Origin of the sequence: Anoxybacillus mongoliensis (assembly GCF_014201515.1) — a bacterium.
In the GTDB taxonomy this organism is placed as follows: domain Bacteria; phylum Bacillota; class Bacilli; order Bacillales; family Anoxybacillaceae; genus Anoxybacillus; species Anoxybacillus mongoliensis.
In genome coordinates, this window is sequence record NZ_JACHEQ010000003.1 from 57,672 (window position 1) to 115,342 (window position 57,671).

The 57,671-nt window shown below is 41.6% G+C and carries 64 protein-coding genes (2 of these 64 cut by a window edge); all 64 read right to left on the reverse strand.

The features are described from left to right. Window positions 1-301 carry the beginning of a M16 family metallopeptidase gene (locus HNR43_RS03895; protein WP_183241490.1) on the reverse strand. It extends 941 nt beyond the left edge of the window, so the window shows 301 of its 1,242 coding nt (coding positions 1-301); it begins with the start codon at window positions 299-301; the stop codon falls past the left edge of the window. Beyond that, window positions 294-1,256: a polysaccharide deacetylase family protein gene (locus tag HNR43_RS03900; RefSeq protein ID WP_183241491.1), complete on the reverse strand. Its 963-nt coding sequence runs from the start codon at window positions 1,254-1,256 to the stop codon at window positions 294-296. Before HNR43_RS03900 ends, HNR43_RS03895 begins: the two co-directional genes overlap by 8 nt. A 120-nt stretch (window positions 1,257-1,376) precedes the next feature. Next, window positions 1,377-3,485: a polyribonucleotide nucleotidyltransferase gene (pnp, locus tag HNR43_RS03905; protein ID WP_183241492.1), complete on the reverse strand. Its 2,109-nt coding sequence runs from the start codon at window positions 3,483-3,485 to the stop codon at window positions 1,377-1,379. Between the two features lie 109 nt (window positions 3,486-3,594). Further along, a complete protein-coding gene (gene rpsO, locus HNR43_RS03910) occupies window positions 3,595-3,864 on the reverse strand; it encodes a 30S ribosomal protein S15 (RefSeq protein ID WP_004891005.1) in 270 nt (89 codons plus the stop codon). Between the two features lie 82 nt (window positions 3,865-3,946). After that, window positions 3,947-4,918, reverse strand: coding sequence for a bifunctional riboflavin kinase/FAD synthetase (ribF, locus tag HNR43_RS03915; protein ID WP_183241493.1), 972 nt, complete (start codon window positions 4,916-4,918; stop codon window positions 3,947-3,949). Between the two features lie 9 nt (window positions 4,919-4,927). Beyond that, the gene (gene truB / locus HNR43_RS03920) at window positions 4,928-5,824 is read right to left on the reverse strand and encodes a tRNA pseudouridine(55) synthase TruB (protein ID WP_183241494.1); all 897 of its coding nucleotides are present in this window, start codon (window positions 5,822-5,824) and stop codon (window positions 4,928-4,930) included. 47 nt (window positions 5,825-5,871) lie between these two features. Beyond that, a complete protein-coding gene (gene rbfA / locus HNR43_RS03925) occupies window positions 5,872-6,231 on the reverse strand; it encodes a 30S ribosome-binding factor RbfA (RefSeq protein WP_003394813.1) in 360 nt (119 codons plus the stop codon). 14 nt (window positions 6,232-6,245) lie between these two features. Next, window positions 6,246-6,524 (reverse strand): DUF503 domain-containing protein, encoded by a 279-nt coding sequence (locus HNR43_RS03930; RefSeq protein ID WP_032099683.1) that lies wholly within the window; start codon window positions 6,522-6,524, stop codon window positions 6,246-6,248. Next, window positions 6,521-8,707: a translation initiation factor IF-2 gene (infB, locus tag HNR43_RS03935; protein ID WP_183241495.1), complete on the reverse strand. Its 2,187-nt coding sequence runs from the start codon at window positions 8,705-8,707 to the stop codon at window positions 6,521-6,523. The genes HNR43_RS03930 and infB overlap by 4 nt, the downstream gene beginning before the upstream one ends. An 18-nt stretch (window positions 8,708-8,725) precedes the next feature. After that, window positions 8,726-9,025, reverse strand: a complete 300-nt coding sequence (locus HNR43_RS03940) for a YlxQ family RNA-binding protein (RefSeq protein ID WP_183241496.1) — start codon at window positions 9,023-9,025, stop codon at window positions 8,726-8,728. Continuing rightward, entirely contained in the window at window positions 9,015-9,299 is a 285-nt protein-coding gene (gene rnpM, locus HNR43_RS03945; RefSeq protein ID WP_009732926.1) for an RNase P modulator RnpM, read from the reverse strand. The genes HNR43_RS03940 and rnpM overlap by 11 nt, the downstream gene beginning before the upstream one ends. Before the next feature lies 1 nt (window position 9,300). After that, window positions 9,301-10,404: a transcription termination factor NusA gene (gene nusA, locus HNR43_RS03950; protein WP_006322329.1), complete on the reverse strand. Its 1,104-nt coding sequence runs from the start codon at window positions 10,402-10,404 to the stop codon at window positions 9,301-9,303. 27 nt (window positions 10,405-10,431) lie between these two features. Continuing rightward, complete coding sequence (gene rimP, locus HNR43_RS03955) at window positions 10,432-10,902, reverse strand: ribosome maturation factor RimP (RefSeq protein ID WP_183241497.1); 471 nt, start codon at window positions 10,900-10,902, stop codon at window positions 10,432-10,434. Between the two features lie 148 nt (window positions 10,903-11,050). After that, window positions 11,051-15,343 (reverse strand): PolC-type DNA polymerase III, encoded by a 4,293-nt coding sequence (locus HNR43_RS03960; protein WP_183241498.1) that lies wholly within the window; start codon window positions 15,341-15,343, stop codon window positions 11,051-11,053. A gap of 105 nt (window positions 15,344-15,448) precedes the next feature. Then, on the reverse strand, window positions 15,449-17,143 hold the full coding sequence (locus tag HNR43_RS03965) for a proline--tRNA ligase (protein ID WP_183241499.1): 1,695 nt from the start codon (window positions 17,141-17,143) through the stop codon (window positions 15,449-15,451). A 29-nt stretch (window positions 17,144-17,172) separates the two neighbouring features. Continuing rightward, the gene (rseP, locus tag HNR43_RS03970) at window positions 17,173-18,429 is read right to left on the reverse strand and encodes an RIP metalloprotease RseP (RefSeq protein WP_183241501.1); all 1,257 of its coding nucleotides are present in this window, start codon (window positions 18,427-18,429) and stop codon (window positions 17,173-17,175) included. Window positions 18,430-18,444: 15 nt separating this feature from the next. Beyond that, on the reverse strand, window positions 18,445-19,590 hold the full coding sequence (gene dxr / locus HNR43_RS03975) for a 1-deoxy-D-xylulose-5-phosphate reductoisomerase (protein ID WP_221248165.1): 1,146 nt from the start codon (window positions 19,588-19,590) through the stop codon (window positions 18,445-18,447). Between the two features lie 15 nt (window positions 19,591-19,605). Then, window positions 19,606-20,373 carry a phosphatidate cytidylyltransferase gene (locus tag HNR43_RS03980; protein ID WP_183241505.1) on the reverse strand — a complete coding sequence of 256 codons (768 nt, stop codon included), beginning with the start codon at window positions 20,371-20,373 and terminating at the stop codon, window positions 19,606-19,608. A 6-nt stretch (window positions 20,374-20,379) separates the two neighbouring features. Next, window positions 20,380-21,144: an undecaprenyl pyrophosphate synthase gene (uppS, locus tag HNR43_RS03985; protein WP_183241507.1), complete on the reverse strand. Its 765-nt coding sequence runs from the start codon at window positions 21,142-21,144 to the stop codon at window positions 20,380-20,382. A gap of 93 nt (window positions 21,145-21,237) precedes the next feature. Next, window positions 21,238-21,789 carry a ribosome recycling factor gene (gene frr, locus HNR43_RS03990; RefSeq protein ID WP_183241509.1) on the reverse strand — a complete coding sequence of 184 codons (552 nt, stop codon included), beginning with the start codon at window positions 21,787-21,789 and terminating at the stop codon, window positions 21,238-21,240. A gap of 1 nt (window position 21,790) precedes the next feature. Then, window positions 21,791-22,513, reverse strand: a complete 723-nt coding sequence (gene pyrH, locus HNR43_RS03995) for a UMP kinase (RefSeq protein ID WP_004891026.1) — start codon at window positions 22,511-22,513, stop codon at window positions 21,791-21,793. A gap of 62 nt (window positions 22,514-22,575) precedes the next feature. Then, window positions 22,576-23,457 (reverse strand): translation elongation factor Ts, encoded by an 882-nt coding sequence (gene tsf, locus HNR43_RS04000; RefSeq protein WP_183241511.1) that lies wholly within the window; start codon window positions 23,455-23,457, stop codon window positions 22,576-22,578. A 129-nt stretch (window positions 23,458-23,586) separates the two neighbouring features. Next, complete coding sequence (rpsB, locus tag HNR43_RS04005; protein WP_004891029.1) at window positions 23,587-24,294, reverse strand: 30S ribosomal protein S2; 708 nt, start codon at window positions 24,292-24,294, stop codon at window positions 23,587-23,589. 139 nt (window positions 24,295-24,433) lie between these two features. Continuing rightward, window positions 24,434-24,877 (reverse strand): hypothetical protein, encoded by a 444-nt coding sequence (locus HNR43_RS04010; protein WP_183241513.1) that lies wholly within the window; start codon window positions 24,875-24,877, stop codon window positions 24,434-24,436. A gap of 10 nt (window positions 24,878-24,887) precedes the next feature. Then, complete coding sequence (locus tag HNR43_RS04015) at window positions 24,888-25,145, reverse strand: hypothetical protein (RefSeq protein ID WP_183241515.1); 258 nt, start codon at window positions 25,143-25,145, stop codon at window positions 24,888-24,890. Between the two features lie 42 nt (window positions 25,146-25,187). Then, window positions 25,188-25,919, reverse strand: a complete 732-nt coding sequence (locus HNR43_RS04020) for a FliA/WhiG family RNA polymerase sigma factor (RefSeq protein WP_221248166.1) — start codon at window positions 25,917-25,919, stop codon at window positions 25,188-25,190. A 32-nt stretch (window positions 25,920-25,951) separates the two neighbouring features. Beyond that, on the reverse strand, window positions 25,952-26,266 hold the full coding sequence (locus HNR43_RS04025) for a hypothetical protein (RefSeq protein ID WP_183241517.1): 315 nt from the start codon (window positions 26,264-26,266) through the stop codon (window positions 25,952-25,954). After that, a complete protein-coding gene (locus tag HNR43_RS04030) occupies window positions 26,266-26,766 on the reverse strand; it encodes a chemotaxis protein CheD (protein WP_183241519.1) in 501 nt (166 codons plus the stop codon). The genes HNR43_RS04025 and HNR43_RS04030 overlap by 1 nt, the downstream gene beginning before the upstream one ends. Continuing rightward, a complete protein-coding gene (locus HNR43_RS04035) occupies window positions 26,759-27,394 on the reverse strand; it encodes a chemotaxis protein CheC (protein WP_183241521.1) in 636 nt (211 codons plus the stop codon). Before HNR43_RS04035 ends, HNR43_RS04030 begins: the two co-directional genes overlap by 8 nt. A 7-nt stretch (window positions 27,395-27,401) precedes the next feature. After that, complete coding sequence (locus tag HNR43_RS04040) at window positions 27,402-27,833, reverse strand: chemotaxis protein CheW (protein ID WP_183241523.1); 432 nt, start codon at window positions 27,831-27,833, stop codon at window positions 27,402-27,404. Between the two features lie 25 nt (window positions 27,834-27,858). After that, on the reverse strand, window positions 27,859-29,865 hold the full coding sequence (locus HNR43_RS04045) for a chemotaxis protein CheA (RefSeq protein ID WP_183241525.1): 2,007 nt from the start codon (window positions 29,863-29,865) through the stop codon (window positions 27,859-27,861). Between the two features lie 14 nt (window positions 29,866-29,879). Beyond that, window positions 29,880-30,941 (reverse strand): chemotaxis-specific protein-glutamate methyltransferase CheB, encoded by a 1,062-nt coding sequence (locus HNR43_RS04050; RefSeq protein WP_183241527.1) that lies wholly within the window; start codon window positions 30,939-30,941, stop codon window positions 29,880-29,882. A 12-nt stretch (window positions 30,942-30,953) separates the two neighbouring features. Next, window positions 30,954-31,823, reverse strand: coding sequence for a MinD/ParA family protein (locus HNR43_RS04055; RefSeq protein ID WP_183241529.1), 870 nt, complete (start codon window positions 31,821-31,823; stop codon window positions 30,954-30,956). After that, window positions 31,820-32,920 carry a flagellar biosynthesis GTPase FlhF gene (flhF, locus tag HNR43_RS04060; RefSeq protein ID WP_183241531.1) on the reverse strand — a complete coding sequence of 367 codons (1,101 nt, stop codon included), beginning with the start codon at window positions 32,918-32,920 and terminating at the stop codon, window positions 31,820-31,822. Before flhF ends, HNR43_RS04055 begins: the two co-directional genes overlap by 4 nt. After that, window positions 32,917-34,953, reverse strand: coding sequence for a flagellar biosynthesis protein FlhA (gene flhA / locus HNR43_RS04065; protein WP_183241533.1), 2,037 nt, complete (start codon window positions 34,951-34,953; stop codon window positions 32,917-32,919). Before flhA ends, flhF begins: the two co-directional genes overlap by 4 nt. Window positions 34,954-34,983: 30 nt before the next feature. Beyond that, window positions 34,984-36,066, reverse strand: a complete 1,083-nt coding sequence (gene flhB / locus HNR43_RS04070) for a flagellar biosynthesis protein FlhB (RefSeq protein ID WP_183241535.1) — start codon at window positions 36,064-36,066, stop codon at window positions 34,984-34,986. A gap of 1 nt (window position 36,067) precedes the next feature. Next, window positions 36,068-36,847, reverse strand: coding sequence for a flagellar biosynthetic protein FliR (gene fliR / locus HNR43_RS04075; protein ID WP_183241537.1), 780 nt, complete (start codon window positions 36,845-36,847; stop codon window positions 36,068-36,070). After that, window positions 36,844-37,113 (reverse strand): flagellar biosynthesis protein FliQ, encoded by a 270-nt coding sequence (fliQ, locus tag HNR43_RS04080; RefSeq protein ID WP_183241539.1) that lies wholly within the window; start codon window positions 37,111-37,113, stop codon window positions 36,844-36,846. Before fliQ ends, fliR begins: the two co-directional genes overlap by 4 nt. A 15-nt stretch (window positions 37,114-37,128) precedes the next feature. Next, window positions 37,129-37,794 (reverse strand): flagellar type III secretion system pore protein FliP, encoded by a 666-nt coding sequence (gene fliP, locus HNR43_RS04085; RefSeq protein ID WP_183241541.1) that lies wholly within the window; start codon window positions 37,792-37,794, stop codon window positions 37,129-37,131. Continuing rightward, complete coding sequence (gene fliZ, locus HNR43_RS04090; protein WP_183241543.1) at window positions 37,787-38,413, reverse strand: flagella biosynthesis regulatory protein FliZ; 627 nt, start codon at window positions 38,411-38,413, stop codon at window positions 37,787-37,789. Before fliZ ends, fliP begins: the two co-directional genes overlap by 8 nt. A 12-nt stretch (window positions 38,414-38,425) precedes the next feature. Beyond that, on the reverse strand, window positions 38,426-38,785 hold the full coding sequence (gene cheY / locus HNR43_RS04095; protein ID WP_003394872.1) for a chemotaxis protein CheY: 360 nt from the start codon (window positions 38,783-38,785) through the stop codon (window positions 38,426-38,428). A 19-nt stretch (window positions 38,786-38,804) separates the two neighbouring features. Then, entirely contained in the window at window positions 38,805-39,956 is a 1,152-nt protein-coding gene (gene fliY, locus HNR43_RS04100) for a flagellar motor switch phosphatase FliY (protein WP_183241545.1), read from the reverse strand. Continuing rightward, window positions 39,946-40,944, reverse strand: a complete 999-nt coding sequence (gene fliM / locus HNR43_RS04105) for a flagellar motor switch protein FliM (RefSeq protein WP_035047045.1) — start codon at window positions 40,942-40,944, stop codon at window positions 39,946-39,948. Before fliM ends, fliY begins: the two co-directional genes overlap by 11 nt. A 31-nt stretch (window positions 40,945-40,975) precedes the next feature. Next, window positions 40,976-41,389 (reverse strand): flagellar basal body-associated protein FliL, encoded by a 414-nt coding sequence (gene fliL / locus HNR43_RS04110; protein ID WP_183241547.1) that lies wholly within the window; start codon window positions 41,387-41,389, stop codon window positions 40,976-40,978. A 1-nt stretch (window position 41,390) separates the two neighbouring features. Continuing rightward, window positions 41,391-41,618: a flagellar FlbD family protein gene (locus HNR43_RS04115; RefSeq protein WP_183241549.1), complete on the reverse strand. Its 228-nt coding sequence runs from the start codon at window positions 41,616-41,618 to the stop codon at window positions 41,391-41,393. 41 nt (window positions 41,619-41,659) lie between these two features. After that, window positions 41,660-43,048 (reverse strand): flagellar hook-basal body complex protein, encoded by a 1,389-nt coding sequence (locus tag HNR43_RS04120; protein ID WP_183241551.1) that lies wholly within the window; start codon window positions 43,046-43,048, stop codon window positions 41,660-41,662. 77 nt (window positions 43,049-43,125) lie between these two features. Continuing rightward, window positions 43,126-43,488, reverse strand: a complete 363-nt coding sequence (locus HNR43_RS04125) for a TIGR02530 family flagellar biosynthesis protein (RefSeq protein WP_183241553.1) — start codon at window positions 43,486-43,488, stop codon at window positions 43,126-43,128. Window positions 43,489-43,501: 13 nt separating this feature from the next. Continuing rightward, a complete protein-coding gene (locus HNR43_RS04130; RefSeq protein ID WP_183241555.1) occupies window positions 43,502-43,969 on the reverse strand; it encodes a flagellar hook capping FlgD N-terminal domain-containing protein in 468 nt (155 codons plus the stop codon). Window positions 43,970-43,980: 11 nt separating this feature from the next. After that, window positions 43,981-45,225 carry a flagellar hook-length control protein FliK gene (locus HNR43_RS04135; RefSeq protein WP_183241557.1) on the reverse strand — a complete coding sequence of 415 codons (1,245 nt, stop codon included), beginning with the start codon at window positions 45,223-45,225 and terminating at the stop codon, window positions 43,981-43,983. A 14-nt stretch (window positions 45,226-45,239) separates the two neighbouring features. Further along, window positions 45,240-45,848 (reverse strand): MotE family protein, encoded by a 609-nt coding sequence (locus HNR43_RS04140; RefSeq protein WP_183241559.1) that lies wholly within the window; start codon window positions 45,846-45,848, stop codon window positions 45,240-45,242. Between the two features lie 6 nt (window positions 45,849-45,854). Further along, window positions 45,855-46,298 carry a flagellar export protein FliJ gene (fliJ, locus tag HNR43_RS04145; protein WP_183241561.1) on the reverse strand — a complete coding sequence of 148 codons (444 nt, stop codon included), beginning with the start codon at window positions 46,296-46,298 and terminating at the stop codon, window positions 45,855-45,857. A 7-nt stretch (window positions 46,299-46,305) separates the two neighbouring features. Further along, a complete protein-coding gene (fliI, locus tag HNR43_RS04150; RefSeq protein ID WP_183241563.1) occupies window positions 46,306-47,619 on the reverse strand; it encodes a flagellar protein export ATPase FliI in 1,314 nt (437 codons plus the stop codon). Then, complete coding sequence (fliH, locus tag HNR43_RS04155; RefSeq protein WP_183241565.1) at window positions 47,616-48,395, reverse strand: flagellar assembly protein FliH; 780 nt, start codon at window positions 48,393-48,395, stop codon at window positions 47,616-47,618. Before fliH ends, fliI begins: the two co-directional genes overlap by 4 nt. Then, window positions 48,379-49,398, reverse strand: coding sequence for a flagellar motor switch protein FliG (fliG, locus tag HNR43_RS04160; RefSeq protein WP_032099723.1), 1,020 nt, complete (start codon window positions 49,396-49,398; stop codon window positions 48,379-48,381). The genes fliH and fliG overlap by 17 nt, the downstream gene beginning before the upstream one ends. Before the next feature lie 13 nt (window positions 49,399-49,411). After that, window positions 49,412-50,998 carry a flagellar basal-body MS-ring/collar protein FliF gene (gene fliF, locus HNR43_RS04165; protein WP_183241567.1) on the reverse strand — a complete coding sequence of 529 codons (1,587 nt, stop codon included), beginning with the start codon at window positions 50,996-50,998 and terminating at the stop codon, window positions 49,412-49,414. Between the two features lie 29 nt (window positions 50,999-51,027). After that, window positions 51,028-51,321 carry a flagellar hook-basal body complex protein FliE gene (gene fliE, locus HNR43_RS04170; RefSeq protein ID WP_183241569.1) on the reverse strand — a complete coding sequence of 98 codons (294 nt, stop codon included), beginning with the start codon at window positions 51,319-51,321 and terminating at the stop codon, window positions 51,028-51,030. An 11-nt stretch (window positions 51,322-51,332) separates the two neighbouring features. Continuing rightward, entirely contained in the window at window positions 51,333-51,770 is a 438-nt protein-coding gene (gene flgC, locus HNR43_RS04175) for a flagellar basal body rod protein FlgC (protein ID WP_183241571.1), read from the reverse strand. 3 nt (window positions 51,771-51,773) lie between these two features. Next, the gene (gene flgB / locus HNR43_RS04180) at window positions 51,774-52,154 is read right to left on the reverse strand and encodes a flagellar basal body rod protein FlgB (protein WP_032099727.1); all 381 of its coding nucleotides are present in this window, start codon (window positions 52,152-52,154) and stop codon (window positions 51,774-51,776) included. A gap of 142 nt (window positions 52,155-52,296) precedes the next feature. Next, window positions 52,297-53,076 (reverse strand): GTP-sensing pleiotropic transcriptional regulator CodY, encoded by a 780-nt coding sequence (gene codY / locus HNR43_RS04185; RefSeq protein WP_035047072.1) that lies wholly within the window; start codon window positions 53,074-53,076, stop codon window positions 52,297-52,299. A 12-nt stretch (window positions 53,077-53,088) separates the two neighbouring features. Next, on the reverse strand, window positions 53,089-54,471 hold the full coding sequence (gene hslU, locus HNR43_RS04190) for an ATP-dependent protease ATPase subunit HslU (RefSeq protein ID WP_183241573.1): 1,383 nt from the start codon (window positions 54,469-54,471) through the stop codon (window positions 53,089-53,091). 13 nt (window positions 54,472-54,484) lie between these two features. Continuing rightward, on the reverse strand, window positions 54,485-55,033 hold the full coding sequence (gene hslV / locus HNR43_RS04195; protein WP_281380342.1) for an ATP-dependent protease subunit HslV: 549 nt from the start codon (window positions 55,031-55,033) through the stop codon (window positions 54,485-54,487). An 8-nt stretch (window positions 55,034-55,041) separates the two neighbouring features. Beyond that, a complete protein-coding gene (xerC, locus tag HNR43_RS04200; RefSeq protein WP_183241576.1) occupies window positions 55,042-55,944 on the reverse strand; it encodes a tyrosine recombinase XerC in 903 nt (300 codons plus the stop codon). A 60-nt stretch (window positions 55,945-56,004) separates the two neighbouring features. Next, a complete protein-coding gene (gene trmFO / locus HNR43_RS04205) occupies window positions 56,005-57,303 on the reverse strand; it encodes an FADH(2)-oxidizing methylenetetrahydrofolate--tRNA-(uracil(54)-C(5))-methyltransferase TrmFO (RefSeq protein WP_183241578.1) in 1,299 nt (432 codons plus the stop codon). Between the two features lie 45 nt (window positions 57,304-57,348). Continuing rightward, window positions 57,349-57,671, reverse strand: the 3' portion of a protein-coding gene (gene topA / locus HNR43_RS04210; protein ID WP_183241580.1) for a type I DNA topoisomerase. It continues 1,747 nt past the right edge of the window; only the last 323 of its 2,070 coding nucleotides appear in the window; the start codon falls outside the window, past its right edge; its stop codon occupies window positions 57,349-57,351.

The following is a 57,671-nucleotide window of genomic DNA, read 5'->3' on the forward strand; positions in this document are numbered from 1 at the left end:
TATCTAAAGCAAATGACGCATGTGTATCTAATACTTTAGCATAGTAGCACGTATATTCTTTTGACGTAAACGCATTTACTTGACCGCCGATGCGATCAAACGATTCCGCGATATCACGTGCTGAACGCGTTTTCGTTCCTTTGAAAAACATATGTTCAAGAAAATGCGAAATGCCATTGTTTTGTTCGTTTTCATTGCGCGATCCGGTGCCAATCCAAATCCCGATCGCCACAGACCGAACTGTTGGAATATGCTCGAGTACAACTCTTACCCCGTTTTGACACGTATATGTTTTAATCAATTCCCTTCCTCCTAATTTTTACAATTCTTTCCTCACTTAATAATGTGGACACATTGTCGATTACATATTCTTGTTTTTGTAATGATTGAATTAACGGCTCTAACGCCTTTGCCGTTGATACAGTCGGATGCATTAAAATCATCGCCCCGTTGTGTACTTTTGATGTTACTCGTTCCACTATAACAGAAGGCGATGGTTTTTGCCAATCAATTGTATCGACCGTCCATAAAATCGTGTACATCCCAAGCTCATGAGCGATATATACGACATCATCTCGATAGCTACCGCTTGGCGGAGCGAATAGCCGAGGTTTAATACCTGTTGCTGCTTCAATCGCATCGTTCGTTTTGACGATTTGTTCCCGAATCGCTCGTTTACTCATCGTTTTCATATCTGGATGGTTGTATGAATGATTGCCAATTTCATGACCGGCATCGGCAATCATTTTTGCCAGTTGTGGATTTTCTTTTACCCAACGCCCTTCTAAAAAAAACGTTGCACGTACGTTGTATTTTTCAAGAATATGTAACATGCTTGGGATATGTTCGCTTCCCCAGGCGACGTTAATTAGAAAAGAGACCATCGGTTTATCTGGATGCCCCCGATAAATAGGTGATGGAGGTAAATCAGACAAATGAATAGACGGCGATACTTGTTTATATACGAGCTGTTGTTCAGAAAATGTTCCATTTTGTTTCATCTGCTTATATGATGCCTCAATATCCACTTCTAATCCGTTGTAGCCAGGGATTGCTTTCCATACACGATCGACTTTCGCATTTTGCGCAGGAATGTTATATTGTTTTGCTTGCTCGATAACTTGAATATATAACGGATCACCTTGTTTTGCTACCGTCATATGCCGTAACTCATGGATATACGTTGTCGTCCACGGATTTTGTACAATTATGGCCGCCACACATATGATAATCGTTAAAAAAAACGCTCGTCGCACGCTTCGTCCCCTCCTTTTCTAATAAAGAGGGTATGAGTAAGAGGGACAAGGTAGAACGAGCACGAAAAAATTTTACACACAGCAAAGAAGCCAAGGGGATGCGAACCCAAGGCTCCGGTTTTATTGCTCGGCTTCTTTTTGATCGCGTAATACAGCCTTGCGTGATAAGTTTACGCGACCTTGTTTATCAATTTCTGTTACCTTTACTAAAATTTCATCGCCGATAGAAACGACATCTTCTACTTTTCCGACACGTTCCTCCGCTAATTCCGAAATGTGCACGAGACCGTCTTTTCCGCTAAACAATTCGACAAACGCTCCGAATTTTTCAATCCGCTTGACTTTTCCTAAATATACTTGTCCAACTTCCACTTCACGAACGATATCTTCTATGATCTTTTTCGCTTTTTTGTTCATGTCTTCATTTACTGATGAGATGAAAATAGTTCCATCTTGTTCAATATCAATTTTCACGCCAGTTTCTTCAATAATTTTGTTAATTTGTTTTCCGCTTGGACCGATAACGTCACGGATTTTATCCGGATTAATTTGCATCGTTAAAATTTTTGGTGCATATGGTGACAACTCTTTACGTGGTTCGCTAATCGTTTGCATCATATGTTTTAAAATTTCGAGGCGACCTTTGCGCGCTTGTTGCAACGCTTCTTCTAAAATTTCACGCGACAATCCTTTAATTTTAATATCCATTTGCAAGGCGGTAACTCCTTTTTCTGTACCAGCCACTTTAAAGTCCATGTCACCAAGGTGGTCTTCCATGCCTTGAATGTCCGTTAAAATCGTATAATGTTCGCCACTTTTCACAAGTCCCATCGCAATACCAGCAACCGGCGCTTTAATTGGCACTCCCGCATCCATCATCGCAAGCGTGCTCGCACAAATGCTCGCTTGAGACGTTGAACCGTTTGACTCTAACACTTCAGATACAAGGCGAATTGTATATGGAAACTCTTTTTCAGACGGAATGACCGGTTCAAGCGCACGCTCACCAAGCGCTCCATGCCCAATTTCCCGACGACCTGGTCCACGCATTGCTCCCGTTTCTCCAACGGAAAATGGCGGGAAGTTGTAATGATGCATAAACCTTTTCGTTTCTTCAATGCCGAGCCCATCTAAAATTTGTACATCGCCAAGTGCTCCGAGCGTACATACGCTAAGCGCTTGCGTTTGGCCGCGTGTAAATAAGCCGGATCCATGCGTGCGTGGTAAAAGTCCAACAGCTGACGAAAGCGGGCGAATTTCATCGACTTTTCGTCCGTCTGGGCGTACTTTTTCTTCTGTAATTAAGCGACGCACTTCTTCTTTCACAAGTTTATATAAAATTTCTTTTACTTGCTTGATCGTTTCTTCGTCTGCTTCTTGCTCTTCATATGAAGCGACAACTTCCGCTTTTAATTGTTCAATCGCTGCTTCACGGGCCAATTTTTCAGGCACTTGAACTGCACGTTTCACTTCGCCTTCGACACGAGCGCGAATATCTGCTTCGAGCTGAGGGTCGAGTTCATAAAGGATCACTTCCATTTTTTCTTTGCCTACTTTTGCCGCGATGTCTTCTTGGAAGGCGATGAGACGCTTAATCTCTTCATGTCCAAACATGATTGCTTCAAGCATGACTTCCTCTGGTACTTCGTTTGCTCCGGCTTCAACCATGTTGATCGCATCTTTTGTCCCTGCAACAACAAGATGCATATCGCTCTGTTCCATTTGTGCAACAGATGGGTTAATGACAAACTCCCCGTTGACGCGACCAACTGTCACTCCAGCGATCGGTCCTTCAAATGGGATATCAGAAATCGTTAACGCTAACGAAGAACCAAACATGGCTGCCATTTCTGGTGAGCAGTCTTGATCAACGCTCATCACCATGCTGACAACTTGCACTTCGTTACGAAATCCTTCTGCAAATAGCGGACGAATCGGGCGGTCGATGAGACGGCTCGCTAAAATCGCTTTTTCGCTCGGACGCCCTTCTCGTTTAATAAATCCCCCCGGAATTTTACCGACAGCGTATAAACGTTCTTCATAATTAACCGTTAACGGAAAAAAATCCACGCTTTTTGGTTCTTTTGATGCTGTCGCTGTGCTCAATACGACCGTATCACCGTAGCGAACTAATACAGCGCCGTTTGCTTGTTTGGCTAATTCGCCAATTTCAACGGTTAACGGCCGACCCGCCCAGTCGATCGAAAACACATGTTTTTCTTGTTCCATATAAACCGAGTACCCCTCTCTATGTACAAATGAAAAATCGTATTTGTTTTAGTATAATCAAATATCGGTGCAAATACTAATAAAAAGCGGGAATGCTCCCGCTTTTTACTTATCGGCGTAATCCGAGTTTGTTAATCAATTCACGATAACGGTTGATGTCTTTGTTTCGTAAGTACGTAAGTAAGTTACGACGACGACCAACCATTTTCAAAAGACCACGACGAGAATGATGGTCTTTACGATGAACGCGTAAATGATCGTTCAAGTTGTTAATTTGCTCTGTAAGGATAGCAACTTGTACTTCAGGAGAACCTGTGTCAGTTTCGTGAATTTTGAACTGGTTGATGATCTCGTTTTTACGCTCTTGTGTTAATGCCATCCTTGTTCACCTCCTCTTTTTTCAGCCCCAATTACCGAGCAAACGGCGGTGACTCGTATTGCCCAGCAATGGTTAACATACACTAAATAGAATACATGTTTTTCCGATAAAATGCAAGGGGATTTTGAAAATATTCGCGTGCCGCTTCAACATCGCGATGAATTTGTTCGATCAGTTCGTGTACAGAAGAAAACGCCCGTTCGTCACGCAATCGTTTATGCCATTGGATTGATACGCTCACACCGTAAATATCTGCTGAAAAATCGAATAAATGCACTTCAATCGTTGGCTCTTTCGGCTGTTCCGTATGAAATGTCGGCTTATATCCAACATTACATACTCCCGTCCACATTTGATCGTCGATCGTGACCGTTACCGCATACACCCCGATACGCGGAATGATGTAATCATCATCAAGCGTAACATTTGCCGTTGGAAATCCGATTGTACGCCCGCGTTTATCCCCATGGACCACTGTGCCTGTCACTTCATATAATCGCCCAAGCAAATGTGGCAGTTGCTCCACATCCCCTTTAGCTAAACATTGACGAATATATGTCGAACTAATTTTCTCTTCACCAAACATTTGTTTTGGAATGACCGTTTGCGTAAATTGTTCACGGGAATGAAACGGCAATGTTTCCATCGTTCCTTTCCCCAAACGACCGTACGTAAAGTCAAAGCCAGCTACCACATGTTTGACACCAAGCCCAATAATATATTCGTCAACAAATTGTTGCGGTAATAAATGGGCAAATTCAGGCGTAAATTGAACGATGTATAAATAATCTACCCCAAGTTTTGCAATTTGTTTTTCTTTTTCTTTTAAAGGTGTAATAAAACGGACATGTTGTTGTGAGCGTCCAAGCACGACAGACGGATGCGGATGAAACGTCATGACCGCGCTTTTGTATTGATGATCATCGGCAATTCGCTTCGCCGTCTGAATAACTTTTTGATGTCCAAGATGAACACCGTCAAAATACCCGAGTGCCATGACGAGCGGATCATCGTTTTTTTGATTTAACGGATGGGACAGCCAAATCGTTTTCATCGTTTTCACCTACAATATTTTTAAAGGTTTCATATAACTTTGCTTTGTTGGATGAGGCATGTAAATCGCTAACGCTTCACCTTGTCTGTTTATCATCAATAGACGTGCAGGCATAGAAGGGAGAGCAGGTAAAACCGACCCGTTTTTTACTTTTTTCTCTTCCTCATCGCTCAGTACGTATGTCGGCAAATGGGCTAACGCTCGTTCAATCGGCAAAAGCAACGTATGCGCTGTACCATTTTCTATATGTTGTTCAATGTCAGCAAACGTCACACATCGATCGAGCGTAAACGATCCTGACGCTGTGCGAACGAGATGGGACATGTGTGCTGGATATCCAAGTTGTTCGCCTATTTGAACGGCAAGCGTACGCACATATGTCCCTTTACTACACGTTACTCGAAAACGAAACGATATACGCTCACCTACAAATACTTGTCTGTTATCGAGAAGTTGTAACTCGTAAATATAGACGTTCCTTTTCGGCCGTTCGACGTCAATCCCTGCCCGTGCGTACTCATATAATTTTTTTCCATTTACTTTTACTGCAGAATACATCGGTGGGATTTGCTCGATTTCTCCCGTCAGTTTATCCAATACACGTTCAATTTCATGACGGGCGATTGGCCGCTCCACCGATTTTATTGAAACAACATCACCCGATGCATCTTCTGTTGTTGTTGCTATCCCCAGCGTCACTTCCCCTTCATACGTTTTTTTTTCTGACGTTAACAGTTCAACAATTTTCGTCGCTTTGCCAATGCAAATCGGCAATACACCACATACATCGGGATCGAGCGTTCCTGTATGGCCAACTTTTTTCGTTTGGAATAGCTTACGAACACGCATGACACAATCGTGTGACGTCATGCCAGCAGGTTTATGTAACAATAACACTCCGTCCATCACTTCACCTCTAAAATAGCGGAAATGGATAGACCCATGTCTATCCATTATTCTTCTTTATGTTCTTTTTCTTCAGAAATTTGTTTAATTAAACTTTCAATTCGTTGTCCGTAATCGATTGTTTCATCAATTTCAAAGTAAATTTCCGGCGTCTTGCGTAAACGAATACGCTGACCAATTTCTGAACGGATAAATCCGGTCGCTTTTGCTAATCCTTTGAGCGTATTTTTCTTTTGTTCTTCATCTCCAAGAACAGAAATATACACTTTTGCTTGTTGCAAATCGCCCGTTACTCGAACATCCGTTACAGTAACGAAACCGATACGTGGGTCCTTCAGTTTGCGTCCGATAATGTCACTTAATTCTTTTTTCATTTGTTCGCCTACACGTGTGGCTCGCAAACTCATCATCATCACCTCGATTAAAACCACTCAAATGTTGTAACCGTTCGCTCGATTTCTGGAAACGAATCGATCAATTGCAACGCACGTTGAAGTTCTTGTTCCGTTGCTGTTCGCTCGGCTGTAATAGCTACAATTCCAAGCTTCGTTCGTTGCCATACGTTTTGATAATCTACTTCGGCTACGGATATATTATATTTTTGTTTGAGCCGTGTGACAATGCGTTGCAACACGGCTCGCTTTTGTTTCAATGATTGGACGTCGTAAATGATACATTCACATTCGACGTACCCGATCATTTTCGTGCCACTTCTTGCATGACGTATGCTTCAATAACGTCGCCTTCTTTAATATCATTAAAGTTTTTAATCGTTATACCGCACTCGTATCCTTGTGCTACCTCTTTTACATCGTCTTTGTAACGTTTTAACGTATCGATTTGTCCTTCATAAACAACGATGCCTTGACGAATGAGGCGAACGCTACTATCGCGCGTAATTTTTCCATCTGTTACATAGCATCCTGCAATCGTGCCGACTTTCGATACTTTAAACGTTTGACGAACTTCTGCTTGACCGATCACTTTTTCTTCGTACTCTGGATCAAGCATACCTTTCATCGCTGCTTCAATTTCTTCGATGACTTTGTAAATGATACGATGGAGACGAATGTCTACTTTTTCTGTTTCTGCTACGCGTTTAGCATTCGCATCCGGACGAACGTTAAAGCCGATGACAATCGCATTCGATGCAGACGCAAGCATAATGTCGTACTCTGTTACAGCGCCAACACCAGAGTGAATGATTTTAACGCGTACACCTTCTACTTCAATTTTTTGCAATGCCGCAACAAGCGCCTCAACAGAACCTTGAACATCAGCTTTGACGATAATGTTTAATTCTTTCATTTCGCCTTGTTTAATTTTTTCAAACAAGTCATCTAGGCTCACGCGCGCTTTGACGCTTCGTTGTTGCACAATTTGTTTTTGAGCACGTGCTTCGCCAATTTGACGCGCTTTTTTCTCATCTTCAAATACCATAAAACGATCGCCTGCTTGCGGTACTTCGTTTAATCCTGTAATTTCGACAGGCGTCGATGGACCTGCTTCTTTCACGCGACGACCGAGATCGTTTGTCATCGCCCGCACACGGCCATACGTATAGCCGACAACAATCGGGTCACCGACACGCAACGTACCGGATTGAACGAGAAGGGTGGCAACTGGTCCACGGCCTTTATCTAATTTTGCTTCAATGACCGTTCCTGTCGCACGGCGGTTTGGATTTGCTTTTAATTCTTCCATTTCGCTAACAAGCAAAATCATTTCAAGTAAGTTATCAATTCCTTCTCCTGTTAACGCTGATAATTTACAATAAATTGTATCTCCGCCCCATTCTTCTGGAACGAGCTCATATTCCATCAACTCTTGCATAACACGATCCGGGTTTGCTGTCGGCTTGTCGATTTTATTGACTGCGACGATAATTGGAACTTTTGCCGCTTTCGCATGGTTAATTGCTTCAACAGTTTGTGGCATAACACCATCATCCGCCGCAACAACAAGAATGACGATATCTGTCACTTGTGCACCGCGTGCACGCATCGTTGTGAACGCTTCGTGACCCGGTGTATCTAAAAACGTAATTTTTTTGCCGTTAACAACGACTTGATACGCACCGATATGTTGTGTAATACCGCCTGCCTCTTGTTCTGTTACTTTCGTATGACGAATTGAGTCAAGCAACGTTGTTTTTCCGTGGTCAACGTGACCCATGATCGTGACGACAGGTGGACGCTCGACTAAATCTTCTGGGTTATCAACAATTTCAATCGTCTCAAATTCTGTTTCGTCAACGGTTACTTTTTCTTCGACTTCTACACCGTAATCTGAGCAAATGAGCTCGATCGCATCTTTGTCTAAATCTTTGTTAATCGTTGCAATAATGCCGAGCATAAATAGCTTTTTAATAATTTCAGAAGGTTCTTTACCTAGTTTTTTCGCTAGTTCAGCAACCGTTAATGAACCTTCAAATGTAATTTTTTTCGGAAGCTCTTTTTCCTTTTTCTTTTGCACTTCTTGTTGTTGTGGAGCTTGCTGAGGTTTTTGTTTCTTATTTTTTTTGTTATTAAAAATTTTCTTTTCTTTTTGTTGAATTTGCAAGTCGTGTTTTTTCCCTTCGCGATTTTTTACTACTGCTTTTTTAATTGGCACTTTCGTTTGAATGACTTCATCTTCATCTTCTTCAAACTGTTCTAAAACAGGCTTTTTCACTGGTGTCTTCTTTTCTTCTTTTTTCGCTTCTTGTTTTTGTTCTTGGTTTTGCTCGTTTTTAAATGAACGATCTAATTGCTCAACAACATCTGCTTCAATCATCGTCATATGGTTTGACACATCGATGTTCATTTCTTTTAGTTTATGGATTACGTCTTTACTTGACACATTATGTTTTTTGGCATACTCATATACACGCATTTTTGACATACATTCACCCCCAAAATGTTAGAGCATCGTTTTCAGCTTTTGTGCGAATCCTTCATCCGTAATCGCTACAACAACACGTGCTCCTTTTCCAATCGCCCCACCTAATTCGTGACGACTGTCCACGTAACAAAGCGGAACGCGATAAAACGAGCATTTATCGGAAATTTTTTTTCTCGTGTTTTCTGACGCATCTTCCGATAAAATGACAAGCTTCGCGCGTTTACGCTGAATTTCTTTTACAACAAGCTCTTCTCCCGAAATGACTTTACGCGCCCGATTCGCTAGTCCGAGAAAAGAAACCCATGGTTTATGATTCATTTGTTTCTCCGTTCTCCTTCTCAGCGAGCTGCAATAACTGTTCGTAAATGGAATCGTCAATGGTTGCTTTTAAATGATGCGCAAGCGTATTTTTCTTTTTGGCAAGTAAAATACATTCTTTACTTAGCGTGATGTACGCACCACGTCCCGCTTTTTTTCCCGTCGGATCAATTGACACATCGCCTTCTTTCGAACGAACGATGCGAATAAGTTCTTTCTTTGGTTTCATTTCCCCTGTAACAACACATTTGCGCATCGGGATTTTTTTCGGCATATTATTCCACCTCACTAATCTCCTCTTCGTCAACTTGGAACGATGATGAAGAACGAGGGTAAATACCTAGTTGCTCCGCTTCTGATTGACTTTTAATATCAATTTTCCAATTCGTTAACTTCGCCGCTAACCGAGCATTTTGACCACGTTTTCCAATAGCAAGCGATAGTTGATAATCCGGTACAATGACCGTCGTCGCTTTTTCTTCTTCGTTAACGATGACGTCAAGCACTTTAGATGGACTTAGCGCATTGGCTACAAATTCAACCGGGTCTGCAGACCAACGTACAATATCGATTTTTTCGCCTTTTAACTCATTTACAATCGCTTGTACTCGTTGTCCCTTTGGTCCAACGCATGCACCAACCGGATCAACTTCTGGGTTATCCGAATGAACAGAAATTTTTGAGCGATCTCCTGCTTCGCGTGCAACCGATTTAATTTCTACCGTACCGTCATAAATTTCTGGTACTTCTAATTCAAACAATCGCTTTAATAGTCCTGGATGCGTGCGCGATACGTAAATTTGTGGACCTTTTGTCGTTTTTTCTACTTTTGTAATGTACACTTTGATGCGATCATGTGGTTTATATGTCTCATTCGGCATTTGTTCGCTCACCGGAAGCAACGCCTCAATTTTACCGAGACTGACGTAAATAAATTTCGAATCCGTTCGCTGAACAATACCTGTCATAATATCTTCTTCACGATCAACAAATTCAGCGTAAATGACGCCACGTTCTGCCTCGCGGACGCGTTGCGTGACAACTTGCTTCGCTGTTTGGGCAGCGATGCGTCCGAAATTTTTCGGTGTCACTTCAATTTCAACAACGTCTCCTACTTGATAGTTCGGGTTGATTCGCTTCGCTTCGTCAAGTGAAATTTCTAAACGTGAATCATACACTTCATCTACGACTTCTTTACGAGCAAATACGCGAATCGTTCCCGTTTCTTGATTAAAGTCAACACGAACGTTTTGCGCTTGATTAAAATTGCGCTTATAAGCGGACACAATCGCCGCCTCTATCGCTTCAATTAACACTTCTTTACTAATGCCTTTATCGCGCTCAAGCGCCGTTAAAGCATCTAACAACTCTGTATTCATGAACCGGTCGTCCCCCTTTAATGTGAATTAAGAAAAAATGACAGCTAGCCGTGCACTAGCTACTTTTTCATATGGAATCGTGATCGTTTTTTTCTTTGTTTTCACTTTTACTTCTACCGTCACGGTTTGCCCATCAAATGCAGTTAACAATCCTTCAAACTCTTTTTGACCGTCAATTGGTTCATACGTTTTGACATAAACGTTTTTTCCGACGGCGCGTTCGAAGTCCTTCGCCTTTTTAAGCGGACGCTCTGCCCCTGGTGACGATACTTCTAAAAAGTAATTGTGCGGTATAGGATCAATTTCATCGAGTTTTTCACTTAACCGTTCGCTTACGACACCGCATTGATCGATATCAACACCCGTTGGTGAATCAATAAAAATACGCAAAAACCAATTTTTACCTTCTTTCACATATTCAATATCGACAAGTTCTAATCCCAGATGTGTGACAATCGGGGTGACGAGCTCCTCGACGATGTGTGTGACTTTTTTCATATTGGTCCTCCTAACTGCAAGAAAATCCCTTGCAACGGCAAGGAATCTCAAATCAATACGAAAGAGTGGGTCTCCCCACTCTTTGTGTGCATTATCTTTACCATTTCCACTAGAACTATAACATATTGGCAAAAAAATTGCAACTCATTCAAAATAGCGACAATTGATTGTGGTCGGGGAGCGACTGTAAACATCCCCGGCTTTCAAGATATTCTAAAATCGTTTTCGACACTTTGCCGCGTTGTTGTAAATCTTCTTTCGATAAAAACTCACCTTCCTCACGAGCACGTACAATGCTATGCGCTACGTTCGTCCCAAGTCCCGGAATCGCATTGAACGGTGGAATAAGTGAATTGCCGTCAATAATAAACTCCGTTGCTTGTGAACGGTACAAATCGATATTTTTAAACGAAAAGCCTCGTTCGCACATTTCTAATGCGATTTCAAGTACGGTTAACAAGTTTTTCTCTTTCGCTGACGCATCAAGCCCTTTTGCTTGAATTTCCTCAATACGTCGACGAATCGCCGCAGATCCTTGAATCATGGCGTCTAAATCAAAGTCTTCTGCACGTACGGTAAAATACGATGCGTAATAAAGAAGCGGATGATGTACTTTAAAGTACGCAATGCGTACCGCCATGAGAACGTATGCCGCCGCATGCGCTTTCGGGAACATGTACTTAATTTTTTTACATGATTCGATATACCATTCTGGTACATTGTGTTTACGCATTTCTTCTTCAAATTCTGGCGTTAATCCTTTTCCTTTACGAACCGATTCCATAATTTTAAATGCTAATGACGGTTCTAAGCCGCGGTAAATTAAATACACCATAATGTCGTCGCGACATCCAATTACTTCTGATAGCGTACATGTACCGCTTTGAATAAGCTCTTGCGCGTTGCCAAGCCAAACGTCTGTCCCGTGCGATAAGCCCGAAATTTGCACAAGCTCTGAAAACGTTTTTGGTTTTGTTTCTTCCAACATTTGACGAACAAAGCGCGTGCCGAACTCTGGGATACCGAGCGTTCCTGTGTTACACATAATTTGTTCAGGCGTCACCCCGAGCGATTCTGTACTACTAAAAATTTTCATCACTTCCGGATCATCTGTTGGAATCGTCTTCGGATCAATTCCACTTAAATCTTGTAACATTCGAATGACTGTCGGATCATCGTGTCCAAGAATGTCTAACTTCAATAAATTATCGTGAATGGAATGGAAGTCAAAGTGCGTCGTCCGCCATTCTGCTTCTGTATCGTCGGCAGGATATTGAATCGGTGTAAAGTCATAAATGTCCATGTAATCTGGAACGACGATAATACCTCCTGGATGTTGCCCTGTCGTTCGTTTCACTCCCGTACATCCAGCTGCTAAACGATCTATTTCCGCCGCGCGTACATGAAGATTTTTATCGTTTATATATCCTTTCACAAATCCGTACGCTGTTTTGTCAGCAACGGTACCAATCGTTCCAGCACGATATACGTTATCTTCACCGAATAGCACTTTCGTATAGTTGTGGGCTCGCGGTTGATACTCGCCCGAAAAGTTTAAGTCAATATCTGGAACTTTATCACCTTTAAACCCTAGAAACGTCTCAAACGGAATATCGTGACCATCTTTATTGTACCGCGTACCACATTTTGGACAGTCTTTATCTGGTAAATCAAATCCCGAGCCGACCGAACCATCGTCGAAAAACTCAGAATGTTTACAGTTCGGACAAACGTAATGCGGTGGGAGCGGATTCACCTCTGTAATCTCGGTCATCGTCGCAACAAAGGATGAGCCAACTGAACCACGCGAACCAACAAGGTAACCATCATCAAGCGATTTTTTTACGAGTTTATGAGAGATTAAATAAATGACCGCAAAGCCATGGCCAATAATGCTTTTCAATTCTTTTTCTAGCCGTTTTTCAACGATGTCTGGAAGTGGGTCACCATAAATGCTCTTCGCTCGTTCGTAACTCATCCGACGAATTTCTTCGTCCGCTCCTTCAATTCTCGGTGTGTACAACTCATCTTTAATCGGTTTCACGTCTCCAATGAGATCGGCAATTTTTCTCGTATTTGTGACAACAATTTCTTTTGCTTTTTGTTCACCGAGAAACGAAAATGCTTCTAACATTTCGTTTGTTGTACGAAAATGAACATTTGGGAGTTCATGACGATTTAACGGATTGCCACCAGATTGTGAGTGAATTAAAATTTTGCGATAAATTTTATCCTCTTGGTTCATGTAATGCACATTTCCTGTTGCGACAACCGGAATGCCAAGCCGTTCGCCAAGCTGCACAATGTTTGTAATAATTTCTTTTAGTGCCTCTTCGTCGCGTACATATTCCATTTCAATAAGCGGAGCGTATACTTCTGGCGGATGCACTTCCAGGAAATCATAAAACGGGGCAATTGCCTCTGCTTCTTCGATTCCTTTTTGCATCATCGCTTCAAATAGTTCACCTTTATCGCACCCTGATCCGACTAAAATACCTTCGCGATGTTGTTGTAACACAGAACGTGGAATGCGTGGAACGCGATAAAAATAGTTCACATGTGAAAACGATACGAGTTTAAATAAATTTTTTAACCCTACTTCATTTTGTACAAGCAACGTCGCATGGAACGGTCGGGATCGTTGAAACGCTCCTTGTTCTTTCGATGCTTCGTTTAACTGATCAAGATATCGTATTCCTTTTTCATCAAGTTCTTTTAACAAATGAATAAGCAAATACCCTGTCGCTTCTGCATCATAAATAGCACGATGGTGTTGAGTTAATTCAATATTAAATTTTTTACAAAGCGTATTTAAGCGATGGTTTTTTAGCTCAGGATATAAATAGCGGGCAAGCTCTAGTGTATCGATCACCGGATTTGTCACTTTGCCGCGATTGATTTTTTTAAATCCTGCATTTAAAAAACCAATGTCAAACGTCGCATTATGAGCAACGAGCACGCAATCATCGATCCAATCGTAAAACTTTTCTAACACCTCTTCGACGTCTGGTGCGTCTTTTAACATATCATCTGTAATCTTCGTTAGTTCAATTGTCGTCGCTGAAAGCGGATGATGCGGGTTAGCAAACGATTCAAAACGGTCGATAATTTCCCCGTTCTTCACTTTTACGGCTGCTAACTCAATAATGGTGTCATATACAGCGGAAAGCCCTGTCGTCTCCACGTCAAATACGACAAACGTATCGTCCATGAGACGGCGATGCGCTTCATTATAAGCAATCGGTACCCCATCATCGACAATATTTGCTTCTAGTCCATATAAAATTTTCACACCGTATTTTTTTCCTGCACTATACGCTTCCGGAAACGACTGAACGACGGCATGATCCGTAACGGCAATCGCTTCATGTCCCCATTTTTTTGCTTGTTCAACGAGCGCTGTAATTGAAGCGACCGCATCCATTTGACTCATTTGTGTATGAACGTGCAATTCCACACGCTTTTCTTCGGCTTTATCTTGACGCTCGTTTGGTTTCACTTCGTTTAGGTCATTCGCAATAAGCACAAGATCGCGAACGAATGTGTCGTTTTGTACGCTGCCGCGCACTTTCACCCACATACCTTTTTTTACACGTTGCATTAATTCCGCATCTTCTTTATCGCGTGAAAACATTTTTACAAGAATAGAGTTTGTATAATCTGTCATTTTTAACGTCAATAACGTTCGTCCGCTTTTTAGCTCTTTTGCTTCAGCATCAAAGACGTATCCTTGCACAACGACACGACGCTCTTCTTCTACAATTTGATCGAGCGAGCGAATATGTTCCTCATCTTTAATTTGATAGCCGATGACAAGCGGACCGCTTTCTTCGCTTACGTTAGATGGTTCTTGTTTCGGCATCGCTTCGATAAACGCAGCTAGCGCTCGCTCCTCATCCTCTTTTTGTTTTTGTGCTAAAAATTGTTCAAACTGTTGTTCATCGTGTTTCACGTCCGCTTCCAATTGTAAATGTGGGAAGCCAAACGAAGCGTACGTCTCAGCAAATATTTCCGCAAATCGCTTTTTTAACGCAATCGCTTCTGCTTCATTGCGCGCTTGTACAGTGACTTTCGTTCCTTTTACTTTCGGTTGCTGTTGTGTAAGTAGTGAAAGAAGAGGCGAGCTTTGTTGAATCGTCTCCACAAACATCGGCCAATACGATATGACGTCTTCAGCGGTAAACGTTTGATCTTCCGCTTCAATCGTGCATTGCACATGAGCGATGTGACGAAACTGTTCGATTAGTCGTTTACGAAATTCGACATATACATTCGCTCGTAAAATCGCTGGAAATTGAAAATAAAAATGCCAACATTTTGTTCGTTTGTCGACAACTACTTTGTTAATTTGTCCATTTGCTAAGTCGTTCGCTATATCCGAAGAAGCGAGTTGTAGTTGTTGCAACAAAATAGAAAACCTTTCTTTTTGTTCTTCTCTCATCGTTGTTCGTTACAAAAAGGTGTAACGGTGCACCTCCCTTTCTTTATTTCTTCATCGTTTGGGGGTGATAGACGACAGAAAGAGGGGGATCCCCCTCTCTGCCTTTTACAAATATCGGCGCAAAGTCTCCACTAATTGCGACACATGTACTTCCTCTGTTTCGCCTGTTTTGCGCACTTTTACTTCAACTATTCCTTCGCTTGCCCGTTTTCCAATCGTTACGCGTACAGGTAAACCGATTAAATCGCTGTCAGCGAATTTCACACCTGGGCGCTCAGCACGATCGTCATACAACACTTCAAATCCTTCTTGTTGCAAACGTACGTACCATTCGTCTGCGAGTTTTCGTTGCTCGTCCACTTTCGGATTGACAGAAATGAGATGAACATGGAACGGGGCAACAGCTGTCGGCCAAATGAGTCCATGTTCATCGTTATATTGTTCAGCGATGGCTGCAAGCGTACGAGATACGCCAATGCCATAGCATCCCATAATCATCGGTTGCATACGTCCATTTTCATCTAAATACGTGGCATTCATCGCTTCGCTATAACGTGTTCCTAGTTTAAATACGTGACCAACTTCAATGCCGCGCGCAAAACGAATCGTTCCTTTTCCATCTGGCGACGGATCCCCTTCTTGAATGAAACGAACGTCCGCATATTGCGCAACAAAATCACGATCTGGATTGACCCCTTTATAATGATAGTGTGCTTCATTGGCTCCACATACGCCATTTACAATCGCTTTGACCGCATGATCCGCTAAAACGAGTACATCATCGCTCACACCGATTGGACCAAGCGAACCAACTTCACAGTTCATTACTTGTTTTGTTTCTTCTGGCGTCGCTAATTCTACAACTGTTGCTTCTAATATATTTTTTACTTTCACGTCATTCACTTCATGGTCGCCACGTACAAGAACAAGTACATAACGATCGTCTACTTTAAATAATAACGACTTGATGCATTTTTCTTTTGGTACTTGCAGAAACTGACTTACTTCTTCAATCGAACGTTGTTCCGGTGTATGCACTTTTTCAAGCGGTGCATGCGGTTCATCGCTTCGCTCATACGTCGTAATGACTGGTGCCATTTCAATATTCGCCGCATAATCAGACGAATCAGAATATGCAATCGTATCTTCTCCAACATCAGATAAAACCATAAACTCATGCGTATCTTTTCCGCCCATGGCGCCAGAATCGGCAATGACAGCGCGGAAATTCAACCCGCAACGACGGAACACATTCGCATAAGCTTCGTACATTTTATTGTATACTTCATCTAAACTTTCTTGTGAAGCATGAAACGAATATGCATCTTTCATAATAAACTCACGACCACGAAGCAAACCGAAACGTGGGCGTTTTTCGTCACGAAACTTCGTTTGAATTTGATAAAGCGTAAGCGGCAAACGCTTATACGATTTCACTTCATCGCGAACAAGTGCCGTAATGACTTCTTCATGTGTTGCACCGAGCGCAAAGTCGCGATCGTGGCGATCTTTTAAACGCATTAATTCCGGTCCATATGAATACCAGCGGCCTGACTCTTGCCATAGTTCTGCTTGTTGCAACGCTGGCATCAACAGTTCAATAGCACCTGCCCGTTCCATTTCTTCACGAATGATCGCTTCAATTTTTTGTAACACACGCTTACCAAGTGGCAAGAAGCTATATACTCCGCTTGCATTTTGGCGAATGAAACCGGCGCGAAGCAGCAGTTGATGGCTTTTAATTTCCGCGTCTGCTGGCACTTCACGCAATGTAGGAATAAACGACATACTTTGTTTCATCTTTTTTTAGCACCTCTTACTTCATTGATTTATAAGAAAAATTTTTGAATATCATTCCACGTAACAACAAGCATGAGCAACATGAGAAGGGCAAAACCGATAAAATGCACAATTCCTTCTTTTTGGCGATCAATTGGCTTTCCACGCAACGCCTCAATCGCAAAAAACGTTAAGCGTCCTCCATCAAGCGCTGGAAGCGGAAGTAAGTTGATAATCCCTAAGTTAATGCTTAAAATCGCTCCCCATTTCATTAAATAATACACGCCAGATTGGGCGACTTTATGTGTGGAAACGGCAATGCCAACAGGTCCAGATAGCATATCAAATGAAAATTTCCCCGTCAATAAATGACCTAATCCAACGATAATTTCCTTTGTCCAATAGTACGTTTCTAACGCTCCTTGTTTGATCGCCCCAACGACCGATTTTTCCATCGGTCCATATACACCGATCAAACCGATCGTCTCTCCTTCGATCGTTTTCTTTTCTGGTGTGACGGTGAGATCGATCATTTGACCGTTGCGATTTACTTGAAATTGGAGCGGTTTTTCTGGGCTTTTTCGAATAATTGTAACAACATCCGTCCATGAAGACATCGGCTGTCCGTCAATCGAAATGACAATATCACCTTGTTTCAATCCTGCTTGACGCGCGGCACCGTCTTCTGTCAATTCACCAACAATCGGTTTATCAACAGGGTACCCTTGTAGCAGTCCAATAACAATAAAGATGACAAGTGCTAAGATGAAATTCATAAGCGGACCAGCGAAAATAGCCATCGCCCGCTGTCCAAGCGTTTTTGAGCCGAATTGACGATTGTACGGTGCAATTTGTACTTCTTCGCGATCAATAACGATGTAGGCAGGATCGCTTAACTCAAAACGTTGTAAGCGATCATCTTCATTCTCGTAACCTTCAATATATAGCTCATGTTCAAAGTCTGCGCGCTCCACCTCAATGATTTTCGCATCTTCATATTCATCTTTATGATTGACGATGATTTTCTTCACTTTACCATCTGAATGAAACAGTAAGCCGACAACTTGCCCGCGCTTGACGTCAATCATCTCAGGATCTTCGCCAGCCATGCGCACAAAACCACCAAGTGGGAGCAAACGAATGGTGTACGTCGTTTCCCCTTTTTTCATTGAAAACACTTTTGGACCAAATCCAATCGCAAACTCGCGGCATAAAATACCTGCTCGCTTCGCGAAAATGAAGTGACCTAATTCATGAAAAAACACAAGCGCACCAAAAATGATAAGAAAAGCAATAACCGTCTCCAAAGTTTCAACCACCTTTTACATGTGTAGTGATTTTACATATTGTCTCGTTTCAAAATCAACTGCACGAATCGTCTCAAGATCCGGATGAGCAATCGGTACATGCCGCTCCATCGCTTTTTCAATGCATTGTTCGATCGCTAGAAACGATATTTGTCCAGCTAAAAAGGCTGACACCGCTTCTTCATTGGCGGCGTTTAATACCGTCGGCATCGTTCCGCCTATCTTTCCAGCTTCATAAGCAAATTGTAAACAACGGAACCGGTCCATGTCCACTTTTTGAAAATGCAACGTGGCTACTTGTGCTAAGTTTAGTCGTTCAATATGTAGCGGAAAACGGTCAGGATATGTTAATGCATATTGAATCGGTACTCGCATATCTGGCGTTCCGAGTTGAGCCATGACACTTCCATCATGAAATTGTACCATCGAATGAATAATGCTCTCTTTGTGTAAAAGGACGTCAATTTGTTCATACGGTAATTGGAATAACCAGTGTGCTTCGATCACTTCGAGTCCTTTGTTCATCATCGTTGCAGAATCAATTGTAATTTTTGCTCCCATCGACCAATTCGGATGTTTTAACGCTTCTTCCACTGTGACGTATTGTAGTTGTTCGCGAGTCCGATCACGAAAACTACCACCAGATGCCGTTAAAATGATGCATTCGATATTTTTTTGTTGTTCCCCTTGCAAACATTGAAAGATAGCAGAATGCTCACTATCGACAGGCAAAATGGCTACACCGTAATCAGCAGCGTGTTTCATGACAAGATGACCTGCTGTAACTAACGTTTCTTTATTCGCTAACGCAATCGTTTTTTTCGCCTCAATCGCTTGTAACGTAGGTACTAATCCAACGCTTCCGACAACGGCATTGACGACAATGTCTGCTTCTTGAACGGTCGCTACTTCAACGAGACCATCTTCACCAGAAACGATGCGCACTCGCCCTATATATTCGCTTTGTAGCATATGTGCATCTTCTTTTTGAGCAACACATACGACTTTCGGTGAAAATTGTTCAATAATATGCCGAGCTTGTTCTATATTTCGCCCGGCGGAAAAAGCGACGAGACGAAACGCATCGGGATGGGCGCGTATCACATCTAACGTTTGCATACCGATCGAACCCGTCGCTCCTAATAAACTAATTGCTCGCAAAAGCCCCACTCCTTTTTACGCAATAAGGTAAAACAGATACAAAATTGGTAAAACAAATAACAAACTATCGAAGCGATCTAAAATGCCACCGTGTCCTGGCAAAATAGCTCCTGAATCTTTTACTCCATAGTGACGTTTAAATGCAGATTCCACTAAATCACCAAGCTGTCCGAAAACGGATAAAATGACTGTCGCAATGAGTAGCATGAGGAAAGAAGGAGCAAATGGCGATAGCCACTCATACACGCTTACGACAACAAGGGCACACAAAACGCCACCAATGGCACCTTCAACTGTTTTATTTGGGCTAATATGCTCCCATAGCTTTCGTTTTCCGAACGCGCGACCAACGAAGTACGCTCCGCTATCCGTTGCCCAAATTAAAAAGAGCGCATAAAAAATGTATGACAATCCTGCTTCACGCACCTGAAAGAACGAATAAAATCCAACGCCTACATAAAGCAAAGAAGCAATCATAAATCCTACATCATCGAACGTAAACGCGTTTTTCGATATGACCGTATAAATGAGCAACAAAAAGAACCCGATGATAACAATCCATATGTTTATCATATGTTCATATGGATATAAAAAGAGCCATAATGCAAGAAAACTAACAATGCTCGGAAACGAAAAGAGCGATATGCGTTTCATGCGAATAAGTTCAAATAAACCAACTGTAGCCAGTATATACGTTAACACTAAGAATGGCCATTTGCCATATATGACGATCGGTAAAAAGACTGAAGCTGCAATAATTGCTGTTACAATTCTTTGTTTCATATGAAATTATACGCCTCCAAATCGACGGCTTCGTTGTTGAAATTCATGTACCGCCTGTAAAAAATGTCGCTCTGTGAAGTCTGGCCATAATACGTCTGTAAACCAAAATTCTGTATAAGCCAATTGCCAAAGCATAAAATTACTTAAACGAATTTCTCCGCTTGTGCGAATAAGTAAATCGGGATCTGGTAAATCGTTTGTCATTAAATATGAATGGAACACCTGTTCATTCACATCGCTTGCTTGAATCGTTCCATTTTGCACATCGTCAACAAGCTTTTGAACGGCATGCACAATTTCTGCACGACTTCCGTAGTTTAACGCAAAGTTTAAAATTAAGCCGGTATTTTGTTTTGTTTCTTCGATTGCTTTATCGACTGCATGTAACGTATGTAAAGGTAGTTGATCTTTATGTCCCATAACGCGTACTTGTACGTTTTCTGCGATTAACTCTGGCAAAAATGTGTTCAAAAATTGTTCAGGCAACTGCATTAAATAATCGACTTCCGTTTTTGGTCGTTTCCAATTTTCAGTTGAAAATGCGTATAACGTTAACACTTTTACACCGAGTTCGTTCGCAAAACGCGTAATTTTCCGTACCGTTTGCATGCCCTCATAATGTCCAGCCATACGTGGCAACGCGCGTTTTTTCGCCCATCGTCCGTTCCCGTCCATGATGATCGCCACATGCGCAGGAATCGGTCCTTGTAAAATTGTTTCTTTCTCATATCCTTCTTCTTTGTTTTTCCATCTTTTCATCTTTTCAAACATAAGCGCGTGTCCTCCAGCTTTGATCCAACATGATTAGGCTGTGCGCCCTATTTCGTAATTATAACAAAAAACCCTCTATAAACATAGAGGGACTTATACTTCCATGACTTCTCTCTCTTTTTCTTTCGTAATCACATCAATTTTTGCGATATGATCGTCTGTTAATTTTTGAATGTCCTCTGTATAACCTCGCAACTCGTCTTCTGTAATTTCGCCATTTTTCTCTAGCTTTTTCAACTCATCGTTTGCATCACGGCGAATGTTGCGCACAGCGACTTTCGCTTCTTCAGCATATTTTTTTACTAACTTCACAAGCTCACGACGGCGCTCTTCTGTTAGCGGCGGAATGGAAATACGAATGACTGAACCGTCGTTTGAAGGCGTTAACCCTAAGTCAGATGCTAAAATAGCTTTTTCAATTTCCTTCAATACAGATTTGTCATACGGCTGAATAACAAGAAGGCGAGCTTCTGGCACTTGAATGCCTGCTAACTGAATAATTGGTGTCGGCATGCCGTAGTAATCTACTGTAATTTTTTCTAATAACGCTGGATTCGCACGACCTGCGCGAATCGTTGCGAGTTCACGCGAAAAAGCTTGAACTGCTTTATCCATTTTTTCTTTCGCGTTCGTTAATACTTGCATCTTATTTCCCCCTTACAATTGTTCCAATATTTTCGCCTAATACGGCACGTTTAATATTTCCTTCTTCCATAATCGAGAAAACAATAAGTGGAATATCGTTATCCATACATAACGATGAAGCGGTTGAATCCATGACGCCTAATCCTTGTTTGATCACATCTAAGTAGGATAGTTCATCGTACTTCACCGCATTTTTGTCCACTTTTGGATCGGCGCTGTATACACCATCTACGTTGTTTTTTGCCATTAAAATGACGTCCGCTTCAATTTCTGCAGCACGAAGCGCGGCTGTCGTATCTGTCGAGAAGTACGGATTCCCTGTTCCTGCCGCAAAAATGACGACACGTTTTTTCTCTAAGTGTCGAATCGCTCTTCGGCGAATGTACGGCTCTGCCACTTGGCGCATTTCGATAGACGTTTGTACGCGCGTTTGTACACCAAGTTGTTCAAGACTGTCTTGCAAAGCAAGCGAGTTCATTACTGTGGCTAACATGCCCATATAGTCGGCTGTGGCGCGATCCATTCCCATTTCACTGCCGATTTTTCCGCGCCAAATGTTCCCACCGCCAACAACGACCGCCACTTCAACTCCAAGCTCTGCTACCTCTTTTACTTGTTGCGCAATGGATTTAATGACAGACGGATTAATACCAAATCCTTGATCACCAGCTAGCGCTTCACCGCTTAATTTTAAAACGACACGTTTATATTTTGGGCTTTTCATTGTAAACCTCCATACCGTTCTCTAAAAATAGGGAACACATATGTGTTCCCTATTTGTATTCATTACTTACGAACTTGGCTCATAACTTCTTCAGCGAAGTTATCTTGACGTTTTTCAATACCTTCGCCTACTTCGTAACGGATGAAGCTTTTTACAGTTGCACCATTAGATTCTACAAATTGACGTACTTTTACATCTGGATTTTTGACAAAGCTTTGCTCAAGTAAGCAAATGTCTTCAAAGAATTTGCCTAAGCGGCCTTCAACCATTTTTTCAACGATGTTTTCTGGTTTTCCTTCATTCAATGCTTGTTGTTTTAATACTTCGCGCTCACGAGCGATTTCTTCCGCAGATACCTCATCGCGAGAAACGTATTTTGGATTAATCGCAGCAATGTGCATCGCTACATCTTTTGCAATGTCGCTATTTGTTGTACCTTCTAACACAGTTAATACAGCAATGCGACCACCCATGTGTAAATATGCACCGAACGCTGCATTGTCATCTTTTTCTACAACTGCAAAGCGACGTAACGTAATTTTTTCACCAATTTTAGCGATCGCTGCGTTGATATGTTCCTCTACTGTCGCACCGTTATCCATTTTTTGTTGCAGCGCTTCTTCTACTGTTGCAGGCTTATGTTTTAATAAATGATCCGCTAATTCTTTTACTAATGTTTTAAATCCTTCGTTTTTCGCAACGAAGTCTGTTTCAGAGTTTACTTCTAAAATGACAGCTACATTTCCATCAACTTCAATTAATGTTGTTCCCTCAGCTGCAATGCGATCTGCTTTTTTCGCGGCCTTCGCCATTCCTTTTTCACGAAGCCAGTCGATCGCTTTTTCCATATCACCGTTTGTTTCTGTTAACGCTTTTTTGCAGTCCATCATTCCTGCGCCAGTTTTTTCGCGCAATTCTTTTACCATTTGAGCAGTAATTGCCATATGAAACATCCTCCTTTTTTATGTGCCAAATCGTATGTACACAAACCGAAACGGTTCGTATGCTTATTATGCCCGATTTTCTTAAAAAAAGGTGATAAAAGGCTCCCCCTCTTATCACCTTTCACATGCTTACTCAGCTGTGACAACGGCTTCTTCGCCTTGTTTTGCTTCTAAAATCGCATCAGCAATTTTAGATGTAAGAAGTTTCACAGCGCGAATCGCATCGTCGTTCGCAGGAATGACATAGTCGATTTCGTCTGGATCACAGTTTGTATCCACGATTCCGATGATCGGAATGTTTAATTTACGAGCTTCTGCAACGGCAATGCGCTCTTTGCGTGGGTCGATGACAAACAATGCATCAGGCAATTCTTTCATTTCTTTAATACCGCCTAAAAACTTTTCAAGACGCTCTAACTCTTTCTTTAGTTTTACCACTTCTTTTTTAGGCAATACATCAAATGTGCCATCTTCAGCCATTCTTTCGATTTCTTTTAAGCGTTTAATGCGTTTTTGAATAGTTGCAAAGTTTGTTAGCGTTCCACCTAACCAACGTTGGTTCACGTAGAACATGCCTGAGCGTTCTGCTTCTTCTTTCACAGAATCTTGCGCTTGTTTTTTCGTACCAACGAATAAAATTTTACCACCGTTTGCCGCAAGTTCTTTGACGAAGTTATACGCTTCTTCTACTTTTTTCACTGTTTTTTGTAAGTCAATGATATAAATACCATTGCGTTCAGTGAAAATATACTTTTTCATTTTTGGGTTCCAACGACGTGTTTGATGCCCGAAGTGAACCCCTGCTTCAAGCAATTGTTTCATTGAAATGACAGACATCTTTCATCCTCCTAAACGGTTTTTTTCCTCCGCTCATGTCATTTTTAAGCAAGACTGCAACGCAGCACCGTTGCTTAAATCGATGAGCGTGTGTATTCACACCAAGTAGAACTATATCATAATTAAAAAGCACATTCAACTACTTTTGGTGAAATTTAAGCAAAAGCTCCATTTCTGTTTTGCCACGTTTGAGCATCTTCGCGATCTCATCAATTGTTTTTCCTTGTTGTTGAAGTTTTAATGCTTCTGAGACAAGCCACTCGAGCGATTGTTCTTCCTTAGGCGTAGTTGACGATAATTCGATGCGGTCAACAACGTGCTCAACTGGAGGAGACATTTGTTCTTTTCGTAACGAACGGGAAGGTTGGCGAACAGTCGATGATGTAATTTGTTTGACAAATCGTTCATTTTCTTCTTTAAACTGCATTAAATATGTTGTCATCATCGCTTCCATTTCGCGAATAAGCTCTGCTTGCTCTTTTTCCGTCTCTTTAATTTTCACCCATTTTAAAGATAAAAGGATGATGAGAAAGAGCGAAATACCATGCAAAACAAAGCTAATAAACCATAAAAACGTTGTCATATCATCCCTCTTATCCGGTAAAATCAATATGTGTTCCTTTGTAAGGGTGTTTGCTTTTTTCTTTTTTCTCAGATTGTTTTTGCCATTTGGAACGTTCGCTTTGTTCGGCTTTCGTCACTTGCTGCCGAATACGCTCATCTTGTTTTTTCATTTCTGTTGCAAGCTGTTGTTGAGCAAGCTGTCCGTACTGTTGCATATGTTCTTGCCACTTTCCGAGCTCATGCGTTTTCGGCAACGCTACTTGTAACTCGACTAACTTTAAGCTCATCGTTTCACTTCCTTCATAAAAAAATTGTTTGATGAAGGACTGTCATATCGCTTGCTCAATCAGTTTGCGCATTTTAAATAAAGCTTTTGCATGAATTTGGGAAATACGTGACGTCGACAGTCCCATAATATGCCCGATTTCTGTAAACGTCAGTTCCTCTTTGTAAAATAAACTAATGACTAATTGTTCTTTTTCATTTAACTGTTGAATAACTTGGGCTAATTGGGCAATTTGTTCTTCTCTTAACATATGTTCTTCAGGCGACGGTGAGCGATCGTCGCGTATCGTAAACGATGATTGATCATCGTCATCGTCAAACGGTCGTTCATCAAGCGATAAAACATTCGCGAAAAACTGCTCATTCATGACTGCGTATACTTCATCTTCTGATATATTTAACGCGTGAGCCACTTCTTTGGCACTAACGTCACGCATATGCAGTTGTTGTAACTGCTCAATTGTCGCTTCAATTTTTTTTGCTTTTTCTCGTACGCTTCGAGGAAGCCAATCTTCTTTACGCAAACCATCTAAAATGGCGCCACGAATACGAAATGAAGCATACGTGTCAAATTTTAAATCACGCGAAGGATCAAATTTTTCTAGCGCATCGTATAAACCGAGTAACGCTAAACTTTTTAAATCTTCTTTTTTCACGCTCTTCGGAAGGGATGAAGCTATACGTTGTACGTGATAATCGACAAGTGGCATATACTTTTCAATCAGTTGATTGCCCGCCTCACGATCACGAGCATCAATCCACTTTTGCCAGCACAATATATCATCCCCCCTAAGCTACGTTTTGGCATTTATTTCTCTTCGTGACTCAATAATTGACGAATATACTCAGCTACTTTTTGTTGTTCTTCTTCACTTAAGTCTTCAATCATCTGTTCAACTCGAGTGTCATTCCGTTGTGCAAACGAAACATCCGGTGTTGATTCATCTCTTTGGATAAATCCGATCATCCAGCGAACAATAAATGCGAAAACAAAGAAAACAACAAATGTAATGAAAGCCCGTATTGTAGATGTCCATATGCTATTTTGCAATAGTGAAGAAAAAAAGGCGATCATCCAGCCGAATAAAGCAAAGACAATGTTAAATTTCCATGTACCAGCCATTACATTTCCCGTACCCCTTGATTTACTGTTCGAATGAGCAATATACCTGTTTTCGGATGAAATTCAATCGTCCGTCCGCTACTTCCTCCGACATCTTCAGCAACAATCGGAATGCGAAAGCGTTGAAGCTGCTGGCGAACAGCCTCAACGTTGCGCGGTCCGATCCGCATCATATCCGTCGTCCCTGTGCGAAACTGAAACATTTGCGCACCGCCAGCCATTTTTGCTTTCAAATGACCGTTTCGTCCTCCTGCCCCAATGACGCGCCGAATCAGTTCTTCAATCGCGGTGTCGGCATATTTTGCCACATTCATCTTTTCGGATTTTGCTAACGATGAATCAGGTAACATCACGTGTGCCATCCCGGCCACTTCTTTTGCTAAATCATATACGACCACACCAACGCACGAGCCGAGCCCACATGTGCGAATGACATGTGGTGCCTTGACAACATTCATGTCAGCAATTCCGACTTTCACCACTTGAACGATTTCACTCATCATGTTCCACACCTAAAGCTCGAAAGATGATATGAAATGATTCAGGGTCAGGAAGTAGGAAAAAGTGGCCGTTGACACGATCATCCGGCTGATGTTCCTCATGGATTGCTGTATCAACAACGATGACATGATCACCGACGCGCGACATTTCAATTAATCCATAGCTTAAAATTGCACCGATCATATCAATGCTGAGTGCCGGAACAGATGGATGTAAATTTAAATTTGTAAAATCCGATAAAGACGATAAATACGAACCGGCTAAAATGTTGCCCAGCTCTTGCAATGCGGATAACGATAGCTCTGAACAATCTTGTTCCAATTTAAACTGTTCGTCACCAATCATTTGTTGAATAAATCGTTCCGCTTGCTCAATCGATAGGACAAAAAACATATTGCCAGGTGCATCTCCCTCAATACGCAAAAAAACAGCAGCAACGACATTGTCAGCTCCTCCGACAATGTCCATCATTTCATCAAAAGAAATGATGCGCACATCAGGAATTGTCATTTCAATTCTTTTATTTAAAAGCTTTGATAACGCGGTTGCTGCATGACCCGCACCAATATTTCCAATCTCTTTTAGTATGTCCATATGGACGGCATTCATCCGTTCAAAATATGACATGGACGATTTATCCTTTCTCTGTTTTTAATACTTTTTCTAAGTTTAATAAAATAAATAGGCGTTTTCCAATTTTTACAACACCGTTAATATAATCCGCTGTTGTCGCATCAACTACTTCTGGTGGCGGTTCAATGGCATCCGTTGAAATATCAACGACATCGTTTGCCGCATCAACAATTAAACCGACTTCCATATCATCAAGCGCAACGATAATGACGCGCGTATGGTCCGAAAATGCCGCTTCTTCTAATCCAAAACGCATACGTAAATCGATAATCGGTGTAACGACTCCGCGCAAGTTAATGACGCCCTTTACATATTTCGGAACGCGAGGAACGCGTGTAATATGTTGAATTTTTTCAATGGAACGCACTTGTTGAACCGGAATCGCGTATTCTTCGTCTTTTAGTTGGAACACAATTACTTTCAGCTCAGCCACATTAGATTCCCCCTCTCGCTTGTTCCTACTTAATTAACGCATTGCAATCAATAATGAGCGCGACTTGTCCGTCACCTAAAATTGTTGCCCCAGAAATGGCAAACACGGACGTTAAGTAGTTGCCAAGCGATTTTAACACCACTTCTTGTTGACCGATAAATGAATCGACGACAAGTCCAGCCATTTTTTCACCTTTACGAACAATGACGACCGATAAGAAATCGTCTTCTTCCTTGATGACCGGCACTTCAAAAATATCTTTTAAGAATAAAAGCGGAACAACTTTTCCACGAAAATCAATAACTTTTTGGTTATGGGCATGTAAAATATCTTCTTTTTTCACAATGGCTGTCTCGATAATCGATGACAATGGAATCGCATATTTTTCATTTTGAATTTCAACTAACATAACTGAGATAATGGATAGTGTAAGCGGTAGCTGAATCGAAAAGACCGAACCAACCCCTTCTTCCGAGTCAATCGATACCGATCCACCAAGCGACTCAATCGTACTTTTTACAACATCTAATCCGACACCACGTCCTGAAATGTCAGATACTTTATCCGCTGTTGAAAAACCTGAAGCAAAAATAAGTTCATATACTTGTTTGTCTGTTAAATTGGCTGCGTTTTGTTCGGAGATAATGCCTTTACTAATGGCTTTTTTCAACACTTTTTCACGGCTAATGCCTGCACCGTCATCTTCGATTTCAATAAATACGTGATTGCCGCTATGATATGCTTTGAGCTTGACTGTTCCTTCTTCTAGTTTTCCTTTCGCCCGACGCACATCTGGTGTTTCAATGCCATGATCGATAGCGTTGCGCAACAAGTGAACAAGCGGATCGCCAATTTCATCAATCACTGTTCGATCGAGCTCCGTTTCTGCTCCGATAATTTCAAGATTAATTTTCTTTCCTAAATCACGAGCTAATTGACGAACCATCCGCGGAAAGCGGTTAAACACCGTTTCGACAGGCACCATGCGCATATTTAAAATAATGTTTTGCAAATCTCCTGAAATGCGCGACATCCGTTCAACCGTTTCGTGTAATTCAGGGTTGTTTAGCTCACGTGAAATTTGTTCTAGTCGGCCGCGATCAATGACAAGTTCTTCAAATAAGTTCATTAATATGTCGAGACGTTCAATATTGACGCGAATCGTTTTGTTGCTTACTTGTTTGCTGGCCGTTTTCTCCTCTTGTCCTTCTTGTTTTTTCTCAACAACTTGTTCAACTGTTTTCAGCTCTTCTTTTTGTTCCACCGGTTTTTCCTGCGCATTTTCCTGTGCAACAGGTCGATGTAAATCAACCGACTGGACGTTTACTTCTTCTACTTCAGATACTTTCATAATGCGCTTTTGTAACTCATCTTGTGACACTTTTGTCACTACCGTTACGACAAATTGATCGTCAAACTGTTCGGCCTCAAGCATTTCAACAGTCGGAACAGACTTGATCACTTCACCGATTTGTTCAATCACTTCAAAAATCATAAATACACGAGCTGCTTTTAATAAACAGTCAGAGCGCAACTTGATCGTAACTTCATAGCTGTGGAACCCTTGTTCAGCCGACTGTTTTAAAATCGTATATTCAAACTCATCGTATGTTTGTTCATATGTTGGGGTGCTTTTTTGTGCTACAACGGCTTCTCCTTTTTCAATTTGCTTTAACTGCGCAACAACTTCTGTAACGTCACGTTTTCCATCTCCACCTTCGGAAATGGAAACGACCATCGCTTCTAAATCGTCAACAGCGCGAAAAATGACATCAAGCAGTTCAGGCGTCACCGCAATTTTTCCATTGCGAATCGCATCCAGTACATTTTCCATTTGATGTGTTAAATTCGCTAAGTCCTCAAATCCCATCGTTGCTGACATTCCTTTTAACGTATGGGCGGAGCGGAAAATTTCATTAACGATCGACACATCGTCCGGATTTTTTTCAAGTTCTAGCAGTTGCTCGTTAATCGTTTGTAAATGCTCTTTACTTTCATCAATAAACACTTCGAGGTATTGACTCATGTCCATTGTTCCTATCCCCCTCAAACTTGTACGTGTTTCATTACCGCTTCAGCAATATCGTCCACGTGAACGATCTCATCAACAACGTTTGCAGCAATGGCTGACTTAGGCATGCCGAATACAACGGAAGATTCGGCAGATTCTGCAATGACAAACGTCTTACCCGACGATTTTAATTGTTTTAATCCTGCTGTGCCGTCTGAACCCATGCCTGTCATAATGACAGCAATTTTCTCGTAATCTGTTAATGCGCTTAATGATTCAAACATCACGTCAACAGAAGGTCGATGACCATTGCGCGGTGCTGCTTCATCCAAGTGGATGGCTAGCGACATACCTACACGTTTCACATGTAAGTGTTTTCCTCCTGGTGCGATATACGCTGTCCCTTTTTGAATAATTTCACCATCTTCTGCCTCTTTGACGCGAATGTGACATAATGAATCAAGTCGGGTCGCTAACGACTTGGTAAACCCTTTCGGCATATGTTGAACAACTAAAATCGGTGCGTCAATCGTGGCTGGAAATTTTGTTAACACGTGTTGAAGCGCACGCGGTCCACCTGTTGATGTACCGATCGCGATGATTTTTCTCTTTCCACTTGCGTTGCTTACCTCTATTTTACTATATTGCTTTTGTGGCAACATAGACATTTTTTGTTTTGTTTTTACCGTTCGTAAATTCGCTTCGCTTGCCAAGAGCACTTTTTCGATCATTTTATCTTTAATTTTATATAAATCTAGCGAGATCGCTCCAGAAGGCTTTGCAATAAAGTCAACCGCACCGTATTGCAACGCTAAAATCGTATTTTCCGCCCCTTCTGTCGTCGTGCTTGAGATCATAATGACCGGAAGGGGTCGGTTTTGCATAATATGCTTTAACGTTTCAAGCCCGTTCATGACAGGCATCTCAACATCTAGCGTCACCACATCCGGATGTAATTGCTCAATTTTTTGTAACGCTTCTTGTCCGTCACGTGCTGTACCGACAACGTGCAACCGCGGATGTTCTGATAAAAAATCGCTAATTAATTTTCGCATAAAAGCAGAGTCATCAACGACGAGCACCTTTGCTTTCTTCACAGCGATAATAACCTACCTTTCCAAAAAGTATTGACGTAGCTTAGCAAAAAAGTGAAACGGACGTTTCGTTTGCTCCTCGTGTTCTTCTTTGACTAAGTAACGATCCGTCATTTGCATGAGCGCCTTACTCGCCTTTGCGCTTGGGTCAAATAAAAGAAAAGGCGTTTGCCGAATGACTGCGGTGCTTACTGTTCGGTCTTCAGGTATATATCCTAATGCATGTAATTGTTTTCCTAAAAACCGTTTCGCCACTTGTTTTAAACGTTGCAACGTTTCTGTTCCTTCTTTATCCGAACGTGCGCGATTGACTAACACATAAATCGGAAGTTGCGGATCTGCTAAATGAATGTACTTCATTGTTGCATATGCATCGGTTAAAGCGGTCGGTTCAGGTGTCGTTACGATAAAAATATCATCCACTGCCTTGAGCAGCTGCAGACGATCTTCGGACATACCCGCTCCCATATCGAAAATGAGATAGTCGTATTGCTCGGAAACGAGTTGTAATTGTTCGATAAAATATTCGACTTTTTGTTCATCCATATGAAAAATTTCTGTTAGTCCCGTTCCTCCTGCAATAAACGACAACTGCTCTGGCCCTGTTTTTATAATATCATGAATGGTGACGTCTGGACGAAAAATATCGATGATCGTACGGGAAGATGTATGGCCAAGCAAAATATCGATATTCCCCATACCAATATCCATATCAAACAACAATACATGTTTTCCTCGTTGACGCAACGCTAAGGAAAAGTTTAACGAAACGTTCGACTTTCCAACGCCACCTTTGCCGCTCAATACAGCAATCGCTCTCGTTTCTGCTCCATGTTGCATTTTTTTCACGCGCAAACGTAAGCTTTCTGCTTGATCTCTCATCATCGTTGCTCGACCCCAGTAACCATATTTGCCACAAGCTGTGGAGTAGCTTCAACAATATCATCAGGTACGTTTTGCCCGTTCGTCATATACGCTGCACCGATGCCACACTGGATCATCATATTTAACATCGCACCGTGCCGACTCGTTTCATCGACTTTCGTAAAAATAAATTTATGAATTGGAATAATGGAAAACTGTGTGTAAATGTCTTTCATATCTCGCCATTTTGCTGTAAGCGATAATACAAGAAACGTTTCCATTTCCTCATTAAAATCAATCATTTCTTTTAAATCGTTTACATATTGGGCGTTGCGAAAATTTCGTCCAGCTGTATCAATAAATACAATATCGTATGACTCGAGCTTTTCTTTCGCTTGACGAAAATCGTCGAGATTGTAACATACTTCAAGTGGAACATTCAAAATTTTGGCATATGTTTTTAGTTGATCGATTGCCGCAATACGATACGTATCTGTCGTAATAAACGCCGCTTTTTTTCGATGTTTAATGACGCAATCGGCAGCCATTTTCGCAAGCGTTGTCGTTTTACCAACACCCGTCGGTCCAACAACGTTGACGAATTTTTTTTGAAACGACATGCCACCAAACGGAAGAGAAGATAATGCGTGAACAATTTCTTCATGAAGCCATTGCTTCACTTCTTCATACGACGCATCTGCCCCAGACGTATACCAACGTTGCAATAACGTAGACATAAACATGGCTCGCACATCATCGCTTATTTCTTGATCGATTAAATGCCCATCGATCGTCTTTAACGGGGTTGGATAAATTTCTCCCCCTTGCGACAACTGGTGAATCGTCGCTTTTAATTCATGAATTTCTTTTAATAGCTGTTCATCACGCATCGGTTCCGTGCGCTCTTTTCGTTTTTCTTTTATTTTTTGAACAGGCGGAGTGGCTGGTTTTGGATCAACAGCAGCAATCACTTCGATATTTTTCCTGGAAAACAACCCAAGAAAACCTTTTTTGTGTACAACTTTCGAGTTTAAAATGACGGCATCATTGCCGAGCTCAGCTCGAATCATTTTCATCGCTTCTGGCATCGATGAAGCTACAAACTTTTTCACCTTCATTCCACATTCACCACCCCAACACTTTGAACTTCCACATTGGCTTCAAGTTCATTATACGACAATACCGGAACGTGACGGAAATATCGCTCCGTTAATTGTCTCACATACATGCGCACAGCCGGTGAGCAAAGCAAAATAGGCGATTGATCTTGAAAAGGAAATTGTTCAATTTGCATCGCAATCGCTTCAATAATTGCTTGTGAAACGACCGGATCGAGCGCTAAATAATTACCGTGCTCCGTTTGTTGCACACCTTCTGCAATCATTTTTTCGACTTTTCCTGATAACGTAATGACGCGTAACGGCTGACCTTCGACCACATATTGACTTGTAATTTGACGGGCGAGCGCTTGACGAACGTATTCTGTTAAAAGATCTGGGTCTGTCGTCATTCGACCAAAATCCGCGAGCGTTTCAAAAATGACCGGCAAATTGCGAATCGACACTTTTTCGCGCAATAAGTTTGCAAGCACTTTTTGAATATCACCAACCGATAACGGATTTGGTGTCACTTCTTCGACTAAAATAGGATACGATTCTTTCACATGATCGATTAACTGCTTCGTTTCTTGACGGCCGAGCAACTCATGCGCATGCGCCTTTAACAGCTCCGTTATATGAGTCGATACGACAGACGGCGGATCAACAACTGTATATCCAAACATTTCAGCTCGTTCCTTCATTTCTTCAGAAATCCATTTTGCCGGTAAGCCGAACGCTGGCTCAACTGTATCGATTCCTTCAATCGAATCATCTTCAATGCCCGGGCTCATCGCCAAATAATGATCAAGCAGCAATTCCCCACGCGCCACTTCATTTCCTTTAATTTTTAGTCGATATTCATTCGGTTGCAGTTGAATGTTATCACGAATACGAACAACTGGAATAACGATACCAAGCTCTAAAGCGAGCTGACGACGGATCATCACGATGCGATCTAGCAAATCCCCACCTTGATTAGCGTCAGCAAGCGGAATTAACCCGTATCCAAACTCAAACTCAATCGGATCCACGCTCAATAAACTAACAACGCTTTCTGGGCTTTTCATTTGATCCATCTCTATTTCTTCTTCTGTTTCTTCTGGTGTTGTTTCAGACACATGTGCTTGTTTTGTTAATTGATACGCTCCAAAAGCAAGCAACGAAGCAATCGGGAGCGTTAGCAAATCGTTGATCGGCGTCAACAATCCGAGTAAAAAAATCGTCCCTGCTGTGACATATAGCATTTTCGGATAAGCAAACAGTTGCCGCATAATGTCGGCACCTAAGTTATCATCGGAAGCGGCACGCGTGACGACAATCCCTGTCGCAGTTGAAATTAATAGCGCTGGAATTTGGCTAACGATTCCATCTCCAACAGTTAATAATGTGTATCTTCTTGCGGCTTCCCCTATATCCATTCCTTGTTGAACCATACCGATGACAATTCCAAATAGCATATTAATTAACACAATAATAATTCCTGCGATGGCATCACCTTTCACGAATTTACTTGCCCCGTCCATCGCTCCATAAAAATCAGCTTCTTGCGCAACTTTTTCGCGTCGTTCTCTCGCTTGTTGTTCAGAGATGATGCCCGCATTTAAATCCGCATCAATGCTCATTTGTTTTCCGGGCATCGCATCGAGCGTAAAGCGCGCCGCAACTTCAGATACACGCTCTGCCCCTTTTGTAATGACAACGAATTGAATAATAATTAAAATTAAAAACACGACGAAACCAACAACAACATTTCCACCAATAACGAACGTTCCAAACGTTTCGACAACCCCCCCTGCTTCTCCTTTACTTAAGATCGAACGAGTCGTTGAAACGTTTAAACCGAGGCGAAATAACGTTAGCAAAAGAAGAAGCGAAGGGAAGATCGAAAATTGGAGCGGTTCGCGCATATTCATTGATGTTAGGAGAACGAGCAATGCAAGAGAAATATTCATAATAATGAGGACGCTAAGCAACCATGATGGTAGAGGAATGATAAGCATCGCTACAATTAATACAACCGTAAGTAATACAGATAAGTCCCTTGCCGACATAAACGTTCTCTCCTGTCTACATGCATGAAATTAAAGTTTATTTTTCGTTTTATAGACGTACGCTAAAATTTCCGCCACCGCTTTAAAAAACGCTTCTGGGATGACCATCCCGACATCTGTTTGATCGTATAATGCGCGGGCGAGTGGACGATTTTCAACGATCATGACATCGTTTTTTTTAGCAATATCTTTTATTTTTTGTGCCATATAGTCTGCCCCTTTAGCGACAACGATTGGGGCATCTGCTTGTTGTTCATCATACTTTAACGCCACAGCAAAATGGGTTGGGTTTGTAATGACCACATCGGCTTTCGGCACTTCTTGCATCATACGGCGCATCGCCATTTCCCGTTGCTTTTGCTTAATGCGCGATTTAATTAACGGATCCCCTTCTGTCTTTTTATATTCGTCTTTAATGTCTTGCTTTGACATACGAATATTTTTTTCAAAATCGTACCGTTGATACAAATAATCGAACATTGAAAGAAACAGTAAAGCGACAGAAGCAACAATCCCCATTTGAATCGTTAGACGTCCAAGCGTGGCCGCAATCGCTCCAATCGACTTATGAGATAGCGATAAAATATCGTCGATGTGTAGCCACAAAACAGAAAAGGTTACAATTCCAACAAACAATACTTTTAAAATGGACTTTAACAATTCTACAAGCGCCCGAAGCGAAAATATGCGCTTAAATCCTTGAATCGGATCGAGTTTGCTTAGCTTCATTTGCAGTGGTTCGGTCGTGAATAAAAAACCAACTTGTACAAAATTAGCAAATAGCGCTGCAGCAATGGCCACTAAAAAAATTGGTCCGACGAGCATGGCCAGTTGTCGCAAAAGATCAACGAAAATGAGCTGCACGGAATCGACCGTGACGTCCATGAAAAAGTAATGTTGAAACGACTGGCGAAATAACCGTACGATCGCATCTCCCCATACGCCCGAAGAAAACGAAAGAACGAGAAAAACGACGAGCATTAAAAAGGCGGCGGTCGCATCCGCACTTTTTGCTACTTGTCCTTTTTTACGCACTTCTTGCCGTTTTCTCGGCGTTGCTTTTTCTGTTTTTTCCCCGGCGAAAAACTGCAAATCAACGGACAGCCAGCTCACATTACGCGCCTCCTAACAGTTTCATCATGTTGCGCATCGACATAAAAGTGAGTTCAAACAGTTGTTTGGTGACAACAAACATGCTTGAAAATACAATGATAAACAAAACAAAACTGACGATAATTTTCACGGGTAATCCAATGACAAAAATGTTCATTTGTGGAACTGTTCGAGCCACAATACCAAGCGCCACATCAACTAAAAATAAACAACCAACAATCGGAATGGCCATTTGCAATGCAATAACAAACATCGCTTGAAATAAACGAACGACTTGTTCTGCGATTTGTCCATTCCCGAAAGAAATGAGATGATCGAGCGGGATGAACTGATAGCTATAAAAAATACCGTCTAACAACAAATGATGTCCATTGACGGCAAGCAAAAAAAACAAAGCAAGCGTGTATAAATATTGTCCCATTAATGGGCTTTGGGCGCCTGTTTGCGGATCGATGACGTTTGCGATCGCAAATCCCATTTGAAAATCAATGAATCCACCTGCAATTTGAATCGCTGACATGATCATAAAAGCAACAAGCCCAATAAGTAGCCCGACAAGCACTTCTTTCATTAGCAACATCATATACATTCCGTCAATATCTAATGGCTTTGGATCGAGTGAAAAAAACATGAGCCAACTTATAAAAAAAGCAAAACCGATTTTATGAACGTTTGGTACGTTTCGATAGGAGAAAAGCGGCATCGTTGCGAAAAATGAAGCGACGCGCGCGAAAATGAGCAAAAATGTCGGTACATACGTGTATAACTCCATACGCTTCATCCTACAAATTTACTTAAGTTACTAAAAATATTGTATGCATATGAAATCATGCGCGAAAGCATCCACGGTCCGAAGAAGACAAGACCGAGTAACACCGCAACGATTTTCGGCACAAATGCTAACGTTTGTTCTTGAATTTGGGTCGTCGCTTGCAAAATACTAACAAACAATCCGATTGCAAGAGCAAGCAACATAAGCGGACCGCATATGACAAGCACCATATATACACCGCGTTCCGCTACTTGAATGACAAAATCGGGACTCATTTTTCCCACCTACTTTTAAAAGCTTTCTAATAATGATTTCACGACTAAATACCAACCGTCCACCAAGACAAACAATAAAATTTTAAACGGCAACGAAATCATGACCGGCGGTAGCATCATCATTCCCATCGACATTAATACGCTTGCGACAATCATATCAATGACTAAAAACGGAATGAATAACATAAAGCCGATCTGAAACGCTGTTTTTAGCTCGCTAATCGCAAAAGCGGGAACAAGCGCTGACATTGGAATATCTTGCACCGTTTTTGGCTGTTGGGCTCCTGCGTAGCTTAAAAATAAAGCTAAATCTTTTTGACGCGTATGTTTGCTCATAAACTCTTTTAGCGGTGCTTCGGCTCGTTCATAAGCTTGCTCTAAATTAATTTTTTCATCAAACAACGGCTGCAAGGCGTCACGATTTATTTGTTGAAACGTCGGCGCCATAATAAAAAATGTTAAAAATAGCGATAGCCCGATAATGACTTGGTTTGGCGGCATTTGTTGCGTGCCGAGCGCTGTTCTAACAAACGATAAAACGATGACGATGCGCGTAAACGATGTCACCATAATTAAAATGCCTGGCGCAATCGACAAGACCGTCAAGAGCAACAACAGTTTGACAGATGTTGCTACGTTTTCGGGCGCACTATTATTAAAAAACTGCATGACTTCATTCATGTGAATCCCTTTCTTTTTCCAGCGCTCTCATCGCCTGTTTTCGCTTCTCAGCCAATTGTTGTAATTCTCGATCAAACAATTGGCGAAAACGAGGCTCGTTTGTTTTTCGTTGCAAAAGCGATTGGAGCGATTTCCATACGTTCGTATCAAGCAATGAATCAAGACGCGCTTCATGTTGTTTAAGCAACTCTTCAATTTCTTGTTCATCCGTAATTTCTTTCAATAAGTGAATCGACTCGCCTACACCGACAACAAATACGCGTCGACCGACTTTCACGATTTGAATCGTTCGATTCGTTCCTAAACTTGTTCCACCTAAATGTTGGATAAGCCCTTTTCGCTCATAAAATCGGTTTTGTTTATTTAACCATTTTAAAAGCGCATATAACAAAAACACAACAAAAGCAGTTGCAGCAATCAGTTTGACAAAATCCCAAACTGTAATTGGAGACGGTTGGGCAACGTTTTCTGATTCCGTTGCCTTGTCCGTTTGTTGTTCTTTACACTTTTCTGGATGCTCTACACATTCTTTTACGCTATTCGTTTGTTCTGCAAAAGCAGGAGAAACTGCTTGCAGAACAACGAACGCGCACAACATGATGATGCGAATATAGCGCAATGAATTCCACCTCTAACCGAGCGTTTTGTTAATCGCTTCAATGACACGATCTGCTTGGAACGGTTTGACAATAAAATCTTTTGCTCCCGCTTGAATGGCATCAATAACCATCGCCTGTTGCCCCATCGCAGAACACATAATGACTTTAGCGTTGCTGTCAATTTTTTTAATTTCTTTCAGTGCCGTAATGCCATCCATTTCTGGCATCGTAATGTCCATTGTAACTAAGTCTGGGCGAAATTCTTTATACTTTTCGACCGCTTGTGCTCCATCAGCTGCCTCTGCGACAACTTCGTGCCCATTTTTCGTTAAAATATCTTTAATCATCATTCGCATAAATGCTGCATCATCAACAATTAAAATTCTCGCCATTCTCCAAAAACCTCCCAAATTATCGTAATTTGTTTAACCGATCGCTTTGGCTAATAATACTTGTCACACGCACCCCGAAATTTTCATCAATGACAACGACTTCGCCTTTCGCGATCAATTTATTGTTTACTAAAATGTCAACCGGTTCACCAGCCAGCTTATCGAGTTCAATAATGGAACCTGACGATAAACTTAAAATGTCTTGTACAGAGCGCTTCGTTCGCCCGAGCTCCACCGTCACTTGCAACGGAATGTCAAGCAACATGTCGAGATTGCGCGATTCCGCTTCTGGCAATGGCGCTGGTTCAAAACTTGCAAAAGCAACAGGCTGGACGTTGACAGGCTGCTGTACGGCTCCCGTTCCAAAATGTTGAGGAGCTTCTTTTTGCGTTTGTTGAGCCGGTGAAGGCGCTGGTTGCGTTTGTGCGGATGGCGCGGTTTGACGTGGCTCATTCGTATTTATTGTAGCCGATGTTTGTGTCTTTGTACTAGACGGATTTAATAAATTTTCGACTAATTCTTTTGCAAAATGAATCGGCAACAATTGCATAATGTTAGAATCAATTAAGTTACCTACTTTTAAACGGAACGATACTTTTACAAGCACGTCGTCCGGCGGTAAATATTCAAATCCTTCGCCTTCTGATAAATCAAGTAAGTGTAAGCTTGGTGGTGAAATATCAACTTTTTTACTAAAAATTGTGGACATCGATGTCGCAGCTGAACCCATCATTTGATTCATCGCTTCTTGTACAGCGCTCAGTTGAATTTCATCCATAAAGGCAGGCGGGTTTGTACCATCTCCACCCATCATTAAATCTGCGATAATCGCAGCATCAGATTGTTTAATGACAAGTAAATTTGTTCCTAAAAACCCTTCCGTATAGCTCACTTGAATCGCAACGTACGGATGCGGAAACTCTTCTGCCACGCGCGCACGTTCAATGAGTGAAACGTTCGGCGTCGTAATTTCAACCTTTTGATTTAATAACATCGATAACGCTGTCGCTGAACTACCAAATGAAATATTTCCAATTTCACCAAGCGCATCTTGTTCAATTGGTGTCAATACTTCATCGATCGACATTGTACTAGACGGCATCGGGTCTTCGTCAATTCCTCGCAACAACGCATCAATCTCATCTTGAGATAACATATCGTCACTCATCATCGCCGTCTTCCCCCTTTATTACATCTAAAATTTGTACTGCTAATCGTTTATTCATTTTTCCCGGCTGCCCGATAAACTTCGGCACATCTCCCACCTTAATGATGAGCGGATCTCGCACCGTTTGATCAAGTTGAATGACATCACCAACGGAAAGTTGCAAAAACTCTTGTACGGAGATGCTCGATGTACCAAGTTCTGCGATCATCGGCACTTTCGTTTGCTTTAATCGTTTTTGTAGCGTCGCAACTTCCTCTGGTTCACGCTCTTTTTTTTGCGTTTGCATCCAATAATGAACAGATAATTTCGGGATAATCGGCTCTAATACAACGTGTGGGATACAAATGTTAATCATTCCACTCGTATCACCAATTTGTGTATTTAACGAAATAACAACAACCGTTTCATTCGGTGACACCATTTGTAAAAATTGTGGATTGACTTCAAAATCTGTGAGCATCGGATCGATATCTGCCACGGACTCCCACGCTTCACGCAAGTTGCTAAACGCTTTTTCAAACAAACTGGACATAATTTTTGTTTCAATTTCAGTTAAATTTTCGATTTTATTTAAACTTACTCCTCTACCGCCTAATACGCGATCAAGCATCGCATAAGCGATATTTGGGTTGACTTCTAACAGCACGCGTCCATCAAGAGGAGGGACTTCGAATACCGTTAAAATTGTCATTTTCGGAATGGAGCGAATAAATTCCTCGTACGGCAATTGGTCAGCCGATGCGACTGAAATTTGCACGTATGTTCGCAACTGCGCTGAAAAAAATGTCGTTAACAACCGGGCAAAGTTTTCGTGTATGCGCGTTAAACTGCGAATTTGGTCTTTTGAAAACCGCAATGCTCGTTTAAAGTCATACACTTTTACTTTTTTCTCTGCTTCTTCCTTTTTCAGCTCATCCGCGCTCATCTCTCCAGCAGATAGCGCCGCAAGCAGGGCATCTATTTCACTTTGTGATAAAACTTCTCCTGACACCGTTCTCACCTCCTACTCCTATTCATTTTATTTACTGGAGAATAAAGGAGGTTATATAAATTTTCTCAACTTTTCCTTCTTGCATAAGCTCATTTATGCGTTCGCGCAGCTTTTTCTCTAAAAGGAGCTTTCCTTGTTTTCCTTTAAACTGTTCTGCTGTCATTTCTGATAATTCTTCAATAATGATATTTTTAATTTGAAAATCGCGTTTTTCTGCTTCTTCTTTTGCTTTTTCGCTATCTGTTTGAATTTTAAACGCAATTTTAATAAAGCTTCCGTCCATTAAATTGGTCATGATTTCAGGTACATCAAACGAACTGGCGACAATTTCATCAACTGTCGGTTCTTTTGGCTCATCATTCCCCATAAATTTCATGACAACAACAAGGGCGACGACGCTAACAAGCGTAACTACTCCCATAACAATTAACATGATTTTTAACATTTTATTGTCCTTCAACGTCGGATCCCTCCGCCTCTCTCCTTAATCCGAGAACAGAAATGTTACGATAAAACGTTTCTACTAATAACATAACATCTTCCACAGACTCGCGCACGACAAACTTTTTGCCATTCGTTAACGTAATAGTCGTGTCTGGGAACGCTTCAACTTGCTCTATGTAAATGGCGTTTAACGTAAAAGGTTTACCGTTTAACCGCGTTAATCGAATCATTATGTATCGGGGGCAAACGCCCCCGTCCCCCCCTTTATTTATTATTTCTTCAAGTTGACAAGCTCTTGTAAAATTTCATCCGACGTTGTAATAATGCGTGTATTCGCTTGGAATCCGCGTTGTGCGACAATCATTTCCGTAAATTCTTCAGATAAGTCCACGTTCGACATTTCTAATGCCCCGGAAATAATTTCACCGGCACCGTTTAAACCTGGGCGCGATAACTCATTAATCGTCAATCCATTGGCATTTCGGTCAAGCTTACCAGAGTTGTTTGTTTCTTTAAACGTATTTCCTCCCATTTTCTCTAAGCCGCTCGGGTTCGGAAATTGTGCTAATAAAATTTGTCCTGCAATTTTTAATTGTCCAGAACTATCAATAAATGTCACTTTTCCGTCCGCCGTAATCCCGAAACTTTTCGCCGTTTTCGGAATTTGAATCAATCCCGGTTCAAAGCTTGTCACATTTCCGTATTTCGGCTCGCTGTAGTCTTGTAACACTTGTTGGACGCTTTCTACGAAACCGCTAATTCCTTCTAAGTATGGCCCCATCATTTTTTCGGCTTCTGCTAGCGTATCCGGCCAATCTGCTTCGTTTTCAGGAAGAAGTGGAACCGGGTTAATACTTGCTTTCGGAGATACACGATCGTTAAAGTATGTTCCAGCCGCTGCAAGCGTTGTATCACCTGGATCCGTTTTTCCTGTAATTTTCTCATTTAAACTTTTTAGCTCATTGTTAAAGTTTTTAATAAAATTAATAAAATCAGTTTGTGTAGTCGGATTGTTATCCGGATCTTTAGTAAACTCATCTTTCCATTTTTTTATAAAGTTTACGAGGCCATTTGCACTATTAAGAAATGTTTCTAAGTCACGTCTAGCTTGAGCAACATGTGGAGCATTTGCAATGACCGTATCTACATCTTTAATCGCCGCTTCCCCGATCAAATATTGTCCGTCCGAGTTAACGATATAACCGTACTCATCCAAATAAAAGTTTCCGGCACGTGTAAAGCTTAAATTAAAGACACGATCAATCGGTACACCTGTATTTACTTTGTTCGTGCCAAGCTTTCCAGCTGGTCCATCCATACTAATTAACGTCACATCATTAATCGATCCAACGACGAAAAAGCCGTCGCCACCGAGCGCTAAGTCGAGTGGACGTGATGTCGTTTGCGTCGATCCTTGCGTATGAATGGTTTCGATCGAGCCGAGCCCGCTTCCTAATCCGATTTGTTTTCCGTTAATTCCCCCGCGTGTCCCTGTTGATGATGTCGCAGCTGAAATTTGTTGCGAAACGAGATCTTTAAATGTGACGCGCGCTTTTTTGTAGCCATACGTGTTGACGTTAGAAATATTGTTACCAATCACGTCTAATTTATATTGAAAGTTGCGAATACCACCAATTCCAGTGAACATGGAACGTAACATAATAATCCTCTCCTTTTCGTTGTTTGAGCGGCTTCTGTCATTCCGCACGCTCGAAGGCTTCCTGTAAAGGTCCGGCCTTATATAATAATGGCTCCATTAATATTTGTGAACAATTGGCTCTGTGCCTCTTCACGATGCATCGCTGTGATGACCGTTTGGTTGACCGCGCTCACGATTAAGGCCGCTTCATCTGTAATGACGAGCGAGTCTCGCACCCCTTTTTGTTTTGCCTCGACAATTTTTTGTCCGATCATCGCCCATTGTTCCTCGTTAATGTGAATATTTCGTTCTTGTAACCGCTGCTGGGCATGTTTGCTTATTTTTAATGCTTTTCCTGCTTCAGCAAGCGCATCGCGAAACGATTGTCGCTCCGTTGAAACGGTCGTCTGTTTTTGTGACGGAATCAATGGGGTGTGCGGAAAAAACTGAATGCGATTCATTTTTTCACCTCCTTTATTGCGACACTTTTGTGACGCGAGAGGCCAACACCATCTCCCCTTGATCAAGCTCTAACCATACGTCCGTTCCTTTTTGAACGACAGCTTTCACCACACCGCTTTGCTCATCCCATGTGACGGTTTTACCAATCCATTCACTGTATTGAGCAAGCGACGGTGTAGATTGTTGTTGAATAAGCTTTTGTAACGCATCTAACGTGCCAGTAAGTTTTTCAGATGTGCCCGTTTGTGTCTCAATAAATTTGCTCATCATATTCGACATATTGACCATTTGTTCAAGCGATGAGAAGTTCGCCATTTGTGAAATAAATTCACGGTCTTCCATCGGATTTAACGGATCTTGGTGTTGCAATTGAGCGATCAAAATTTTTAAAAAATCATCTTTCCCTAACGAGCTTTTCCCTGTCTCACGTTGTGCGACTTTTCGCTGCGATAAAAGCAAACTCGGATCGATCGTTGCCACGTACATCACCTCTACATATCAAAATGAAACCACTCGTTTAGCCACTCATCAAAAGATTGATCAGGTTGCTTTTTTTCTTCTTTTTGCTGTTCTTGCTGCTGTTGCTGCTGTTTTTGTTGATGGAAAGAATGGTCGCGAAATTTCGCTTGATCAAATACATTGAATTGCTCTACCGTAATACGATCGGCAATGTGCGCAAGCTGATGAATATGTTGTTCCACTAACTGCTTCGCAGCTTCGGTTGATGTAATCATCTTTGCAGTTAGCTTCCCTTTTTGCTCAATGAGTTTAATCGTTACATGTCCTAAATGTTCAGGATGTAAACGAATAAGCAGTTGCGTATTGCCATTTTTCCACCTTGTCAACTGGCTCGAACGAATGATTCGCTCAAACTGTGCAACAAACGGTGTTTCACTTGTCGTATCAATTGTTCGTAGTTCAAACGGTACATGTTTATCGTTTGATTGTTGAGCAACATGTGCCTGTGCCATCTGTTCGGACGGGCGAGCAATCGGTTGCTTACGCTGTTGTGGTAATGGTGCAACTTCTTTTTGTACAGGTTGCCAAGATTGTCCTTGTAAACGTGCAACCACAGATTTCATATCAGATGTCGTTTTTTCACTATCAACAGTCGACAATAAAGCACGCTGATGTTCTATAACTTTTTGCATCAGTTCTGTCTCTACTTGTCCCACATGACGCCGTGTCTTTTCATAGTCGCCTAACTCGATTAATTTTTGCAACATGTCTTTCATCGTGTCGCTTTGTTCATCGTTTGTTCCGAACACGTTGCGAAGCGTTGCACGTGCATGTTCAATGATCGGCTCTGGAATCGTCCATTGTTTTTGTTCAAGTTGAAACAAAGCGATGACGAGCATCAGTTCATCTTCTTCATCAAGATCATCTTGTGGTGAAAACATCGTTTCAAACGGCTGCCCAGCTGAAAATTGTTGAATCATTTGCTCTTTCGTTTCCTCTGGTAAAAGAGAAAGAAACGATTGTATCATTTCGTTTGATAACGTTTGTTTCTCGGCATATCCATCATGAATCGGAAGTTGGGCAAACCATTGCTGCAACTGCTCCCAATCCATTCGTTGCATCGTTTCCGGCTGTTCCGATAGTGACTGTAACGATGGTGACGTTTGACGCAACGACGAAAGCACCTGAGCAAATGCATGTCCATCGCCCGTTTCAACAGTCGTTTGCTGATTTGATCCGCTAAATGGAGCCATGAAAGAAACCCCGGCGATATTCATTTCTTCACCTCCTTTCAGTTGTTCGCTTTTTTCGCAAGAAGGCTCGTATACTTTGCTGCGTTTGCTGCATCCATTTTTTCTAAAATGGCTGCCACTTTGTCTGTTTTAAGTTTGGACAATAAATTAACCGCTTCTTGATCGGACATTTGTGGAATAATTTCTGCAGCTTTTTTTGGTGACATCGTTTCGTACATTTTCACCACGTCTACACGCGGAGCATTTGTTTGCTCTGTTGACGGTGTTGTCGGCTGCTGTGCTTGTTCCTTTTCTGCTTGCAAGCGGGCAATTTCTTGTTTGAGCGTGTCAATTTCGGCATCTTTTTCTTTTATGACGTCTTTCGTTTTTGCAAGTTTCTTTTCTTTTTCAACAATCGTTGCTTTTAATTCGACAATTTGTTCTTGTAGTTTCTCTTTTTCGTTCGCTTCTGTTCCCTCAATCCATTGGGAAACGAACGGCAGTTGTCCCGCATATTTTTTCCCTTGTTCAAATACGTTAATGCCAGAGAACGTTAAAATTAACAAAACAACAGAAATCGTAAATAAAAACGGGATAAAAACGACAAAAAGAAACCATTGAAACTTGCTTGTTTTTTTCGTCTCTTCTTCTTTTTCAAACTGTTCCATCGATGCTCACCTTGTTTCTCGATAACAATATTGTTGTATAGAAATATCGTCCATTTGTTTTTGTTCAGCTATTCGCATTTGTTGTGCGATCATTTCATCATGCTTTTCTTTTATTTTTTCGTATTTTTTCACTTCCACATTCAATTCAACTAATTTCAGTTGTTTCAACTCCATATGCTGACGTGCTTGCATAACAAGATGCTGATAATGATCGATGACCCGCTGCAAGTTGCTCATAAAATGTTGAAACGAGCGAATATGTTGAATCGCTAGCCCCGATTGTAATTGTTGTTTATGTTGTTCTTCGTAATCTTCTTTTTGTTTTAAAAAATGGTATAGTTTTTCTGCCACTTCTTCAAATCGGGTGCGCGCTTCTTCATATTCATGTAACGCTTTTTGTTTTTCATGTTCTTTTAAGTTTAAAATTTTTGTTAATTTAAATGGTGTCATCGTTTATTCACCCTTGTTCAATAAGTTGAAACAACTGTTGAACACTTTCATTTATTGTGTACGATTCATGAACATCTTGTTTTAAAAACGAAATAATTTTCGGATAATAACGAATGGCTTCATCGATTTCTCGCGATGAGCCACGCTTATACGCACCAATTTGAATTAAATCTTCAGATTGAACGTATGTCGCTAATAACTCCCGCAATTTTTCCGCTACTTTTCGATGTTCTGGCGTCACGATGTAGTTCATAACGCGACTGACGCTTTTCAATACGTTAATCGCTGGATACTGACCTTTATTAGCTAGTTGACGTTCTAATACGAAATGCCCATCTAAAATACCTCGAACTGTATCAGCAATCGGTTCATTCATATCATCGCCGTCAACGAGTACCGTATAAAAAGCGGTAATTGTTCCGTGCTCATTCGTCCCAGTCCGCTCAAGCAACTTCGGTAAAATCGCGAAAACAGACGGTGTATATCCTTTCGTCGTCGGCGGCTCACCGACAGCTAATCCGACTTCACGTTGCGCCATCGCCACGCGCGTAACAGAGTCCATCATAAACATGACATTTAGTCCTTGATCGCGAAAATATTCCGCTATAGCAGTCGCTGTATATGCCCCTTTAATGCGCATGAGAGCAGGTTGGTCGGATGTCGCTACAACGACAATGGAGCGTTTTAACCCCTCTGGACCGAGATCGCGCTCAATAAACTCTCGTACTTCACGTCCGCGTTCACCGATGAGCGCAATAACGTTTAAATCTGCATTTGTGTTACGGGCAATCATCCCCATTAGCGTACTTTTTCCGACGCCCGAGCCAGCAAAAATACCGACACGTTGTCCTTTTCCAACCGTCAACAAGCTATCAATCATTTTTACGCCGACTTCAATCGGTTCTGAAATCGTGGGACGCGTCATTGGGTTCGGCGGTTGGCGATCAATTGGAACAGCAGTCAATCCTTTCGGAAGCGGTTGATCATCAAGTGGGACGCCTAATGCATCAATGACACGTCCAACAAGCGCTGAACCGACTTTCATTTCAAGCGGAGCTCCCGTTGCCTCCACAATGCAACCCGGAGCAATATCTTGAACGGTGGCATAAGGCATTAAAAGTACGTATTCATCACGAAACCCGACAACTTCCGCTTGAATTTTTTTCTTTTTTTTATGGCCGATATGAATGTAGCACACATCGCCAATCGAACTTTCTGGTCCTTTCGCTTCGATCATTAAGCCGATGACGCGTGTGACTTTGCCAAATCGTTTATATGGATCGAGCAACTCGATTTCATTGATGAGTGCTTGCCAGTTCATTCGCTCGCCCCCTCGATCCGCTCGAGCAATTGTAATTTCAGCTGTTCAAGCTGCGTATCAACGCTTGCATCAATACGACCAAACGGCGTTTCAACAATACAACTTGTTTCATCTAGCGTCTCATCGGGATAAATAAACAAGTGAACATCGTGACTAAATAACGCTTTTAGCTCATCTTTTTGCCGAATGACGACATCATAGTACGTCGGATGCACATACATTTTCACTTCTTCATGTTCTCTTACTTCTTTTATCACTTGTTTCACAAGCCCAAGAAAATGTTCTTTATTTTCAGCAAGACGTTCTCCCATGATCCGCTCCGCTACTTTGCATGCGACAAGCAAAATCGTTTCATCAGCTGATTCAAGCATATGATAAAACTGTTCATTAGCTGATTGTACGATCTTCTTCGCCTCGCGAATCGCCTCCATATATTGCTGAAATCCGTCTTGTCGTCCTTGTTCGAAACCGATCGCGTATCCTTCTTGACGCGCCTGTTCAATCCATTCTTTTCGTTCTTCTTCCCATTGTTTTTGTTCTTCTGCTATTTGTTGTTGAACAGAGGCGTAATACATGTCGGCTTCTTGACGAATATGCGCTGCTTGCTGTTCCGCCTGCTCAATTAACATTTGCACATGTTGTATCGTCATTTCGTCATGTTGCTCATGTTCTTCTTGTTGCATGTCGGGCAGCACTTTTTTCACTTGAATAACCGCTCGTTGCTCCGAACATGTTCGAGCAAACGGGGCTTTAATGACTTTAGACAATAATATCATCTCCTCCGCCACGAGCAACAACGATTTCACCCGCTTCTTCGAGACGACGAATCACTGCGACAATACGTGATTGCGCTTCTTCTACGTCACGAAGGCGAACAGGCCCCATAAACTCCATCTCTTCTTTAAACGTTTCCGCCATGCGTGAAGACATGTTACGAAATACAACTTCTTTTACTTCGTCGCTAGATACTTTCAATGCAAGCAACAAGTCGGCATTGTCCACTTCGCGAATGACGCGTTGAATCGCACGGTTATCAAGCGTAACGATATCTTCAAAGACAAACATGCGCTTTTTAATTTCTTCTGCTAATTCTGGGTCTTGAATTTCAAGCGCATCTAAAATCGTTCGTTCGGTTGCCCGATCCACACCATTTAATACTTCAACAACAGCCTCAATACCACCTGTTTGTGTGTAATCTTGTACAACTGTCGTTGATAATTTTCGTTCAAGTACTTGTTCGACTTCATTAATCATTTCCGGTGATGTGCGATCCATCAACGCGATGCGACGAGCAACATCCGCTTGCATTTCTTGTGGCAGCGCTGATAAAATTTGACCCGCTTGCGTTGGTTCCAAATAAGACAATACAAGGGCAATTGTTTGTGGATGCTCATTTTGTAAAAAGTTTAAAATTTGCGCTGGATCCGCCTTGCGCGCGAAATCAAACGGACGCACTTGCAGCGCCGACGTGAGACGGTTAATAATGTTCATCGCCTGCTCTGGCCCAAGTGCTTTTTCGAGCACTTGTTTTGCGTAGGCAATGCCGCCTTGTGAAATGTAATCTTGCGCTAAGGCGATTTGGTGGAACTCTTCTAAAATCGTTTCTTTTTTCTCGGCATCCACTTGACGAACGTTAGAAATTTCAAGCGTCAATTTTTCAATTTCTTCTTCAGATAAATGTTTATATACAGATGCTGAAACGTCTGGTCCTAATGAAATGAGGAGAATGGCTGCTTTTTGTTTTCCTGTTAATTCGCCTTTTTGATCGCGTTTTGCCATATAATCCCCCCCCTTATTCCTCAGCAAGCCATGTTCGTAATAATTTCGCAAATTCTTCTGGTTTTTCTTTTGCAAGTTTTTCAAGTTGCTTGCGGCGCAATGTCGCTTCTGTTTCGACTTCCTCGTTTACATCTGGAATTTGTACTGCCACTTGTTCTTCTTGTAACGACAGTTCGTCCATTTCTTCTTTTTTCCGTTTGCGCAACCATAAAAAGACGATGAGCGCAAGGAGCACAACAAGCACACCGCCACCTGCAATATATGCCCATGTCGGAATAGTCGATGTTTGTTCATTAAACTGCACTTTTCCGTTAAACGGTTGCACAGAAACAACGACGCGATTTTGTAAATCGGCATCCGTCCACTGCCCAGCAACATCTTTATCGACCGATGTTCGCACAATCGTTCCTAAAATTTTTGTAATATCATCAACCGTTTGAGCAGGAAGTGAGTTTGGATCGTTCGGTTTTGGTGGTTCAACCATCACTTGAATACCTAAATCTTTTACTTTATAAGGACTTGCAACAATTTCTTTTTTTATTCTATTAACCTCGTTATTAATTGTTTCCTCAATTCGCTCATAATCCCCGTTTGTCTCGCCATTGGCTCCTTGATAACCCGGTACAGCGTTTTCCCCTGTTCCTGATGCACCACCTGGTTGAGCCCCTTTGCCCGAAAACGTCTCTGTAATGCGCTGTACGCTTACGGCGATGCCTTCCATATTTTCTTTATCGACTGGCTCAACAAGCTCTTCTTGGCGATTTTCTTGCGTAAAATCCACGTCTGCTGTCACAGAAACGACGACTTTATCTTGTCCGATCATCGTGCCTAACATTTGTTGGACGCGGCGTTGAATGTCGCGTTCGATTTGTTGTTTTATTTCGTACTGTTCAGCAAATGTTTTGCCAGACGAAAAATTTTCTTCATTTTTTAAGTCAAAGTACTCAAAATATTGATTCATAATGACGATATTTTCAGTAGGAAGGTTCGGCACACTTTTGGAAACAAGGTGATATAGCGATTTAATTTGCTGTTCGTTAAATTTATATCCCGCCTTTGTTTTCAAAACGATGGATGCAGATGCCTCTTCCTGTTGGTCACCAACAAAGAGCGTCGGCTGGGGTAGATTAATCATCACTTTCGCATCTTCTACCCCGTCGATACTTTTTATTAAATTGGCGAGCTCTGTTTGCATTGCCTCAATTTTCAACACGTTAAATTCATTATCCGTCATACCGAAACCAGAGTTTTTTCCGAAAAATGAATAATCAATACTCCCGCTATCCGGAATACCTTCTGCGGCTAATTCCACTTTTAACGTGTTGACAAGCTGTTCAGGCACTAAAATCGTCGTGCCGTTATCGGTAATTTGCGACTTAATACCCCGCTGATCAAGCGTCGCTTTAATTTGCCCCGCTTCTTGCGGCGATAAATTGCTGTAGAGAGGAACAAAATTCGTTCGCGTCGCAAAAAAAGCAGTAAGCGCAACGGCAACGATCAACAGCCCAACAAGTCCTAAAGTCATCAATTTTTGCTGTTTTGTTCTCTCGCTCCAAAACAATTTCAATCGTTCTATCGCTTGTTTTAATCGCTCGTTCATATGCTTCCTCCGCTATCTCTTGAGGTCCATTATACTTGCATTCTCATCACTTCTTGGTATGCTTCAATCACTTTATTGCGCACTTCAATCGCTAATTGAAGCGATATGCTCGCTTTTTGTGAAGCGATCATCACATTGTGCAAATCAACGTTTTCTCCTTTTGCTAGCTTCGTTGTCAGCTGGTCTGACTCAATTTGTTGTTTATTGACTTCATGAATCGCGTCTTTTAAAAACTGTGAGAACGCCCGTTGTGCTTCCGCAGGCTTTACCGGTTGCTGCTGTACAGCTGGTGATAAAGCTGTACGTTGAATGCGATCAATCATCGTTTATCCCCCTATTTTCCGATTTCTAACGCCTTCATTAACATCCCTTTCGTTGCATTTAACACCGTCACATTTGCTTCGTACGAGCGCGTGGCGCTCATTAAATCGACCATTTCTTTTAACGGATCGACGTTCGGTAATTGTACATATCCGTTTTCATCTGCATCGGGATGAGATGGGTCATATACAAGTTTAAATGGTGTTTGATCCTCAACAATTTTCGTCACTTTCACTCCGCCTGTCGATCGCTCGTTCATTGCTTGGCTTAAAACGGAAGAAAATGACTCGTTCGGTTGCATCACAACCATTTTGCGACGATACGGCTGCCACTTCCCATCGACCATTTTCGCTCGTGTCGTATCAACGTTTGCCATGTTTGCTGAAATGACATCCATACGCAACCGCTGGGCAGTTAACGCAGAGGCGGATACATTGAAACTTTGAAACATGTATTATTTTCCTCCCTTAATGACCGTTTTCAAAGAGTTAAACTTTCCGTTTAATCGTTCAACTAAAGCGTTATAATAAATTTGGTTTTGCGCTAAATCCGACATTTCTTTATCTAAATCGACATTGTTGTTATTATGATTGTAAACGAGATCGTTTTTAGTTGTCACGAAAAATTTGTTCGTACTTCCTTTAAACTCAAAATGGCGTGGATCTGTACGATACGCTTGTAACGCTTGCTGAAATTCGGTACGAAACTGAACGTCTTTTGCTTGGAAATTTGGTGTATCGACATTCGCAATGTTGTTTGCGATTACTTTTTGTTTCAATGATGAGTAATTCAATCCTTGTTCTAATATTTGGAATGTATTTGAAAACAATTTCACGACATATTCCTCCCCATAGAGACACCGTTCGACACCTTTATTGTAAAAAATTATTTACATAATGTATATAGGGAACATTGGACTATTTTTCACATACTTTAACAAAAGAGGCATCTTTACGAGAAAGATGCCCTGTTTGTTTTTAATGATGTTTTAATTTCTCGAGCTCTGTTAGAAACTTATCGTTTAATACTTTAATGTACGTTCCTTTCATGCCGAGGGAACGAGATTCAATGACTCCCGCACTTTCTAGTTTGCGAAGCGCATTGACAATGACTGAGCGTGTGATGCCGACGCGGTCAGCAATTTTACTTGCCACAAGCAAGCCTTCTGTCCCATCTAACTCTTCAAAAATATGTTCAATGGCTTCTAATTCACTATATGAAAGCGAGCTAATCGCCATTTGAACGACCGCTTTGCTACGTGCTTCTTCTTCGATTTCTTCCGCTTTTTCTCGTAAAATTTCCATTCCGACAACCGTTGCGCCATATTCAGCTAAAATTAAATCGTCATCATGAAACTCTTTATCTAAGCGGGATAAAATGAGCGTTCCTAGACGCTCACCGCCGCCGATAATCGGTACAATCGTCGTTAAACCATTTTTAAATAAGTCTTTATTTTCGATCGGAAATGCCGTATACTCACTATTAATATCAAGGTTTGGCGATGTTTCTGTAATGTTAAATAAATTTTTCGTATACTCTTCTGGGAATTGACGATCCGCTAACATTTTTTTCATTCGTTCGTTTTCAATCGTTTGTTTAATCGCAAAGCCAAGCAACTTTCCGCGACGGCTGACGACGAAGACGTTCGCCTCGATCACTTCGCAAAGTGTTTCCGCCATCTCTTTAAAGTTTACAGGCTTTCCAGCCGCATTTTGTAGCATCGCATTAATTTTTCTCGTTTTTTCAAGTAAATTCATATCGCATCCTCCTTATAAAATAAATTCGCTTAAATCTTTATTTCGTACAATGTTTCCTAATTTCTTTTCAACGTATTGTGGAGTAATAACAACCTTTTCTAAATGAACATCCGGTGCTTCATACAATAAGTCTTCTAACAATTTTTCCATAATCGTATGAAGGCGGCGCGCGCCAATGTTATCTGTTTGTTGATTTACTTCAAAAGCGACTTCCGCAATTTTACGAATAGCATCGTCAGAAAATTCAAGTTGTATACCTTCTGTCGCAAGTAAAGCAACATACTGCTTTAAAAGCGCGTTGTTCGGTTCAACTAATATTTTGACGAAATCATCGACGGTGAGTTTCGTCAATTCCACGCGAATCGGAAAACGACCTTGTAATTCTGGAATTAAATCGGACGGTTTTGCCATATGGAACGCCCCAGCAGCAATAAATAAAATATAGTCCGTTTTGACTGGTCCGTATTTCGTCATAACGGTCGAGCCTTCAACAATCGGTAAAATGTCGCGTTGCACACCTTCACGAGAAACGTCAGCTGATGAACCAACCTGTCCTTTTCGAGCAATTTTATCAATTTCATCAATAAAAATGATGCCAGATTGTTCTGCTAAACGAATCGCTTCTTGTGTCACTTCATCCATATCAATGAGTTTTTGTGCTTCTTCATTTGCAAGTACATGACGGGCTTCTTTTACTTTTAATTTTCGTTTTTTCCGCTTTTTCGGCATAAAGCTGCTGAGCATATCTTGCATATTTACGCCCATTTGCTCCATACCAGCGCCTTGGAATAAGTCAAACATGACCGATTGTTGTTCTTCTATTTCAACCGTCACTATTTCGTTTTCTAATTGCCCATTTGCCAATTGCCAAGCAACTTGTCTTCGTCTTTCAGCAAGTTGTTGATCATCGCTCACGTTCGTCGTTTGTTGTTCGGATGCACCGCCAAACAAAAGTTCGAACGGATTTTTCATCGGTTGTTTTGTTTTCCCAGGTACAAGCAGTTCAACAAGTCGTTTGTTCGCTAATTGCTCCGCTTGTTCTTTTACTTCGTTCATTTTTTTCTCTTTTACGATGCGTACAGATGTTTCAACGAGATCGCGTACCATCGACTCAACATCGCGACCGACATAACCGACTTCCGTAAATTTTGTTGCCTCTACTTTTACGAATGGAGCACCGACAAGTTTCGCTAATCGCCGAGCAATTTCTGTTTTTCCAACACCTGTTGGTCCAATCATTAAAATATTTTTCGGCACGACTTCATCGCGCAACTTTTCATCTAATAAACTGCGACGATAACGATTTCTTAACGCAATCGCGACCGCTTTTTTCGCTTCATGCTGACCGACGATAAATTGATCAAGCTTTTCAACAATTTGTTTTGGCGTTAACATGCCGCTCCCCCCTCTACAGCTCTTCGACAATAATGCAATCGTTTGTGTACACGCAAATATCGCTCGCTACTTTTAATGCAGCTTGGGCAATTTGCTTTGCTGTTAAATGTTCGCCTGCATACGCTTTTAACGCTCTACCAGCCGCTAGCGCATAGTTGCCACCGGAACCGATCGCCAAAATATCATCATCTGGTTCAATGACTTCACCTGTTCCAGAAATGAGTAGTAAATGCGTGACATCCATGACGATTAGCATCGCTTCTAATCGCCGCAACACTTTATCGCTCCGCCACTCTTTCGCTAACTCCACCGCTGCCCGTTGTAAGTTTCCGTTGTATTCTTCTAACTTTCCTTCGAACATTTCAAACAGTGTAAATGCATCTGCTACGGCTCCAGCAAAACCTGCTAACACTTTACCATGAAAAAGTTTACGAATTTTTCGGGCTGTATGTTTCATCACTACGGCATTGCCGAATGTCACTTGACCATCGCCCGCCATCGCTCCTTTTCCTTGATGGCGAATGGCAAATATCGTCGTCGCATGAAATTGACTCATAAACATCCTCCTTTTTATGCACGCGGATGGGAATGTAAATAAACATAGCGCAAATGATCTTTCGTTACATGTGTATATACTTGCGTTGATGAAAGATGCGCATGACCTAACAATTCTTGCACGGAACGTAAATCAGCACCTTCATTCAACAAGTGTGTCGCAAACGTATGGCGAAACACATGGGGACTAACTTTCAAAGAAAGGGCAGCTTGTTCGACGACCTCGTTTAAAATATGGCGTACACCCCTTGGCGTCAGCGCTCCGCCACGCGCATTTAAAAAAAGTATATCAGTCGGTGTCTTCGCTTTACTTGCTAGTTGCTGACGTCCGTCTTGTATATATCGTTCAAGCGCTTCTTTTGCATACGTACCAAACGGGACATATCGCTGTTTATTTCCTTTTCCATAAATTAAAATCGTACATACAGAAAAATCAATGTGCGACAGGCGAATGTTACAACATTCACTTACACGAATACCGGTTGCGTATAATAGTTCGATGAGCGCTTGGTTTCGTTGGCCGATCGCTGTATTTAAATCATTGACAACAAACAGCTGTTCTAATTCATCTGGATACAAAAAATGCGGAATTCTCTGTTCTTTTTTCGGCAACGATGCAAGCGCAAATGGATTTTCTAAAACGATTTTTTCGCGTAACAAAAATTTGTAAAAACTGCGCAAGCTCGACATTTTTCGGGCAATCGAACGGCTTGATTGCTTTCGTTGATGGAGTTCTGTTAAAAACAAACGGACGTCGCTATAAGATACTTGTTGCAATCCTTCAATTTGTTCGCGCTCCATAAATTCGAAAAATTCACCAATATCATGCTTATAACACGCAATTGTATATTCTGAATAATTTTTTTCTATTTGTAAATATTCAATGAACAAATTTAACGTAAAATTCACATTTTCCATTCGATCACCCCATAAGAGCTACTAAATAGTAGCATAATTTAGTAGCTCTTGCAATGAATTTTACAACTTTTTTAAAAAATTCTGAATCGTTTCTAACGCCCGTTGTGCATACCGTTCATTTTTTATCTTTTTATCTTTAATCATCTCATCAAGCGGGGCAAAAAGACCGAAGTTTGCATTCATCGGTTGAAAATGTTTCGGATTCGCTGATGTAATATAGTGCGCCATGCTACCGATTGCTGTTTCTTGCGGAAACACAACAAGCTCTTTTCCAAGCACATAATGCGCGGCGTTAATCCCTGCCACAAGTCCTGATGCGGCTGACTCAACATATCCTTCGACACCGGTCATTTGTCCTGCGAAAAATAAATCTTCCCTTTCCTTATATTGATACGTCGGTTTTAATAGTTTCGGCGAATTAATAAACGTATTGCGATGCATGACGCCGTAACGCACAATTTCTGCTTGTTCAAGCCCTGGAATGAGCCGGATGACTTCTTTTTGTGCGCCCCATTTTAAATGGGTCTGGAAACCGACAATGTTATATAACGTTCCAGCGGCATCATCTTGACGAAGCTGCACGACTGCAAAAGGACGCTTGCCTGTACGCGGATCTTCTAAGCCGACAGGTTTCATCGGTCCAAAGAGCAACGTCTTTTTCCCGCGTCGTGCCATCACTTCAATGGGCATACATCCTTCAAAATAAATTTCTTTTTCAAACTCTTTTAAAGGAACAGTTTCAGCAGAAATGAGCGCATCATAAAACCGCTCAAATTCCTCTTCCGTCATCGGACAGTTAATATACGCCGCTTCGCCTTTGTCATAGCGAGATTTTATATACACTTTTTCCATATCGATACTTTCTTTTTCAACAATTGGTGCTGCGGCATCGTAAAAATATAAATATTCTTCGCCTGTTAACGCTTGAAGTTGCTCGGAAAGGGGCTGCGATGTTAACGGACCTGTCGCAATAATTGTCGGACCTGTTGGGATCGTTGTCACCTCTTCGCGCACAACAGTCACATTCGGATGATTCGCTACCATTTCTGTTACTTTTGCGGCAAATTCATGACGGTCAACAGCTAAAGCGCCACCAGCTGGTACAGAACAAGAGTCCGCTGCTTTCATAATAACAGAATCTAATCGGCGCATTTCTTCTTTCAACACACCGACCGCATTCGTTAACGTATTTGCTCGCAGGGAGTTGCTACATACAAGCTCAGCAAATTTATCAGTATGATGCGCAGGCGTTTGTTTGACCGGACGCATTTCATACAATTTTACACGAATGCCACGCTTCGCGAGTTGCCATGCAGCTTCACTTCCTGCCAATCCTGCTCCAATCACTGTTACTTCCATTGATATTCCCTCCTCGATAAAATGGGTGAGGGTATGCGCCTCACCTTACTGTTGTTCGTGATATTCACATTGTGTACATTGAATGAGTACGCTTTTCTTTCCCTTTTTCTCAACAAGCATGCCACCGCACTTTGGACACGGTCGACTGATCGGTTTATCCCACGAAACGAAATCGCATGTTGGAAAACGATCGCACCCATAAAACATGCGTTTCTTTTTACTTTTTCGTTCTACAATGTTTCCTTCGTGGCAGCGTGGACATTTCACACCGATGTCTTTGACGATCGCTTTTGTATGGCGACATTGTGGGAAGTTCGAACAAGCAATAAACTTTCCGAACCGCCCCATTTTATATACCATCGGGCTTC

Excerpts from the sequence above, each read along its gene's own strand:
- infB (WP_183241495.1), bottom strand. The coding sequence starts at position 8,707 with ATGTCAAAAATGCGTGTATATGAGTATGCCAAAAAACATAATGTGTCA.
- frr (WP_183241509.1), bottom strand. The coding sequence starts at position 21,789 with ATGCAAGTATTAACGAACGCGAAAGAAAAAATGGATAAAGCAGTTCAA.
- fliE (WP_183241569.1), bottom strand. The coding sequence starts at position 51,321 with ATGATTGATCGCATTCAACGTACAGCTTTATCACCAGCTGTACAGCAG.
- HNR43_RS03980 (WP_183241505.1), bottom strand. The coding sequence starts at position 20,373 with ATGAAACAAAGAATTGTAACAGCAATTATTGCAGCTTCAGTCTTTTTA.
- pyrH (WP_004891026.1), bottom strand. The coding sequence starts at position 22,513 with ATGAAAAGCCCAAAATATAAACGTGTCGTTTTAAAATTAAGCGGTGAA.
- fliQ (WP_183241539.1), bottom strand. The coding sequence starts at position 37,113 with ATGAGTCCCGATTTTGTCATTCAAGTAGCGGAACGCGGTGTATATATG.
- HNR43_RS04135 (WP_183241557.1), bottom strand. The coding sequence starts at position 45,225 with ATGAATATCGCCGGGGTTTCTTTCATGGCTCCATTTAGCGGATCAAAT.
- rimP (WP_183241497.1), bottom strand. The coding sequence starts at position 10,902 with ATGAAAAAAGTCACACACATCGTCGAGGAGCTCGTCACCCCGATTGTC.
- rpsO (WP_004891005.1), bottom strand. The coding sequence starts at position 3,864 with ATGGCATTAACACAAGAGCGTAAAAACGAGATCATCAACCAGTTCAAA.
- fliG (WP_032099723.1), bottom strand. The coding sequence starts at position 49,398 with ATGGCAAAACGCGATCAAAAAGGCGAATTAACAGGAAAACAAAAAGCA.
- HNR43_RS04035 (WP_183241521.1), bottom strand. The coding sequence starts at position 27,394 with ATGTCATATTTTGAACGGATGAATGCCGTCCATATGGACATACTAAAA.
- hslV (WP_281380342.1), bottom strand. The coding sequence starts at position 55,033 with ATGTTTATGAGTCAATTTCATGCGACGACGATATTTGCCATTCGCCAT.
- rnpM (WP_009732926.1), bottom strand. The coding sequence starts at position 9,299 with ATGCCGAAAAAAATCCCGATGCGCAAATGTGTTGTTACAGGGGAAATG.
- HNR43_RS04125 (WP_183241553.1), bottom strand. The coding sequence starts at position 43,488 with ATGAATCGCATTCAGTTTTTTCCGCACACCCCATTGATTCCGTCACAA.
- cheY (WP_003394872.1), bottom strand. The coding sequence starts at position 38,785 with ATGGCGAGAATTTTAATTGTTGATGATGCAGCATTTATGCGAATGATG.
- pnp (WP_183241492.1), bottom strand. The coding sequence starts at position 3,485 with ATGGAACAAGAAAAACATGTGTTTTCGATCGACTGGGCGGGTCGGCCG.
- HNR43_RS04140 (WP_183241559.1), bottom strand. The coding sequence starts at position 45,848 with ATGGAACAGTTTGAAAAAGAAGAAGAGACGAAAAAAACAAGCAAGTTT.
- truB (WP_183241494.1), bottom strand. The coding sequence starts at position 5,824 with ATGGACGGAGTGTTATTGTTACATAAACCTGCTGGCATGACGTCACAC.
- fliR (WP_183241537.1), bottom strand. The coding sequence starts at position 36,847 with ATGAAGCGTATGGAGTTATACACGTATGTACCGACATTTTTGCTCATT.
- HNR43_RS04115 (WP_183241549.1), bottom strand. The coding sequence starts at position 41,618 with ATGATTCGATTAACGCGGTTAAACGGTAAACCTTTTACGTTAAACGCC.
- hslU (WP_183241573.1), bottom strand. The coding sequence starts at position 54,471 with ATGTTAACGCCAAAACAAATTGTTGAAAAGCTTGATCAATTTATCGTC.
- HNR43_RS04030 (WP_183241519.1), bottom strand. The coding sequence starts at position 26,766 with ATGAGTGAAATCGTTCAAGTGGTGAAAGTCGGAATTGCTGACATGAAT.
- tsf (WP_183241511.1), bottom strand. The coding sequence starts at position 23,457 with ATGGCAATTACTGCTCAAATGGTAAAAGAATTGCGCGAAAAAACTGGC.
- fliP (WP_183241541.1), bottom strand. The coding sequence starts at position 37,794 with ATGAATGAAGTCATGCAGTTTTTTAATAATAGTGCGCCCGAAAACGTA.
- flhF (WP_183241531.1), bottom strand. The coding sequence starts at position 32,920 with ATGAAGGTGAAAAAGTTTGTAGCTTCATCGATGCCAGAAGCGATGAAA.
- nusA (WP_006322329.1), bottom strand. The coding sequence starts at position 10,404 with ATGAATACAGAGTTGTTAGATGCTTTAACGGCGCTTGAGCGCGATAAA.
- HNR43_RS04120 (WP_183241551.1), bottom strand. The coding sequence starts at position 43,048 with ATGTTACGTTCCATGTTCACTGGAATTGGTGGTATTCGCAACTTTCAA.
- uppS (WP_183241507.1), bottom strand. The coding sequence starts at position 21,144 with ATGTTTGAAAAGATGAAAAGATGGAAAAACAAAGAAGAAGGATATGAG.
- fliI (WP_183241563.1), bottom strand. The coding sequence starts at position 47,619 with ATGAACTGGCAAGCACTCATCAATGAAATCGAGTTGCTCGATCCATAT.
- fliL (WP_183241547.1), bottom strand. The coding sequence starts at position 41,389 with ATGTTAAAAATCATGTTAATTGTTATGGGAGTAGTTACGCTTGTTAGC.
- HNR43_RS04025 (WP_183241517.1), bottom strand. The coding sequence starts at position 26,266 with ATGGCTGGTACATGGAAATTTAACATTGTCTTTGCTTTATTCGGCTGG.
- codY (WP_035047072.1), bottom strand. The coding sequence starts at position 53,076 with ATGAATTTACTTGAAAAAACGAGAAAAATTAATGCGATGCTACAAAAT.
- fliF (WP_183241567.1), bottom strand. The coding sequence starts at position 50,998 with ATGAACGAGCGATTAAAACAAGCGATAGAACGATTGAAATTGTTTTGG.
- HNR43_RS04010 (WP_183241513.1), bottom strand. The coding sequence starts at position 24,877 with ATGACAACGTTTTTATGGTTTATTAGCTTTGTTTTGCATGGTATTTCG.
- HNR43_RS04055 (WP_183241529.1), bottom strand. The coding sequence starts at position 31,823 with ATGATGAGAGATCAAGCAGAAAGCTTACGTTTGCGCGTGAAAAAAATG.
- rpsB (WP_004891029.1), bottom strand. The coding sequence starts at position 24,294 with ATGTCTGTCATTTCAATGAAACAATTGCTTGAAGCAGGGGTTCACTTC.
- HNR43_RS03965 (WP_183241499.1), bottom strand. The coding sequence starts at position 17,143 with ATGAAACAAAGTATGTCGTTTATTCCTACATTGCGTGAAGTGCCAGCA.
- rbfA (WP_003394813.1), bottom strand. The coding sequence starts at position 6,231 with ATGAGTTTGCGAGCCACACGTGTAGGCGAACAAATGAAAAAAGAATTA.
- ribF (WP_183241493.1), bottom strand. The coding sequence starts at position 4,918 with ATGAAAACGATTTGGCTGTCCCATCCGTTAAATCAAAAAAACGATGAT.
- fliY (WP_183241545.1), bottom strand. The coding sequence starts at position 39,956 with ATGATGAGTGACGATATGTTATCTCAAGATGAGATTGATGCGTTGTTG.
- HNR43_RS04015 (WP_183241515.1), bottom strand. The coding sequence starts at position 25,145 with ATGAGCTTAAAGTTAGTCGAGTTACAAGTAGCGTTGCCGAAAACGCAT.
- trmFO (WP_183241578.1), bottom strand. The coding sequence starts at position 57,303 with ATGGAAGTAACAGTGATTGGAGCAGGATTGGCAGGAAGTGAAGCTGCA.
- flgC (WP_183241571.1), bottom strand. The coding sequence starts at position 51,770 with ATGTTTCAAAGTTTCAATGTATCCGCCTCTGCGTTAACTGCCCAGCGG.
- HNR43_RS03960 (WP_183241498.1), bottom strand. The coding sequence starts at position 15,343 with ATGAGAGAAGAACAAAAAGAAAGGTTTTCTATTTTGTTGCAACAACTA.
- fliH (WP_183241565.1), bottom strand. The coding sequence starts at position 48,395 with ATGATATTATTGTCTAAAGTCATTAAAGCCCCGTTTGCTCGAACATGT.
- HNR43_RS03930 (WP_032099683.1), bottom strand. The coding sequence starts at position 6,524 with ATGATCGGGTACGTCGAATGTGAATGTATCATTTACGACGTCCAATCA.
- HNR43_RS04045 (WP_183241525.1), bottom strand. The coding sequence starts at position 29,865 with ATGGACATGAGTCAATACCTCGAAGTGTTTATTGATGAAAGTAAAGAG.
- HNR43_RS03940 (WP_183241496.1), bottom strand. The coding sequence starts at position 9,025 with ATGAATCATAAACCATGGGTTTCTTTTCTCGGACTAGCGAATCGGGCG.
- xerC (WP_183241576.1), bottom strand. The coding sequence starts at position 55,944 with ATGGAAAATGTGAATTTTACGTTAAATTTGTTCATTGAATATTTACAA.
- flhA (WP_183241533.1), bottom strand. The coding sequence starts at position 34,953 with ATGTCGGCAAGGGACTTATCTGTATTACTTACGGTTGTATTAATTGTA.
- fliJ (WP_183241561.1), bottom strand. The coding sequence starts at position 46,298 with ATGACACCATTTAAATTAACAAAAATTTTAAACTTAAAAGAACATGAA.